Origin of the sequence: Maribacter sp. 6B07 (assembly GCF_002700155.1) — a bacterium.
Classification (GTDB): Bacteria; Bacteroidota; Bacteroidia; order Flavobacteriales; family Flavobacteriaceae; genus Maribacter; species Maribacter dokdonensis.
Genome location: NZ_PDUT01000004.1, coordinates 922745 through 980415, shown reverse-complemented (window position 1 = coordinate 980415; position 57671 = coordinate 922745). Strand labels below are relative to the sequence as shown.

The window sequence follows — 57671 nt, the reverse complement described above, 5'->3', positions numbered from 1 at the left end:
AGCACGTTCAGCTTGTCTTGTCAAATGCAAGTTCTTTTTATCCTTTTGTACGCCACTAGCGTTAGGGTTAGAAGGACTTAGAATTTCTACCTTTCTACGTAAGTGTTCTAAATCGACTTCTAAAGCATCTAAAATGCTAATGGCCTTCCCGTTTCCATCTCTAAGAAGCCCAAGCATGAGGTGCTCGGTACCGATAAAATCGTGACCAAGTCGCAATGCTTCCTCCTTGCTATAAGCAATAACATCCTTTACTCTTGGGGAAAAATTATCATCCATATACTATATTATCTTCTATAAAATTACTAAATCTCATCCAATCATTGGCAAATACCGTACCTATAATCGTTAAAGTTATTGTAAAAGCCATTAAAACCCGCTTTAATAAGTGCGAAATTAGCGGATAAAGTAAAAATTAACATAACTCTGCCAAGTGTTAATAAAAATTAATATTATTAAATCCACATATTCTTGAAACGCCTAGGATTTAAGTATATTGGCATGCTTTTTTACTAATTAAAAAACAGAAGATTTTAAAATGGCTGACGGTGAAAAATTGATTCCCATTAATATTGAAGAGGAAATGAAATCTGCCTACATTGATTACTCAATGTCGGTCATTGTGTCACGTGCCCTGCCAGATGTTAGGGACGGATTAAAACCCGTACACAGAAGAGTTCTTTTCGGAATGCATGAATTAGGAGTTAGAAGTAATAGCTCACATAAGAAATCTGCACGTATTGTAGGGGAAGTTTTAGGTAAGTACCACCCACATGGTGATACTTCTGTATATGATACCATGGTGCGTATGGCTCAAGAATGGAGTTTACGCTACATGCTTGTAGATGGTCAAGGTAACTTTGGATCAATAGATGGTGATAGTCCTGCAGCAATGCGTTATACGGAAGCCCGTATGCGTAAAATTGCAGATGACATGTTGGCTGATATTGATAAAGAAACGGTTGATCATCAATTGAATTTTGATGATTCTTTAAAAGAACCTACGGTTTTGCCAACAAGGGTGCCAAACCTTTTAGTGAACGGTGCGTCTGGTATTGCGGTAGGTATGGCTACCAATATGCCTCCTCATAATTTATCTGAAGTAGTAGATGGTACGGTAGCCTATATTGATAATCATGATATTGAGATAGACGAGCTGATCACCCATATTAAAGCACCAGATTTTCCAACCGGTGGTATTATATATGGTTATGATGGTGTTAAAGAGGCTTTTCATACAGGTAGAGGTCGTGTAAAAATACGTGCAAAGGCTAGCTTTGAAGAGGTTCAGGGAAGGGAGTGTATTGTGGTTACAGAGATTCCTTATCAGGTGAACAAGGCAGATATGATCAAGAAAACTGCCGATCTTGTTAATGATAAAAAGATAGAGGGTATCTCTAATATTAGAGATGAATCTGACCGTAACGGTATGCGTATCGTTTACATTTTAAAGAGAGATGCTATTCCTAATATAGTATTGAACATGTTGTACAAGTATACGGCATTGCAATCCTCATTTAGTGTAAATAATATTGCATTGGTAAATGGTAGACCGCAGTTGTTGAATGTCAAGGAAATGATACATCATTTTGTTGAGCATAGACATGAAGTAGTGGTTAGGCGTACTCAGTTCGAGTTGAAAAAAGCTGAAGATCGTGCCCATATACTAGAAGGTTTAATAATTGCTTCTGATAATATAGATGAGGTAATTGCAATAATTAGAGCTTCCAATAATGCTGATGAGGCAAGGAACAACTTAATTGAACGCTTTAAATTAAGTGAGATTCAAGCCAAGGCCATTGTTGAAATGCGTTTACGTCAGTTGACAGGTCTGGAGCAAGATAAGCTTAGAACCGAGTATGATGAAATTATGCTTCTTATTGCCGATTTAAAAGATATTCTTGATAAAAAGGAGCGAAGAATGCAAATCATCAAAGATGAGCTTCTTGAGGTTAAGGAAAAGTATGGCGATGAAAGAAGGTCTGTAATCAATGTAGCAGGTGGAGATCTTAGTATGGAAGATATGATTCCAGATGAGCAAGTGGTAATTACCATTTCTCACGCAGGTTATATCAAGAGAACTCCTTTGACCGAGTACAAAACGCAAAATAGAGGTGGTGTAGGTCAAAAAGCATCCTCAACCAGAAATGAAGATTTCTTAGAGCATTTGTTCGTTGGCACTAACCACCAATATATGTTGTTCTTTACGCAAAAAGGAAAATGTTTCTGGATGCGTGTGTTTGAAATACCTGAAGGTAGTAGAACTTCTAAAGGTAGGGCAATTCAAAACCTGATCAATATAGAACAGGATGATAGCGTAAAAGCGTTCATTTGTACGCAAGATTTAAAGGATGAAGATTACATAAATGCACATTATGTGATTATGGCTACTAAAAAAGGTGTGGTTAAGAAAACATCTTTAGAGCAATATTCAAGACCACGTCAAAATGGTATCAATGCCATTACCGTTCGAGATGGTGATGAGTTGCTAGAAGCTAAGTTGACTACGGGAACAAGTCAAATATTCCTTGGACTTAAATCTGGTAAGGCAATTAGGTTTGAAGAAAGTAAAACTAGACCAATGGGTAGAAATGCTTCTGGTGTTAGAGGTGTAACTTTGGCAAATGATGAAGACGAAGTAATCGGTATGGTGTCGGTTCATAATTTTGAGGAAGAAATTTTAGTTGTTTCTGAAAAAGGTTATGGAAAAAGATCTAGTATAGAAGATTATAGAGTTACCAATAGAGGAGGTAAAGGGGTTAAGACTATTAGTGTTACTGATAAAACGGGCGGACTTGTAGCTATTAAAAACGTTACCGACTCTGATGATTTAATGATTATCAACAAATCTGGAATAGCAATTCGTATGAGCGTAGAGGATTTACGTGTTATGGGAAGAGCTACACAAGGTGTTAGGTTGATCAATATTAAAGGTAACGACTCTATTGCTGCAGTTGCTAAGGTTATGAAGGATGAAGATGATCTTGAAGAATCTGAAATCCTTGATATTGAAGTGAATACTGAGGGTGCAACTGAAGTAGATGATACTGAAGAAAAAGATGGCACAGAGATTGATAATCCTGATACCGAAGAATAAACTTAAATAATAAACACTAATAATTAATATATTAAAAATGAAAAATAGGTTATTACTTGTAGCGGCGCTGACATTTACTATGGTCGGTTTTGCTCAAAAGAATGAAATAAAGTCTGCGGAAAAGGCATTAAAATCTGGCGATGCTACAGCAGCCAAAACTGCTATTGAAGCTGCTTCAGGTACTATTGCCGCAGCTGATGAGAAAACTCAGGCGCAATATTACTTTACAAGAGGTAAAATTTATAGCGATTTAGCCAAAAAAGGAGATAACGATGCATTTGAAAAATCTGCGAATTCTTTTAAAAAGGTTATTGAGATAGAAGAAGCTTCTGGTAAACAAAAATATTCTTCTGAGACTAACCAATATATGGCAGCTTTGACTGCAGATTTGGTTAACTCTGCGGTTAGCGATAACAGTAACAATAAGTTTAAAGAAGCGGCTGAGAAGTTGTATATGAGCTATACATTGAGTCCTAAGGATACATCTTATTTGTACTATGCTGCAGGTAGTGCTGTAAACGGTGGTCATTATGAAATGGCGTTGGATTATTATAACAAACTACAAGAAGTAGGTTATGATGGTAGCGGTGTTGTGTATAAGGCTACGAATGCGGCTTCAGGTGAAGTTGAGGAGATGGATAAAGTTCAACGTGACCTTATGGTGAAATCTGGTACTTATACCAATCCTGTAGATGAAAAAACGCCATCTAAAAAAGCTGAAATTGTTAAGAATACAGCATTGATCTACACTCAATTAGGGCAAGATGAAAAAGCTTTAGAAGCATATCAGGCAGCTAGAAAAAATGATCCAGAAGATGTAAATCTTATTTTAAACGAAGCAAACCTTTATTTCAATCAAGGAAATAAAGATAAGTTTAAAGAATTAATGGCTCAGGCAATAGCACTTGCACCAGATAATCCAGATTTACATTACAACGTTGGTGTAATTAGCATGGAGCAAGACAATTATGAAGATGCTCGTGTATCTTACAAAAAAGCGATAGAGCTTGATCCTAAATATACCAATGCATATTTAAATCTTTCTACAACCTATGTAAATGAAGGTAACAACCTTATTGATGAAATGAACTCTTTAGGTAATAGTAGAGCGGATATTGCCAAGTATGATGAATTGAAAGAGAAAAAGGATAGCTTGTTCAAGCAAGGTGCAGATGTTTTGGAAGATGCATTGAAGAACAACCCTGGTAATGAAAATATCATGACACAGCTTAAGAATATTTATGGAGCTATGGGTGATACTGAGAACTTTACTAGAATAAAGAAGTTGTTAGGAGAGTAATTCTAACTTACAGCAAAATGAAAAAGGCCCTAATTAGGGCCTTTTTTTATACAACTTTTTTAATGACTCTTAATTGATGCGTGTATGTTCTAAGGTCATTATTGAAAATACCGGTATGGTCTAAACGATCTACTCTTACTTTACCATTTACATGAATTACATAATTATCCTCCATTATGATGCCTACATGGTCAATATCCCCATTAGCGTTATCAAAGAATGCTAAGTCTCCAGCCTCACTTTCTTCTACAAAACTTAATGCGGTTCCTTGTTTAGATTGGCTTTCTGCCGTTCTTAGAAGATGGTAGCCGTTTATTCTATATACCATTTGGGCAAAGCCGGCACTGTCTATACCAAAAGGCGTTTTTCCACCTTTAAGTTCGGGTGAGTTTAGGTATAACAATGCGGTTTTTATCAGCTCTTCCTTTGGTTGCTCTGTATTTATAAATGTTCCATTGAATGTAATGGGTAAAGAAGCAATTTCTGGTATGCATGACCCTATTAGAATTGGTGTTAAAACTTTATTATGGTCTTCAACAAAAGAAATTAAATCTGAGACATATTTCAATTCCTTTCTAGTTTGGATTTCATTGAATTCATCTTCAGGTATAAACATAAGTTGGCTATTCATGATCCAACCTTCACATTTATCAAAGACAGTTTTTATCCTAGACCAGTTTTTTCTGCATTCTAAAACCTTGAAATGTTCCCCGAACAAAAGTTGTGTTACCAGTTCAGATGCCTCATCGGGCATGCTTCGTACAGGTAGAATACTTAAAAAACAAATACCGTATTGCATGAATATTATTTAAAGCTTAAGCTCTTTCGACAATGATTGCCGATGCGCCTCCACCGCCATTACAAATGGCTGCAGCACCTAGTTTTGCGTTATTTTGCTCCAATACATTTAGCAATGTAATCAATATACGTGCGCCAGAACATCCTAATGGGTGCCCTAGAGAAACGGCACCGCCATTTACATTGACGTTTTTATCGTTCAAGCCTAATATTTTCATATTTGCGAGTCCAACTACGGAGAATGCTTCATTAAATTCAAAGAAATCTATTTCTTCCAATTTTAAATTAGACTTCGCTAGCGCTTTCGGTAATGCTTTTGCCGGTGCTGTAGTAAACCATTCTGGTTCATGCGCTGCATCTGCATAGCTTTTTATTGTTGCTAAAGGTGTAAGATCTAGTTCAATGGCTTTTTCTTTGCTCATTAAGACTAATGCAGCGGCACCGTCATTAATGGTAGAGGCATTGGCAGCGGTAACTGTGCCTTCTTTAGAAAATGCCGGTCTTAAATTGGGTATTTTATCAATAAATACGTTTGAGTATTCTTCATCTTTAGTAACCATTTTTGGTTCACCACGTCTTTGCGGAACAGCTACGGGAATAACCTCATTATCGAATTTGCCGTTTTCCCAAGCTTCTGAAGATCTTTTGTATGATTGAATGGCGTAGGCATCTTGATCTTCTCTGCTAAATTCATATTTAGTGGCACAAGCATCTGCACACACGCCCATTGCATTTTGATCATATGCATCAACCAAGCCATCTTTTTGCATTCCGTCTATTAAAGTAGAAGGACCAAATTTTGTTCCGGTTCTCATATGTACGTAATGCGGTATAAGACTCATATTTTCCATTCCGCCCGCAACTACAATATCGGCATCACCCAAAGCAATTGCTTGAGCCCCTTGCATTACGGCCTTCATGCCCGAAGCACAAACTTTATTTATGGTTGTACAAGGAACGTTATTTGGTATGCCGGCAAATATTGCAGCTTGTCTGGCCGGTGCTTGTCCAGTACCGGCTTGAACTACATTGCCCATTAATACTTCGTCAACTACATCTGGACTAAGATCAATTTTTTTTAAAGCACCTTCAATAGCTATGGCTCCTAATTTTGGAGCTGGTATTGTGGATAATCCGCCCATAAAACTACCTATAGGGGTTCTTACGGCTGAAACAATAACTACCTCTTTCATGTTTTTAAATTTAGATGAAACGAAATTACTAAATTCTAAAGCAACCCAAGTGATATCATCTCAATTACTAGTTATCAGTTTATTATTTTCTATTTTTGAAGAACCTAATACAATTTTCTTTTGGATAATCTTTACAAACAGCAATCGCTCATTTTCAAATATATACTCTATGTAGTAGCGGTTGCATTTATAGTATTCTTCTTGCCCAAAGGAGGTAAATTTAAATATGAGTTTCAAAAAGGAAAACCGTGGCAGTTTGAAAACCTGTATGCCCCTTTTGATTTTTCTATTCAAAAGACCGATGCTGAAATAGCTAAGGAAAAGCAAATTATAGAAAATAATCAATTACCGTACTATAGTTATGATGAGGGTATAGTAGAAAAAGTTAGAGAGTCATTTGATGATGAATTTGAGTCTCAATGGGGAAATACAGAGCTGACTGGAAACCAAAAAAGCCGATTAAAATATTTTGCCCAAGTCATTTTAGATTCTGTTTATGCAAAGGGAATATTACAGAATAATGGCAAACAGGTACAACGTAATTTCATTTATTTGGTAAAGGGAAATGAGGCAAGTAAAGTACGCGTTTCAGATTTTTTAAAGGTAAGTGAAATCAATAACCTGGTTAGCGCTATACTTGATGATAATAATTTCAGCGCATTTGAAAAGGAAATACAAGCCTTATTTTTTGATATTATTGAGCCTAACGTAAGTTTTGATAATAATCTCACCCAAAAAGCTAGGGCAGAGGCGTTGTCAAAACTTTCTTATACGCGTGGTACCGTTGATCAAGGCCGTTTGATCATAGCTAAAGGAGAAGTGGTAGAGGCAGAAAATTTAAAGATTTTGGAATCTTTAAAGTCAGAGTATGAGTCTGAATTGTGGACTGCCAATAATTATTACTTTATTTTAATAGGTTATACCGTTCTAGTGGCATTGGTATTGATCATGCTATTTTTATTCCTAAAAAAGTATAGAAGAACCGTTTATGAAAACAATGTAAAAGTCACTTTTATATTTTTCAATATTTTATTAATGGTATTTGTAACCACAATGGTTATAAAGTATAATGATCAATTGGTTTTTGTTGTCCCGTTATGTATTCTACCATTAATCCTAAAAACTTTCTTTGACGCAAGATTAGGATTATTTGTACATGTCTTGACCATACTTATTCTTGGTTTTGTGGTGCCTAATAGTTTTGAATATATATTTCTTCAGATTATTACGGGAATAGTTACCATTCTAACGGTGTCGGAATTATACAAAAGGGCTAACCTTTTTGTTAGCGTAGGGCAGATTACATTAATATATATTATAGGTTATTTGGCATTTCATACCATTCATGAGGGAGACTTAAGTGATATTGAATGGTATACCTTGGGTCTTTTTCTTCTAAATGGAATGATTACGCTGTTTGTTCAGCCTTTGATCTATATCTACGAGAAAGTTTTTGGATTGGTGTCCGATGTGTCCTTATTAGAGCTTTCCGATACCAATTCTAAACTATTAAAAGAGTTAAGTAATAAGGCTCCGGGAACATTTCATCACTCTTTACAGGTAGCCAATTTGGCTGAGGCTGCGGCTAATGAAATTGGTGCTAATGCCATGCTGGTAAGGGTAGGGGCATTGTATCATGATATCGGTAAGATGAACGACCCTACTTATTTTACTGAAAACCAAGTAACCAATGTAAACCCGCACGATGAACTTAGTCCAAAAGACAGTGCTAGAATTATCGTGGATCATGTAATAAAAGGCATTGAAATTGCCAGAAAGAATAATATTCCCGATCGGGTTATAGATTTTATACGTTCTCACCATGGTACTACTTTGGTATTTTATTTCTATAAAAAGCAAAAAGAAATTGATGAAAATGTAAACGAAGAGGATTTTAGATATCCAGGGCCTTTACCTTTTTCAAGGGAGACTGCAATTCTTATGATGGCAGATTCAGTAGAAGCAGCATCAAAAAGTTTAAAGAACCCAACATTTTTAATTATAGATGAGTTTGTCGACAAAATAATTTCTGGTCAAATGAAGGCAAATCAGTTTTTGAATGCTGATATTACGTTCAAAGAAATAGAGACAATCAAGAAAATCTTCAAACAGAAGCTTATAAATATTTATCATTTGCGTGTGGAATATCCTGAGTAACAGCAAGATATTTTTTTATTGAAAAAAAACGTAAAAATTGTTGTGTATAATCAGTTATACTTACTACATTTGCATCCGCTATTTAGAGCAACAGTTCATTGAAGAATTACTGGAGAGGTGCCTGAGTGGCCGAAAGGAGCGGTTTGCTAAATCGTCGTAGGTGGAAACACTTACCCAGGGTTCGAATCCCTGTCTCTCCGCAACAGTATGTTGAGAGACATATTTTTTGATAACCAATTCGGGGTGTAGCGTAGCCCGGTTATCGCGCCGCGTTTGGGACGCGGAGGTCGCAGGTTCGAATCCTGCCACCCCGACAAGAAGCCACTGAGAAATCAGTGGCTTTTTTTGTTTTTATACGTTCAAAAGGCGGTATTGCATTTTAGATATAATTACATCTAGAACCTTCAATTGTAATCTATCACAATTAAAAAAATACTGTTTTCTCCATAATTTGTTAAACGCCAATAAACTCTTATTTTAATTGATAATTCGGCAATAATTAGCTAAAATTTTGCTATTTTGATTACTAAATATTCTTTACTGCTATAGGATCATATTTTAATCGGATTATAATGAAAAGGAAGATACTTTTATTAATTTTTTGTGGCTTACTTAGCTATGTTACCAATGCTCAATTCAACAATTTTAAGTTTGAAAACTTAGATACCGTTGATGGTTTGTCGAGCAGTACTTGCTTAACTATTTTTCAAGATTCAGAAGGTTTTATGTGGTTTGGTACTATTGACGGCCTTAATAAGTATAATGGGTATGAGTTTGAAGTGTACAAGTCAATATTAAATGATCAAAATTCAATTAGTAATAATAGAATTAATGCCATTGTAGAAGGGGCAGACGGTAATTTATGGATAGGTACTAACAATGGCTTAAATTACTTTAATAAAAAAACGAATAGTTTTCTTAGGGTAGATCTGTACAAGCAACTTTCCTTATCTAACAATCCACGTAAATTTATAAATGCTTTACTTTTTGATGAAGAAAATAATGCCTTGTGGGTAGCTACCAATAATGGTGTCATAAAAATACTACTGGAAGAGTTTAATGCAGATGTATCTGAATTAAAATTTTACTATTATCTAAATGATGATTCTAACTTAAATTCGTTGGATAATAATATTGTTAATGTAATTCTTAAAGATCAAAACAATGAAATTTGGTTAGGAACCAATGGCGAATATTTAAATAGATATAATGCTGAGCAAGATAATTTTGATCGTGTATTCATTGAGAACACTTCTAACTACGAATTAAACCATATACCTAAGAATATATTTGTTGATGCTGATAATGATTTTTGGATAGGAAATAACCTCTCTAACATTATTCATTGGAATAGGTCCAAGAATACCTTTTCCCATATATCATTTACAGATGAAACGGATATTGCTATTCGTGATATGCATTTAGATAAAGATGGTAATATCTGGGCATCAACAGATGGTTATGGCCTGTTTATTTTAAATAAGAACGAAGAAAAAGTAATTCAGAATTTAGTCAATAACTTTTCCGATTCATTTTCACTACCTAACAATAAACCGTCTAAAATTTATGAAGATTTTAATGGTATTTATTGGATAGGTAGCTATGATAAAGGGATAAGTAAATTGGATCCTTCGCAATACGCTTTTGGTCATTATTACTATCAACCGGGAAACCCATACGGACTAAACGAAAAAATTGTTCAATCTGTTCTCCAAGATTCTAAGGAGCGCCTATGGATAAGCGCTTATAATGGTGGTTTAAATCTATTAAATCAAGAAAACAATACCTTTCAGCATTTTCCACATGACCCCAATAATCGTAACAGTATAAGTTCTAATAGAATTTTGTACACTTTTGAGTCTAAGAATGGGCAAATCTGGGTATGTACTTTAGATGGGGGGGTAAATAGATTTGATCCAGAAAGTTATAATGTTCAACGTTACTTGCACAATGAATCTAACCCCAATACCATAGGTCAAAATTCCGTTTGGTCAGGGGTAGAAGATAATGATAATAGAATATGGCTTGGGTTAAGAACAGAAGGTTTAAGTCTCTTTGATCCTGTAACCAATAAGTTCCATAACTTTAAAAATGTAGCCGGTAAGGAAAATGGACTTGCCAGTAACTTTATATTTTATTTATTCGTTGATTCTAGAAATAGGTTATTTGTTGGCACTTCATTAGGGTTAAACTATATTGATTTAAACCAGTTCAAAGAAAGAATACCTGAAACATTGACCTTTAATGAGATTAAAAAACCGGGTATTGAAGACAACCTTATCAATCATATTTCTGAGGATCATTTAGGAAATATTTGGTTGGGTGCAGATACGGGTATTTATAAATTGGATTCAGATTTTAATGTTCTTAAATCATATACCTCAAAAGAAGGTTTGCCCAATAATTTGGTGGTTGGTGTACAAGAAGATGATAATCACAATTTTTGGATTACAACAAAAAGCGGACTCTCATTTTTAAATACGGAAACAGATCAATTAAAGAACTTTAATATTCATGATGGGTTGCAAGGACCAGAATATCAAAGTAAATCTATTGAGAAAACCAGTGACGGTAGAATTATAATAGGAGGCATAAACGGATTTAATATTTTTCACCCAGATGATATTACATTAAAACCCTCATCACCACTAAAACCTAAGATTACCCAGTTTACATTGAACAATATGCCAGTAGTTGTTGGTGATACGGTCAATGAAAGAATTTTATTAGAAGATAGGGTAGAAGAGTTGGAAAATTTAAAATTGAACTATGATGAAAATTATGTTGCGTTCGATTTTTTGGCACTTCATTTTGAAAACCCGGAAAGGGTACAATATGCCTATAAGTTGCAAGGTCTTGATAACGATTTTGAAACCATTGGCACAAAAAGAGAGGTGAGCTATGCCAACCTAAGTCCGGGAAAATATGGCTTTGAGGTAAAAGCATCTCTAGATGGCAATTGGGAGCAAGCTAAGGCAACCATCGTAAATTTTGAAGTTCTTTCGCCACCATGGAAAACCTGGTGGGCTTATCTTCTATATTCATTGTTTGGTGTATTGCTGTTTTATTTGATAATGAGATATTACACACAAAAAGTACAAGAAGCACAAGAACATGAACTGGATCAGTTGAAACTTCAATTCTTTGTCAATGTTTCCCATGAATTTAGAACACCGTTGACCTTAATAATGAACCCGGTCGATAAAATTTTATCCAATTATTCCTATAATCCGGAAGAGGTGAAGTCTTCAGCTATTTCAATACAGCGTAGTGCACGTAGATTATTGCATTTAGTGAATCAGTTATTGGATTATAGAAAAATGGATGTCGGTATGGCACCCCTTCAGCTCGAAAAAGGAAACATTGTTAAATTTAGTGAAGACATATTTTCACTGTTTGTAGGTCTTGCCAATAAAAAGGAAATTGAATATAGATTTATATCAGAGTCTGACAGTATCGACTTATTGTTCGATTTGGATAAGGTTGAAAAAATTATAACCAACCTTATTTCAAATGCCATAAAATTTACCAATGCAGGTGGCGAAATCACCTTTTCAATAAAAAAGGTTTCCCAGAAAAAAAGCTCGTCCAAACTATTATTTCTTAAAAAGGAAATGACAGGGGATTTTGTTGAAATAACCGTTACAGATTCGGGAATAGGCTTAGATAAAGAGCAAATTAAAAACATCTTTTCAAGATTTTACCATATAGATGTAACTAAGTCCGGTACGGGAATAGGGCTGAATTTTACGCAGGCTCTGGTGGAAAAACATGGTGGAGAAATTTTTGTGGAAAGTGAATATGGTGTAGGTAGTAAATTTGTAGTGAGATTACCTTTGGATAATAAGTCTACCCCGGTTGAAGTCGAGAATGTAAAAAATGAATTCCTGATCAATTCCATGAAATCTGTAGAATATGAAATGTATATCGCGGATGATGAAAATCTAATTCTGCCAAATCCTAATACAGAAAGTGAAATTGAAAAACCAACTATTTTATTGGTTGAGGATAACAAAGAGCTTCGTCAACACTTAAAGAACGATTTGCAAGACAAATACAAGGTTCTGCAGGCAAAGAATGGGGAAGAGGGCTTAGAAATGGTTAAAAAACGTTACCCAGATTTGGTCATAAGTGATGTTATGATGCCAAAAATGGATGGTTTTGAAATGTGCAGGTTGATGAAGACCGAGTTCGAAACCTGTCATATACCTGTCATACTGCTTACGGCTAGAAGTTTAGAAGTAGACAGGGTTAGTGGTTATGATAATGGTGCAGATGCTTACTTATCCAAACCATTTGTTACCAGTGTGCTAAAATCAAGAATTAGAAACCTAATTGAAGCGAAAAAGAGACTTAGAAAACGCTTTTCTGAAATTGGTGGTATTTTCCCATCAAGTGAGGTTACTACCAATAATATGGATGAGGTGTTCTTAGATAAGGCAACAAAGGTAGTATTGGATAATGTTGATGATGAGGATTTTAAGCAAGATGATATATTAAAGGAACTCGGTATTGGTAGGTCTCAATTTTATAGAAAGATAAATACCTTAACAGGTAATAATCCTAGTCATTTTATAAGGACAATAAGATTAAGGTATGCTGCAGAACTGTTGGAGAAAAATTGCTATTCTATAAAAGAAGTTACCCATATGTGTGGCTTCAATTCAACGGCTTATTTTAGTAAAACCTTTAGAGAATTATTCAATGTAACCCCAACGGAATATATGGAGGGTAATAAAGGTGAGCCTGTAAAAGAGGACAATTAATGTATGATCATCTAAATTGAAATAGGTCAATAAAAAAGAATGCAATTGTACATATAATATAATTGCATTCTTTTTTTAGCATGCCTATTGGCAAGGTAACTAATTTGTTTATGTGCTATTAATTAAAAAGTATTGACAGCGTCTAAAGGCAATCAATAAATGAATTGTATGCTCATCTCTATTTACATTAGGTGATTTATGTTTACTTTTTATACTTTACTCAAAGGAAAGTTTCTGCATAAAAAAAGGCAGCAATACATTACGTATTACTGCCTTTAAACTAACTCAACACAATTATCTTAGTAACCAGGATTCTGGTTTAGGTTTTCATTTAAACTTGTTTGCGATGTAGGTATAGGAAATAAGTAATTATCTCTTGTAAAATTACGTGTAGCAGAAGGTTGAACGATCAACGCTCTTCTTTCGCCCACGCCTGTTTCGGTAACTCCTTCTCCAAAGCCATATCCGCCTGGCGTGTATAGGTCTGGGTTGTTTTCATAAACAGTACCTTCTATAACTGCACCATAAATAGTTTCACCTAGTTCTTCCTCGGCAATACCCCATCTTTTAAGATCATTAAATCTCGTTGCACCTTCGGCATAAAGCTCTATAGTGCGCTCTCTTCTAATTTCGGTTTCAATATCCATATTATTGGTAGCCAAAAAGGAATTTGTTAATGGTGGTAAACCAGCTCTAGCTTTGACCAAGTTGATAGATTCATCCATTTGGGCATCGGTTAGGCTTCCATTCAATTCATACAAAGCTTCTGCGTACATTAAATAAACTTCTGCTAAACGAATAAACGGCATGTCATAAGCTTCAGTTTTTGTAGCTCTGTAGGCTTCATCCGTACCCCATTTCCAACTCATGAATTTAGAGTTGAAATAGCCAAAATTGTTGGTGCCGTTTAATAATACATCTCCGTTTTGAGGAATTTCACCAAGGGTTTTATGATACGTGAAATAAGCTCTCATTCTGTAATCCCTATTTTGAAATTCATCTGGTGTATTTTCATAACCTTGAAATAATGGAGATTGGTCAATTGGCAATCCATCTGAACTTAAGAAAAGGTCCATCATTTTTCTACTAGGCTTAACTCTACCTTCATAAACATGGCTTAAAAGGTCACCGGCCTGTCTAAAGGTGAAATCATATTTGTTATAAAATATGAACTCCTTATTCGTAGCCTTGTCTAAACCCGCAGGGTTAGAACCACCATCTTCTAAGTTGAATAGGAAGTTAGAACTTAAGTTGTCTAACTCATCATTGTAATCCCATAGTTCAAAGCCACCTTGGTCCATTACGGTTTTGGTAAGTGTAACTACTTCTTGTAAATAAACATCTATGTTAGAAGCATTAAAACCTTCACTACCGGCACCTGTACTTGTACCATCGCCATCGGTAGAAGTACCTACGTATTTCATCCAAGTAGCTTCGTGTAATAAAACATCTGCTTTAAAAGCCATTGCAGCCCATTTACTGATCTTACCTTTATCTTCAGAGGCTATTTCTTGCTCCGTAGGTAAACCTGCGATAGCATCATCTAAATCCGCTAAAATTTGGGCAACAACTTGATATCTGCTACTGCGAGGAGCGTTTAATTCTTCATCACCAACATCTAAAGGTCTGGTAACCAAAGGAACACCTCCAAAACGCTGTACTAAATTAAAATACTGGTACGCTCTGTGAAACTTAGAGGCAGCCACATAAGGAACAATACTTTCTTCACCTTCGTAAGCCTCCGCTCTTTGTAATAAAAGATTGATATCTCTAATAGTAGAGTATGGGGTAGAGTAATATCCGTCAGATTCAGGAGCTCTAGTATCGCCTCTACTATATATTTGCATATCACTATCTTCGGTATATCCTACCAAATCAGAACCGTGATCAGCATAAATTCCTTGATCATACCTCCACGTCATTAGGTCTGTATAGAATCGGTTAGAGCCGGTTAAAAAATGATCAGCTTCAGTATAGTAAACCTGGTCTGTAATAGATGCAGGTGGATCAAGGTCAATGAATTCGTCCTCACAAGATGTAAAGAAGACCATTAAACATGGTATTATTATATATTTTATTTTTTTCATCTGTATATGATTTTATGATGTATAATCTACTTTTATAATTGTATTAGAGCGATACTTTTAAACCTAATGCCCAAGTACGCATAAAAGGGTATGCACTATTGTTAGAGCTCGCTTGAAACTCTGGATCGTAACCATCTTTAACGCTAGTTAACTCGAACAAATCGTTTCCTGAAAAATAGATACGTAAGTTATTAATAGGTGTATTTCCAATGCTTAAATCTCTAAAGGTATACCCTATGATAAGCGACTTTAATCTCATATATCTATTATTCTGTAAGATATGATCTTTAGAACGGTAGTTCCAAGCAGATAATCCACGTTGAGTGGTCAACCTAGGAAATTCAGCATCTCTATTATCTTCGGTCCAAGTTCTACCTAACCATGTGTTAGATTGATTTTGCCATTCAGCTTGAAAAGGTTGCGCAAAATATCCTGTTCTATAAATGTTATGCTCAAGAGCTCCTTGAAAGAAGGCACTAAGATCAAAGTTCTTATACTTTAAGTCAAAATTGAATCCGTACACATAATGTGGAGCGGCATCTCCACTATAGGTTAAATCTTCGTTATCTAATGTACCATCTCCGTTAGAATCTACAACACGCATATCTCCTGGTCTTAAAGCGTCATTAGATGTTTGTAGCGGTAAAATTCCACCTTCATTTAAGCTAGCATAATAAGCATCAACTTCTGCTTGAGAATCAAAATAACCATCCGTTTCCCATAAGAAGAAAGAGTTGATAGGTCTATTTAAAATATTTCTTCCGCTTTCAGCATCGTTTAAGTTCTCAAAAATTGTTTGAGCACCGTCGTATTGGGTAATCTCATTTCTGGTATCACTCATATTAGCACTAACTGTGAATTCTAAATCGCCAATATTCCCTTGGTATCCTAACATGGCTTCCCAACCATCGGTTTCCAATGTTCCAATATTGGTAAATGGTGTTGCCGTACCTAATACAGATGTTTCAATACCTCTAACCAACATACCTACATTTTCTTTTTGGTACAAATCAAAAGAACCAAAAACCTTACTGTTGAACAGTCTAAAGTCAACTCCAATTTCTTTGGTAACTATTCTCTCCCAAGTAGTACTACTACTAAATAAGCTACTAGCAACAGAAGTTGCCTGTTGACCGGCATTTGTTTCTCCAAATACGGTATTGCCAAAACCTACGGTAGATAAGTAACTAAAATCACCAATACCAGAAGTACTACCCAATTCACCGTAACCACCTCTAAGCTTTAAAAAGGAAATTAAGTTGCTTTCTTTTAAGAAGTCTTCTGAACTAATTACCCAACCACCGGAAACACTACCGTAGTTAGACCATTTAGAGCCTTCGGCAAATCTAGAAGATCCATCTCGTCTACCTTGAACCTCTAATAAGTACTTGCTTTTGTAATCATAGTTAATACGGCCAATGTAACCAAAGAAACCCCAAGATGTACCGCCACCAGAAGTGGTCACCAATTGATCTGTAGCTCCTAAATTGATATCATAAACGCCATAATCAACAAAACCGTTTCTTTTAATGAAGTATTCGTTTACATCGTTTTTTTCAGCTTCAATAGCTAAAAGTCCAGATATATTGTGATCACCAAATTGGTTTGCGTAGTTTAAGGTACCCTTGTAGTTCTTATAAGTAATGTTACCATCATTTCTGTCAGGACCGGTACCTTCTTGAATAGAGGTAGTGTTATTTATATTGTTAGAGAATTTTCCGCCCCAACTGTAAAGAGGTACGGATACAAAGTAAGATTGATATTCACTATTTTGTCTACTAATGGCATAAGACCCGGTAAAATCTAAATGGTCAGTAAATTTGTATTTTGCCAGTGCGGATATTTTAAACTGCTCTACGGTTTTGTTCTCACGACCACCATCTATTACTTGAGCTACACCATTTCTGTCACCTGTAATAAGGTCACCACCAAAGTTGGCGTAATATTGACCATCTGCATTATAAGTTGGGAAAAGTGGTGCATCCCAGGTAGCGGCCTCTCTTCCTAAACCTCCTGAAGGTCCAGAGAATTTGTTGTTGAAATATGTAATATTGGTGTTTACACTAAGTCTATCGCTAATATCAGCGCTATAGTTCATGGAGAAGTTATATCTATCAGAACTATCATCTGCAACTTTTAAACCACCTACGTTGTTATCATAACCAGCGGAAATACGAAAGTTACTCGTCTCGGTACCACCAGAGATACTAATGTTATGTTGGCTAGAATAAGAGTTACCGAACATTTCATCAAATCTAGGGGCGTTACCTAACCAAATATTACCGTTAATGGGTAGGTCATAATATCCTTCATCACCAGAAGCGATTCTATCAACAGTTTCAAGGTCGTTCCAGAAGAAATATCTTGGTGGCTTACCAGATGCAATATCTTCACGGGCCGCTGCAGCATATAACTGTCCGTACTGTGACATGGTTGGTGTTGGTGGGCGTATACCTATGGTACCTACTCTGGACACCGTGCTGATATCTACAGAAATCTTGCCCTTACCTTTTTTGGTAGTTACCAATATAACACCACCAGCAGCACGAGAACCATATACAGAAGCAGATCCACCTTTTAGTACACTAATACTTTCAATGTCATTAGGGTTCATATCATTAAATGATGATGAGTTTATAGAAGGAATACCGTCAATAACAATTAAAGGTTCTATTCCATTAATAGATGAAGCACCTCTAATTAAGAAGTTGACACCTTCGTCACCAGGTCTAGATGAAGTACGGGTAACAACAAGACCAGGAGTTCTACCTTGAAGGGCAAGAGCGGGACTACCAACAGCCAAATCTTCAAAAGCCTCTGCCTTTACCTGTTCTACAGAACCGGTTAGGGTTTCTTTTTTGGCAGTACCATAACCAACAACAACTACTTCATCTAAAGCAGTAGTGTCCGGTTCTAGAGATACGTTGATTACAGTTTTGGAACCTACGGTAATCTCTTGCTTTAAGAACCCTAAATAGGAAACAACAAGAATGGCATCTGAAGAAGGTACGTTGATAGAATAATTTCCATCAAAATCGGTAACGGTACCTGTTGTTGTGCCTTTAACGACAACGGCAACACCAGGTAGACCCATGCCGTCATCACTACTTACTATAGTACCCGTTATTGTAAGTTGTTGTTCTGAGTTCAACAGGTCAACACCACTATTCATAGTATTACTAGCTGTAATCGCGAACGCGTGGTTTGTGCACAAAACTACAAACCCAACCAATAAAGGTATCATGGTCTGTAATTTCCATTTAGAAAGTTTGATTAGTTTAATCATAAGATTGTTAATTTAATTAGTTAATTAATGTCGTTTCATCAGTTTCCCGATACAGTAATTATCATATTGATATTTGTTAAGCCAATGTTAATTATAATTGGAGCAAAGGGTTATAAATTATTACTCAATGGTTATAAATTATATTCCTTTTTACTGAAACAGGGGTTAAATCCGTTTTTTGGGCAGGCACAAATTGTCTGAAACACATTTTTTTAACAGTTTTTTTGTTGGTTGTTGATTCAACAGTACAAGCTAAAATTTTTGCATAATAATCTATACCTATTATATAAGTACATATATTAAATTATTAACACCATTGTATAATTATTTGATTTACAGCGTCTTATGTAATATTTTAACGCATATGATTATACGGTTTTAGGCTTGTGTCAAATTTCACTTCACTGTACGGTAATATGTGCGAATTCACTTTTATGAAGTACAAAGTTGATTTATGGGAATTGCAGAAGGTTTTTATGGAAAAACATAAGGGTTATATGTAAAATGCCAAATATTCTATGATTTATGGGTCATTTTGAACGCTATTTTATAGTGATTGAATGATAGTTTATCTACTTCAAAAGACATTCTTAATAAACTTGTTTAACAGTAATTAATCAGCATTTTTATCAGTGGAATTTTCCATTTCCGAATCATTTCTACTGAATTAAACATTTACAAACTAAGGCAGTTTTTGCCTCATTATTAAGAAAAATATGAATCGATTATTCCTATTACTTTTTGTCTTAACGTTGACTAATTGTTCTAACCAAGAGAAGAATAGCGTTGTTGATACTAAAAAAATATTGTCTCAAAATGTAGAAAAAACAAAAGAAACATTAAAGGTGTTGACTCCAGATCAAGGGTTTGCCAGAAATATACCCAAGGAACAGACCAATTGGGAATTGGTTGGGGTTAAAGATTGGTGTAGCGGATTTTGGCCAGGAGTAATTTGGTATGCTTACGAGGCTTCAGGTGATGAAGAGCTTCGCGAACAAGCAGAGAAATTTACCGCTCCACTTAAAAGTATAGCATATAGCCCGGCAGAAAATCATGATATTGGTTTTATGTTGTATACCAGTTACGGTAATGGTTATAGATTGACCAATAATGAGGAGTATAAGAATGTACTGCTAGCCGCGGCAGACACTTTAGCTACCCTTTATAACCCTAATGTAGGTTCTATATTATCATGGCCTTCGCAAACACAGTTTAGGCACAATACCATCATAGATAATATGATGAATTTAGAACTATTGTTCTGGGCAGCAAAAAACGGGGGGAAACAAGACCTTTATAATGTAGCGGAAAGCCATGCTTTGGTAACAATGAAAAACTTGGTAAGAAAAGATAGTGCTATTTATCACGTAGGATCTTTTGATGAAACTACGGGCGATTTCTTAAAAGGGCAGACCCACCAGGGTTATGCGGATGAATCTATGTGGGCAAGAGGTCAGGCATGGGGTATTTATGGTTTTAGTGTTGCTTATAGAGAAACACACAGAAAAGAATTTTTAGACACGGCAATAAAGGTATCTGAGCACTATTTAAATAGATTGCCCCAAGATGGTATTCCATATTGGGATTTTGATGATGTAAATATACCAGATGCACCAAAAGATGCTTCCGCAGCCGCAATTGCAGCATGTGGTTTGTTAGAATTGTCAAAGTATGTACCTAGTGAAGAACTTTCTAAAAAATATATAACAGCGGCAAGAAAAACAATTAACCTGTTATCAGAAGCGCCTTATTATAGTGGTGAAACCAATCAAGCCCTATTATTGCATTCAACAGGTCATTTACCTCATGATTCTGAAATAGATATTCCTATTATTTATGCTGATTATTATTTTATGGAGGCATTGTTAAGGTTGCAGAAAATGGATGAAAATTCATCGCAATTGGCAAAATCATAAGAACTGATCTCTACGATTATCTAGGGTTATACCTCAATATGAATAAATAGTATTGAGGTAATACTTGTATTAAAGTTTTTCTTTTTTGAATTAAGAAATAAACGAACATGAATAAAAAAATACTTTTATGGTCCATTACCGCTGCCTTGGCCGGGTTTTTATTTGGCTTTGATGTAGTGGTCATTTCCGGTGCGGATAAAAAATTACAGGAACTATGGCAATCGTCAGATTCTTTTCATGGTTGGGTGGTTATGGGTATGGCACTTTGGGGTACTGTAATTGGAGCTATTTTTGGTGGTAAACCAACAAATAAGTATGGTAGAAAAAAGACTTTGATCGTTATTGGCGTCCTTTTTGCATTTTCCGCAATTGGGTCTGCATTGGCCAACGATCCTTATATATTTGCACTTTTTAGGTTCATAGGCGGTATTGGTGTAGGAGCTTCTACCATTGCGGCACCTGCGTATATATCTGAAATTGCACCGGCAAATGAAAGGGGAAAATTGGTAGCTATGTACCAATTTAATATTGTATTTGGAATATTAATAGCCTTTTTATCAAATTACCTATTAAGTGGTAGTGGTGAAAATGATTGGCGATGGATGCTTGGTGTAGAAGCTATACCGGCCATATTGTACATCTTGTTCGCAATGAAATTGCCTAAAAGTCCTAGATGGTTATTATCAAAATCAAGGTTAGGGGAAGCAAAGGAAGTTTTGGCAATCATAAACCCTAATATTGATGTGAACGAACAGCTAAAAGCTATCGAAGGCGCTGATGAAAAGCCAGATGCTTCAGAAACCATTTTTATCAAAAAATATCGTTTTCCGCTTACTTTAGCCTTTTTAATTGCGTTTTTTAATCAATTTTCGGGAATAAATGCCTTTTTATATTATGCGCCAAGAATTTTTGAAGAAGCGGGTTTAGGAGAAAGTACAGCTTTATTAAGTAGTGTAGGTATAGGGGTAACCAATCTTGTTTTTACGCTTTTAGGAGTGTTCTTAATAGATAAATTGGGGAGAAAAACCCTTATGTATTTTGGTTCTGTAGGTTATATAGTTTCTTTGAGCTTGGTGGCTATGGCATTTTTCTTTAACTGGACAGGTATGGCCGTACCCATATTCTTATTCATTTTTATAGCAGCACATGCCGTAGGGCAGGGTGCGGTAATTTGGGTATTCATTTCTGAAATATTTCCAGATCATTTAAGGGCATCCGGTCAATCTTTTGGTAGTGCCACGCATTGGGTTTTGGCTGCATTGATACCCTCATTAATACCCTATTTATTTAGTCACCCATCAATTGGGGCTGGGGCGGTGTTTTTATTTTTTACAGCAATGATGGTTTTACAGTTATTGTTTGTTGCTTTTATGATGCCGGAAACTAAGGGAAAAACTTTAGAGGAACTTCAGAAAATACTATTGAAGAAATAAATTATAGAAGAATGGGAAACAAGAAATATTTTTTATTGGCATTGCTATTTCATATGGCTTTATTGGTTTCAGCTTCAAGTGTTGATACATTGATCGTACACAGCAAAGCAATGAACAAGGACATTAAAAATGTAGTCATCACTCCCAATGGATATGGAAAAAAGAATACTCCCTATAAAGTGGTTTATTTATTACATGGTGCTGGCGGTGACTATAAAGCTTGGCTAAAAGTAGCGCCAAAGTTAACGGCGTATGCTGATCAATATAATATCATTATTGTTTGCCCAGATGGAGATGTAAAAAGTTGGTATTTGGACAGCCCTATAGACCCTACTTTCAAATATGAGACCTATGTGTCAAAAGAACTGGTCGCTGAAATTGATGATAAATACAACACTGTTAAAAATACAAATGCAAGAGCTATAACGGGCTACAGTATGGGTGGTCATGGTGCCTTATACCTAGCTTTTAAACACTATGACGTTTGGGGTGTTGCCGCTAGTATGAGTGGTGGTGTAGATATTAGACCTTACGCCTTAAAATGGGGAATACCAGATCGTTTGGGCAGTTTTGCCGAAAATCCTGAGTATTGGGAGAACAATAGTGTAATCAATTTGGTGCATTTGATCAGTGATAAGAAGTTGGTTTTTCAAGTAGATTGCGGTACTGAAGATTTCTTCTATGAAGATAATAAGAGGTTACACGAAAAATTAATGGAAAGAAAAATTCCGCATGAATATATAGAACGCCCAGGAAAACATAACCCGGACTATTGGAGAAATTCAATTAAGTATCAATTGTTGTTTTTCAACGAGTTTTTTAATAATCATACAACCGACCAATAATGCATTTATACTCAATTATAATCAATAGAACTTCAATATGCTTACTGCTGGTTTTTGCATTGATTTTGTCATGCTCAAAGGTTCCGGAATATACCGTAACATCACCAAATGGTAAAAATGTATTTACGGTTTTCCCCGGTTATCATAGTGACCATTCTAACGGATTGGGATTTGATATTATGTATGAAGGTAAGTCAGTCTTGCTTCCTTCCGTATTGGAAATTTCTACCAACCATTTTGATTTGAAAGGAGATTGGTCCGTATTGAGAGTCGATGAAAATAATGTTGAAAATAGCTGGACAACAAGGTTTGGAGAATTGAGCGAAGTACCAGATAATTATCGAGAAATAAAAATCCATCTAAAGAAAGGTAAAACACTTGTCAATTTCATTGCTAGGGCGTATGATGAGGGTGTGGCCTTTGCTTATGAAATTCCTGTACAAGCTGACATCAAGAGCCTGGAATTAGATGAAAATATTTATTATAATTTTGAGAAAGACCATATGATGTGGTCTACTCCAAAGCGAGAAAAAGGAGTTTTAACAGCACAAGGCGAGTATAAAAAAATTCCGTTATCAGAGATAGAAACGGGTATAGAAAGACCTTTGTTAATTGAAATTGATGAAAACCTCAAAATAGCTCTTGCCGAAGCAAATTTGGTAGATTATGCCCGTTTAAGTTTTTCTAAAGGTGCTTCCAATAACAGTGTGCTATCAACTTTAGATGGTAAAATGGAAGAAGAAATTCAGGATACCATCACGGGGGCTTTAATTTCGGAACGTAAGAATGATGTGTTCAAAGTAAAGAAGCAACTTCCATTTCAATCGCCATGGCGTGTGGTAATGATGGCAAAAAATGAAGGTGAATTATTAGAAAACAATTATATACTTCAAAACTTAAGTGAGCCTAATCAACTAAAAGATGATTCTTGGGTAACCCCGGGAAAGGCATTGAGAGAAGCCACGCTAACAACAGAAGGAGGTATGACGGCGATCGATTTTGTTGCGGAACACAACATGCAATACGTTTTGTTCGATGCTGGTTGGTACGGTAATGAAATGTATGAAGAATCAGACGCTACGACCATAACCTTGGATCCTAAAAGATCCAAAGGTCCGTTCGATATTGAAGCCATCACCAAGTATGCCGATGAGAAAGGAATCGGTATAATCTTATATGTCAATAGAAGGGCTTTAGAAAAGCAATTGGATGATATACTGCCCCTGTATCAAAAATGGGGTATTTCAGGAATTAAATTTGGCTTTGTCCGTGTTGGCGATCAAGAAGCTACTGCTTGGTTGCATGATGCCATCAAAAAGACATCTGAATATGGATTCATTGTAGATGTACATGATGAATACAGACCTACAGGTTTCTCAAGAACATATCCTAATTTATTGACACAGGAAGGTATTGAGGGTGATGAGGAAAGTCCTACGAATGAGCAGACACTTAACACCATGTTTACAAGAATGTTGGCAGGCGCAGCGGATAATACGGTTTGCTATTATAATAGCAGAGTAAATAAAATGGGCTCGCATGCATCTCAGTTGGCAAAAACTGTTTGTCTATTTAGTCCGCTGCAATTGCTTTATTGGTATGACAAGCCCGCTTCTTCTTTAGAGAAAAATGATGGGCTATGGGGAGATACCAAGCATATAGGCAATGAACCCGAACTGGAATTTTTTGATAATGTACCCACAACGTGGGATGAAACAAAAGTGTTGCATGCCAAGGTAGGGGAGATTGGAGTATTGGCAAGAAGAAAAGGCTTGGAATGGTTTGTAGGCGGAATCAATGGAACGGCTCCTCAGCAATTGGAAATCGATTTCAGTTTTTTAAAGGAAGGGGATACCTATAAGGCAAAATTATATACTGATGATGAAACGGTTGAAACCCGTACAAAAGTAAAAATTGAAGAATTGCAGCTTTCAAGTACAGAAACTTTAGATTTAGAGATAAAACCGAATAACGGATTTACCATGCATATAATTCCGGTTAAGTAAAACGAAAATGAAGTTAGGCATACAGAATATATTCCAAAGTATATGGTTGACAATAGCATTTGTTATAGTTGGGGGTATAATGGTATATGGTCAAAAAAGTGTTCATCCTAGAATTTATACAACCGATCAAAACAAAGCAGTTTTTCTTCAAACCATTGAAAATGTTCCATGGAAAAAGGAATTGGTAACACGTAAAAAAGAACGGTTACAAAAGTATATAGCCCTTTGGAAAAATGATAAGGAATGGTTGGTGTCCCGTTTACAAATGAACTGGAAAACCAAGCATGATAAAGTGTATTTAGAAGGCGGTGATTTTTCTCATTCAGAAGGTAAGGCACCTGTGCCCACTGTTCGTTTTTCTGGCACAAGAGATTGGGCAACAGAATATAGATCTCCTTCGTTAGAAAATATAACTCCGTATACGGACAACCCTAAGGGACTGTATTTAGAGCATAAAAAGACAGGTAAAAAAGAATGGGTAGCACCTAAAGAATCTGGTCATATCATTGAAGGTATTAACCGCAAGATCATGTCTTTAGTAGAAGATGCAGCCTTTTTATATTGGGTAACGGGCGATAGGGTATATGCAGATTTTGCTACCCCCGTTTTTGCAACTTACATTGAGGGTATGTACCACAGAGATTCCCCAATAGATTTGGCAAATACCAATCAACAATTTCTTTCTGGGCTGGCAACTTTTGAGGTTATCCATGAAAAAATACTCATACATCTCATTACCACGTACGACTTTTTATATGATCATTTAAAGGCACAGAAAATAAACCTTTCAAAAGCAGAAGCTGTGTTTCAAAAATGGGGTGATCAAATTATTAAGAATGGTGTGCCCAATAATAACTGGAATCTTTTTCAAGCACGATTTCTTACTTATGTGGCCTTGGTTTTAGAACCAAATAGTAATTACAAAAATGGTAAGGGTAGGGAGTATTACTTAGATCATACTTTTAATACGTCAACCGAAAGACAAATTTCCATAAAGGAATCATTGTTGGTTTACGATCAAGAAAACGGTATATGGCCAGAATCAGCATCTTATTCAGTGCATGTAATTACTACCTTATTAAATATTATAACCCTTTTGGACCATTTTACCAATGCCAATGAGTTATCTAATTTTCCTATAGTTGAAAAAGCAGCTTTGGCATCTTTTCAGTATTTGTTTCCTTCTGGGCATACCATTGGATTTGGAGATTCTTCACATAAAAAATTACCTGCTGAAAATTTTGAGTTATTGATTACCAACTATCAGAAATACGGTGCGAACGAAAAACGGAACATAATTGCCAATTTACTGAACGATATGATTGCCGAGGGCGATTATAAAAGGGAAGCTAAAGACCTGTTTCAATTATTTTTCTATGTTAATAATGTGGTGCCAAATGAGGAGGAAAATGAATTTGATCTTCCATTGGTTTCGCCTACATTTTATGCACCAAATGTAAGTTGGTTCAACCAAAGACTAGGTAGTGAAGCAAATGCTATGATGGTTGCCACAACAGGATCTTATGGTAACCATGCGCATAGTAACGGTATATCTATAGAGTTGTTTGCCAAGGGATCAGTACTTGCACCAGATATGGGAAAAGGGTCAAGTTATTGGCACAAAGATCATACAGAATACTATTCCAGAATGCCGGCACATAATACGGTGGTAGTCAATGGTATTTCGGATTATGAACCTATGAGAAGCCATCATCCATTTCATTTGGAAAATAGTTTCCCCAAAACTGGGGAAACCCCAATTTTTGATCAAGTTACTTTTTCTAATGTTTCATTTGTTGAGCCTAAATCCAAGGCTCGGCAATTAAGATTTACATCCTTGATAAAAGGTCCTTCAGGAGCCGGTTATGTGGTTGATGTTTTTAGATCTAGAAAACCAGGTAGTGATGGGCAAAGGCATGATTATTTTTATCACAACCTTGGAGCTGAATTAAAGATCAGTTCAAATGAAGAGGTTTTGAAATTGGAAGATACCGAAGATTTAGGGAGTCATCAAGGTGATTTAAAGGCATATGATTATCTCATAGAAAAAAAGAAGTTGACAACCGCCAAAGCGGTTAGTGCTAATTTCAATTTTACAGCAGAAGATGGTACCTCAGATTTAATGGAAGTTTGGGTAAAGGGCAGTACCGATCAAACACTTTATTCAGCAATGGCGCCCAAGTCTAAAGCGATAACAAGTGGTACTTCTCCAAAAGAATTATTGAACAAACCAATACCAACATTGATCGTTCAACGAAATGCCGAAGCATGGGAGAATCCGTTTGCCATGGTATTTAACCCTTTAGGAACAGATGAAGATAATCCTATTTTAGAAGTTGAATATGCTCAAAAAATAGAAAATAGCACTGCTCAACAGATCCAGGTAAAATTTAAAGATGAGGCAACGCAAGATAACATTGTACTAAATGAAAATGAAAGTGTTATTTATGATCAAGGTAATCTGTATCAAAAAGGATTGTTGTCCATAACGAGAACCGAAGAAAACAAAGCGCAACCTTCTTTTATTTTTCTTTCGGGTATGTACAGGTATGAACATAACAATTGGGGAATTCAGGCATCTGGCGCTCCAGTGACTCTTTCCTTTGACATTAAAGAAAACGAAATAATACTACAGAACGATCAGCCTGTTGTTTTGAATATACCTAAACCTAAAAACGGTAGTGAGGCAATATTATATATCTATGAAGATAATGAGTTAATTGATACACGCAAAGGACTGAAAAGCTGGGTCAATGATGAGCAATTAGAATTTAGATTATCAAAAGGTTACGCAAAAGCTGTTATCAAATTTCAAAGTAGTAATAATGAAAAATAAAAAGCCACAGCATATTTTGACTCGCAGCCTCATCGTATTGGTCATTTTCATTGGTGGTCCTTTAACGGCACAGAACAATTGGAGTACAACCATAACTGGTAAGGACTTAAAAGAGTTAGTGTATAAGGTAGTCGATGGAGATACGTTAAAAATGCAATTATATTCTCCGGATAATTGGAGTACCGCAAAAACATATCCAACAATTGTATTCTATTTTGGAGGAGGTTGGAATGGTGGTAGCTTAGACCAGTTTAGGGCACAAGCTGGGTATTTTGCTTCAAGGGGCATGGTAACGGTATTGGCAGATTACAGGGTAAAAAGTAGACATGGTACCACACCATATGAATCCGTAAAAGATGCAAAATCTGCAGTTAGGTATTTAAAGGAGAATGCGGCTAATTTGCAAGTAGATACTACAAGTATGGTAACAGCAGGTGGTTCTGCTGGCGGACATTTAGCCGCGGCAGTAGCTTTATTGCCGGGAGTTAATGAAATCACGGACAATTTAGAAATAGATACCAAGGTAAGCGCAGTAATATTGTATAATGCCGTGGTGGACAATGGTCCGGGTGAAGGTGGTTTTCAGCATGAGAGAATGGGTGAAAACTATCTGGATATTTCGCCTATACATCATATAGAAAAAGGTGCTCCGCCTACATTACTGTTTTTAGGTGCTCAAGACCATTTAATACCGGTTTCTGTGGCAGAAGAGTATAAATCAAAAATGGATGCGGTAGGTAGTAGATGTGATGTTTTTATTTATGAAGGGCAAGGTCATGGATTCTTTAATCCTAAAGTAAAAACAGCTGAGTATTATAAAAAGACAACTTACGAAGCAGACAAGTTTTTAAATTCTTTAGGTCATATTAAAGGAAAACCAACAATAGAATAACATAAAATTTATGAGAAAATATTGTCTTTTGGTTTTGATTTTAACTTTTGTGTATTCATGTATCACAGAGCAAAAAACCGTTGATTTATATGTAGATGTCAATGTAAATAGTTCTGGTGACGGCAGTATGGACAATCCTTTCACAACAATTTCAAATGCTTTGACCAAAGCGAAAGAAATTAAATCAACTTCTTTGAATACGCATGTAAACGTTAATCTTTTAGAAGGTGAATATTATTTAGATAAGCCTATAATGATAGATAGCTCTTTAAGCGGACTTTCCATAATTGGAGCTCATCCGGCTAAGGTAATACTTAAGGGATCCAGAAAACTAGTGGCGCAATGGCAGAAGTTCAATGAAAATATATACGTAACACAAGTGCCCCAAAATTTAAATTTTGATCAGTTAATCATTGGTGACGAACCACAAATATTGGCGAGATACCCAAATTATGATGAGAATGGAGGCTACTGGCAAGGGCATGCTGCAGATGCTATTGGTAAAGAGAAAGTAGCTACGTGGAAAAATCCCATTGGTGCGTATTTTCATGTATTACATAATGGCAGATGGGGCGGGTTTCATTATAAAATCATAGGGTTGGACGAAGATGGTACACCAAAATTGGAGGGCGGGCATCAAAATAACAGACCATCAAGGCCACATGAAGAATACCGTATGGTGGAGAATGTATTTGAAGAGTTAGATGCACCAGGCGAATGGTTTTTAGATAAGGCGAATGCCAAGCTATATTATTATCCTGCTGCTAGTATTAATTTGGAAAATGCAAAGGTTGAGGTCTCTACCCTAAAAAGTTTGATTCAGGTTATTGGTACGGCCAAAAATCCGGTTAAAAATGTTACTATTTCAAACATTGGTTTACAGCATACGGAACGTACTTTTATGGAAAAGTATGAGCCATTATTGCGAAGCGATTGGACTATTTATCGCGGAGGAGTAGTGTTCTTTGAAGGCACTGAAAATTGTACCATAACAAATAGTATTCTTAAAGATTTAGGCGGTAATGCCATTCTGGCCAGTAAGTATAATGCTAACTTGAGAATAACCGAAAATCATATCTATGATTGCGGTGGCAGTGCCATTAGTTTTATAGGTGATCCTTCTGCCGTTCGATCTCCTGCTTTTCAATATGGTGAAATAGTGCCCTATTCTGAGATGGATACCTTACCAGGGCCTAAAAACGAACTGTATCCTAGAAGTAGCTTGGTTGAGAATAATTTAATACATCGTATCGGTAGAACCGAAAAGCAAACAGCGGGTGTACAAATTGCCATGGCTATGGATATCACCATACGTTCCAATAGTATTTATGACGTACCACGGGCAGGTATAAACATTGGTGATGGTACCTGGGGCGGTCATTTAATTGAAAAAAATGATGTATTCAATACCGTACTGGAGACCAGTGACCATGGGTCTTTTAATTCGTGGGGGCGCGATCGTTTTTGGCACCCTAATAGAAAAGTGATGGATAGCATGACCTTAGAGCACCCCAAAATGTATACTTGGGATGCTATAAAAACAACGACCATTCGCCAAAATAGATTTAGATGTGATCACGGTTGGGACATTGATCTGGACGATGGATCTTCTAATTATCATATTTACAATAATCTCTGTTTAAATAATGGTATTAAGCTCAGAGAGGGTTTTGAGCGAGTTGTAGAGAACAATATTCTGGTGAACAACTCACTGCATCCGCATGTATGGTTTGCCAATAGTTTAGATGTATTTAAACACAACATTGTTGCCAAAGCATATCAAGATGTAGGTTTAAAGGGCTGGGGAGATGATTTGGACTATAATTTATTTTCTAATGAAGAAAGTATGATGAAATCTCAAATTTATAGTAGGGATATTCATAGTACTTATGGTGATCCACAATTTAAAGATCCCTCAACATTGGATTTTACCGTAACTGCGGATTCTTTAGCTTCGACAATAGGGTTTAAAAATTTTCCAATGAATGAGTTTGGAGTACAAATTCCCGCATTAAAGAAACAGGCGAAGACTCCTACAGTTCCTGTTCTTAATTCCAATAACACGTTGGTGGAAGATAAGAGTCCTACTGTAGAATGGCTTCGTAACAGCTTAAAAAGTGTAGATTCTGAACAAGAGCAATCTGCCTACGGATTAAATTCTGCGGCAGGAGTGATCGTTTTAGGAGTTTGGAACAAGAGTCCCGCGGTACAGAATAACGGACTCAAAAAAGGAGACGTGATCATTGCGGTAGAGGGGCAACCTATTTCAACCGTAAAAGATTTTTTTACCATGAACCAAAACCATCAAAATAAAGGAAGATTAGAGGTAGTGGTCATGCGTAATCAATCAGAGAAAAAACTAACAATTCAAACAAAATAATAATCAAATTAAGTAAACAACAACGACATGAAGAAATTAACTAAAATACTAACGGCATTTGTACTGGTAGCTAGTATGAATACTGGTTGTGCACAAACCAAAAAAGTGGTGCAATTATCTGATGATGAACGAATGGAATGGTGGCGTGATGCCAAATTCGGTATGTTCATACATTGGGGTGCATACTCAATAATTGGAGGGGAAAGAGGAGAGAAAATTGCAGGCGGTGGCGCAGAATGGGCCATGGATAAATTAGATTATACCATAGAAGAGTATGAGAAGTTTCCGGCAATGTTCAACCCAGAATTGTTCAATGCCGATGACTGGGTGAAAATGGCGAAAGATGCCGGTATGAAATACATTGTCATCACTTCTAAACATCATGATGGTTTTGGTTTGTGGGATTCAAAAGTATCGGATTATGATATTATGGATGCCTCACCATTTAAACGTGATATTATTAGGGAACTAGCGGAAGCTTCAAGAAAGCAAGGCATTAGATTTGGTGTATATCATTCCATAGTAGATTGGCATCATCCTCAAGCACAAGGCAATTTATTTCCAAACTATAATGCAGGTCAAAAAGACCAGACCGTGGTTAATCCAGAGTTTCCTCAATACTATAAAAATTACCTAAAGCCACAGGTAAAGGAATTGCTTACCAATTACGGCGATATTGATATTGTTTGGTTTGATGGTGATTGGATCGCCGATTATACCACGGAAATGGGTAAGGATATGTACGGGTTTATTCGTGAAATGCAACCCAATACCATTATAAACAATAGAGTGGACAAAGGACGAAAAGGTATGGAAGGCATGGATCGTGAAGGTAATTTTGCAGGCGATTTTGGTACACCTGAACAAGAGATACCAGCAACCGGTATTGCTGAAGATTGGGAAGCTTGTATGACCATGAACGGTACATGGGGCTACAAACCAGACGATACCAAATGGAAAAGTAGTGAAGATCTCATTCAAAAATTAGTAGATATCGTATCAAAAGGGGGGAACTTCTTATTAAATATTGGTCCTGATGGTTACGGTAGGTTTCCATCACAAAGTATTAGAAGGTTAAAAGCATTGGGTGAGTGGACAGATGCCAATGGCGAGGCAGTTTATGGGGCAAAAGCTAGCCCATTTGATATGCCGGAGTGGGGTAGGTATACCTCAAAAGATGGCGTTATTTACGCACACATTTTCAATTGGCCAGAAGATGGAAAGTTGAAGTTGAACAAAGCAATTAAGCTTAAGAACGCTTCTATGTTGACGAATGCAGCAACATTAAAGACTCAATCTGCCGCAGATGGTATTGTTGTAGAGTTGCCAACAGAAAAACCTGATTCAGAGGTAATTGTTTTAAAACTAGAGATATAGGTAATTTATTTAAACGGATCATTGATCTAAATGGTGTTTTAAAAGCTAGGATTAGATGACATAAGGGTTATGTTAAGATGAAATCAAGAATTGTATTTGGGGTTAGTCTAATTATCCTGTCTTTAGGATGTACTAACCCTACAACACCAGAATTTGATATAAAAAATGGACTTATGTCCGTTGAGGCATTTGTATCCAATTTAGAGAAATCATCTTATGCCAAAATTTACAGGTTAAATGAGTTTAATGCCGGTTTAAATAGTTATGTAAATGTCTTTGAAGAAAAAGCAGAGGTAAGGTTTATTAACAGTAGCACCAATGAAGAAGTAGTTTTAGTTGAAGATGTAGAAAATGAAATTTACTTGCCGCCGCTAGATTTTGTTGCGTTAGAAGGTGATACTTGGCAGTTATATGTAAGGTTGCAAAATGGTACAGAATATACATCTACACCAGAAACAATGTCCAATGTTGTACCTATTGTTAACTCAACCGTAGCATATGATAAAGAGCTTGAGTTTGTGGCTAGTGAAGGCAAATTTGTGCCCGGCCATCAAATTACTGTGAACGTAACTGATCCTTCAATAAAAGGTAATTATTACTATTGGACATATAGAACCTTTGAAAAGAATACTATTTGTGTTTTTTGTCCAGAGTATAATTTTTTTAGGGATGGTATGTGTGTTGAATATACAGATCCGGAGAGGGCACAAAATGTTCCGCCATATTTTACCTATTTCTGTGAATCTGATTGTTGGCAAATACGCTATAATAATCGAGTCAATATCTTGGCAGATGAATTTATAAACGGTAGTACATTTGAGTTACCGGTAGCAAATTTGCTTTTATATAATAAGAGTAAGATTTTAATAGAGCTTCAACAGTATTCAATTTCTGCTTCAGCCTATAAATACTTTTCGGTTTTAAAGGATATTGTTGATGACAGTAATGGGTTAAATGCTCCGCCTCCAGCGGCATTATTGGGAAACATCATTAACCCAAACGATGAAGAAGAGGTTGTTTTAGGAAGGTTTACCGTTGCGGCAGCATCGTTGAATAGAATTCTTTTGAGTCGTGACGGAATTGAAGAAAACGAATTGGAACCTTCAATTATTCCTTTACCCGAAAGCGCTCCAATACCGGAGGATCGTAGGGTATATGAAGCACCTTGTTATGAAGAGTCTCGTTATTTGACTTATACGGAACCAGAAGGATGGAATTAGATTCTAAAATCTACTTAAAAATAACTGAAGTATGAAAACAACTTTTTCATATCTACTGTTTTTAGTATTGTACATCACAAGTATCAATGTGTATGGTCAAGATTTTGACCTAACTATAAAATTAAAGAACAACCTTACCAATGAACCTTTGCCTAATGCCAATATTTTTATCATGCCCTGTTCTTGCGGAGGAGCATCAAACGAAAATGGTGAGTTAACCATCAAATTAAAACAAGGTGAATATACGGTAAGAACCTCTTATGTAGGCTTTAATGAAAACTTACAGAATATAGTACTGGAAGAAGATACGATCTTGGAAGTCTTTCTTGAAGAAGAAAATGAAGTATTGTCGGAAGTTGTGGTAAGGGCGAAAAAAAGAAACGAATTATTGGAATCACCACAAATGGGTGTATTGCAGTTAAACGCTCAAGAGATAAAAAAAATGCCTGCGGCTTTAGGTGAATTTGATGTTTTAAGAAGCGTAACCCTAATGCCGGGAGTAAATAATTCAGGGGAAATAAGTAACGGAATTTCGGTGAGAGGAGGGTCTTTAGATCAAAATTTATTGTTGTATGATTATGCACCGGTATTTAATCCTACTCATTTATTCGGTCTATTTTCTGTTTTCACGCCCGATGCCCTTTCCTCTGTGGATATTTACAGAGCTAATATTCCTGCAAGATATGGCGGTAGGTCAACGTCCGTATTGGATATAAAAGTGAGAAATCCGTATGTAGATAAGTTTAAATTATCTGGAGGGGTAGGTTTGGTATCTAGTAGACTAACCGTTGAAACACCACTAGTTAAAGATAAATTAATGGTCATGGCTGGCATACGTGCCGGATTATCGGATTTTTTATTGCCCATATTCTCAGAACGCTTAAAGAATACAAAAGCTAGGTTTTATGATAGTACCATAAAGCTTTTGTACCTACCTACAGAAAAAGATCAAATTTCATTCACGGGTTTCTATAGTAAAGATTTTTATCAACTTGATTTAATTACTAAGGTGGAAAACATCAATGCTGAAAATAATCAGTATGATTTTAAAACGTTGAACGGTACACTTAATTGGTCACATACCTTCAATGAAAAGGTAAGTTTAAAAACCATTTTTGTTGCAAGTAATTATTCGCCAAAAAACATTTTTCCAGAATTGGAGAACACCAATGAAATAGAATATAAATCTGGAATACATTATTTAAGCCTAATTTCTGAAGTATCAAAAAAGGTCTCTGATAAGCTGGATTATTATACGGGTGTACAACTAAATAATTATAAGATCAATCCAGGAGAATTGGATCCTGGTTTATCAAACGGCGTATTACCGGTAAATCTTCTTGAAGAAAACAGTTATGAACTATCGGGCTATGCTAATGCGAATTGGAAACCTAAACGTAATTTGACATTATCTGCAGGATTACGCTACAACTATTTTCAGTTTAATGGACCGTATGTTCTTAATAATTACGATGAAGCAGGGGAAGTGGTCATAGAAAGTAATTTTATTGAGAAAGGTAAAAAAGTAAAGTCATACAATAATCTAGAACCTAGATTGGGTGTTAATTTTAAGATCGATGAAAATACTTCTGTCAAAGCAAGCTACGCAAACGCAAATCAGTATTTACAGAATGTGTACAACAGTACAACGCCCTTACCAACATCTAGATGGAAAACTTCAGATAGTTTTATAAAACCACAAAGTAGTAATGCCTATGGACTTGGAGTATATAAAGACTTAAAAAATAATGAAATTGAGGTAGGTGTAGAAGGTTATTTTCGAAGTTCTAAAAACAATTTGACCTATAGGCCAGGAGCAGATTTCTTTTTGGCAGAATCTATAGAGCAAAGTGTAGCCCAAGTAGAAGGAAAAGCATATGGTGTAGAACTGAGTTTTAAAAAAAAGGTGGGCAATGTAAACGGATGGTTGAATTATACATGGTCTAGAAGTTTGTTAAGGTCAGATGAGGAGAATCTTTCAAACAGGATCAATAATAATAATTGGTTTAGTTCAGATTTTGATAGACCTCATATAATTAATGCTTCGGTCAATATCATTGCTGACAAGTATAATACAGTAAGTTTTAATTTTACGGGACAGACCGGTAGGCCATATACCATTGCAAATGGGGTCTTTGAGTTTGAAGATATTAATGTTCCTATATTTTTGGAACGTAATAATGATCGGTTGCCAACGTACCATCGTTTAGATTTTTCATGGAAGGTAACTTATAGTAAAAAGAAGAATCCGCGCTGGGTGGGAGATTGGACGTTTACCGTTTATAATGTCTACGGAAGAAAAAACGCGTATAGTAGATTCTACTCACAGCGAGATGGTAATTTAGATAAGGATTTTTTCGGGGGATTTCCTTTAGGCTCTTACCAGTTAGAAGTATCCAACAGTCCAATTTTGGCACTTACCTATAACTTTACTTTTCAGTAGAAAAACAACATGTAATTTGACGGTATTTCTATAACGTACCCTATCTATTTGTTTACAATTAAATATATCTCCGGTTTGCTATATTCCCTGAATTGCAATGAATTAAAGGTTGCGCATCATAATTTATACACATTGAACTATGATTTAAGCCATTTTTAAGTAAAAAAAGTAACATTGCTATAGCTATAAGAGTAGGGCTTGTAGTTGATCATAAACAACAAGATTATAAGAATTTTTTAATGCGAATATGGAAGAACGTAAACGACATATAGTATATGCACTTATTTTGGTTTTATCACTCATCATTTTAAATTCCTGTACGGGTCAAGAAAAGACAAAAGTTAAAAAGTTGGATATCAAAGCTTATTTGGATCTTGCTGATAAAGACACTATTTATCCTACTGACAAGCAATTGGCAATGCTTAAAGAAATAATGCCAAGAGAAGCATTTCAGCCAGCACCTAAAATATCGAATAGGGAGTATTGGAAAGGTATTGCAGAAACGAGCTCAGGTAAAGAATACTTGTCGAAGGCATTGGAGCTTTTAGATAAAAAACCCGAAGTACCCATTACGGACAGTATTTATAGACTTGCCAATAAAGAAGGTAACCGGGGTATTTACAAACCAAGGTATTACAGAACTATGGATCGTTTAGAACGCTTTATTCTTGCAGAATGTCTGGAGAACGAAGGACGTTTTTTACCACAGATCAAGACATATAGCAAAGCTATAATGAGTATGAAATCATGGTTGCACCCTAATCATGATGATGATGAAAACGGAGTTTTAGAAGGTAGGCGAATATCCATAGACTTGGGTGCACGAAAATTTGGGGGTGTACTGGCATTGGCTGAAAATTTGTTGGAAGATAAATTTCCAAAGTCATTACAAGATGAAATTCATAAACAGTTGCAAAGACGTATTACGGATTCTTATTTAAAAAGTACAAAGTATTTAGATGAGAATAATAAGTGGATAAAGAGTACCAGCAATTGGAATTCCGTTTGTACCAGTGGCACGGTGTTGACCACGATCACCAGTTCAGAAAGTTATGAGAAGCGTTTGGCAACAGTAGGTGCTGCGCTTAATAGCATGGCGTATTATTTAAGCGGTTTTGGTGATGATGGGTATTGTTCAGAAGGTTTGGGATATTGGGGTTATGGCTTTGGGCATTATTTGTATTTGGCTCAAATATTACATGATTATACCAATGGAAGTATAGATTTATTTATTTTCAATAATGCGGAAAAAATGGAGAATGTTGGCAATTTTCCCGAAGGATTTGAAATTCAGAAAAATGTTTGTTCTCCGTTTTCAGATGGGGTTTCATCCATCTCAAGAAAGGGTAGTAATTTCGCTGATATTTTATCTGCAAAGCATTATGGTGCCATTCTACCGACCGAAATAAGAATGGAGGAAGCAGCAGAGCAATTGATCGCTTGGCAATACCCTGAAATGTTTCAAGTTGTTGAAAAATCGAAGTCATCGGAATTACCTGATCATACATACTTCAATGATTTTGGAATGGTCATTTCAAGGGGAAAGCAAGAAATTCCATTTTCAGTTGCCTTTAAAGCAGGTCATAATGCCGAAAATCACAATCATAGTGATGTGGGTACGTATAGCCTGGTATTGAACAATGAAATTATAGCAGGAGACATAGGTGCGCCATCATATAGGGCAGGATCTTTTTCTCCGGATAATAAAGCCAGAAGTTCTTGGGGGCATCCCGTACCCATGGTCAACAACACCTTACAGTCTAACGGAATTGAATTTAAGGGAATTATTACGGAAACAGATTTCAGTGATCAAATAGATAAGGTGGTTATGGATATTTTACCTGCCTATGAATTACCAATGTTAAAAACCTTGGAAAGGACGGTAACAAATAATAAGTCTGGCAAAGGCACCATTATTATTGAAGATCATTTTGTAGCAACGGAGCCTGTTAGTTTTGGATCGGCAATAATGACTTTAAACGAGTATGAAATTGTAGATGGTAAAACCGTTATTTTAAAGACAGCCAACCAGCAAGTAAAAGCCGAGATTAAGGGCAAAGGTTTTGAATTTCACATTAAAGATGAAAAAGTACCAGTGGAACATTTAAGGGAAGGTGGTCCTGCTTATAAAATTGGAATAGAGTTTACTGAACCTAGTGATGAGGGAATTCTGACCATCAAATTTACACCAATATCATAATGCGAAATAGACTTTTAGTGATTTGCTGTTTTCTCGTTTCTATAGTTCATAGCCAAAACAATATTTTAGATAAATTGGGTGTAGCACCAGTTGAAGGCGGACTCATTATGGAAGATTATTGGGTTTGGGGAAGTTCTGTGATAAAGGGAGAAGATGGAAAATATCATATGTATGCTTCAAGATGGCCAAAATATTTAAAGTTTCATCCTGGGTGGATGATCGCTTCTGAAATTGTACATGCAGTTTCAGATTCAGCTGAAGGTCCTTATGAATTTAAAGATGTAGCGCTTGGAGCTAGGGGTGCACAGTATTGGGATGGTAGGTCTTGCCATAATCCAAAGATTGTGAAATATAAAGAGCATTATTTGCTCTTTTATATGGGCTCTACCCATCCGTTTGAAGAGTTGACAGAAGAAAATTCAGATGCGCTAACATTAAATAGCAAATGGTGCATAGCCGGTAGATGGGGTAAAAGGGTAGGTTTAGCCACTTCTAAGAGTCCAAATGGACCATGGAAACGGTTAGACATTCCAATACTAGATGTAAAACCAGATTCCTTTTACAGCTATATTACTTCAAATCCTTCGCCATTGATTAAAAAAGATGGTTCTGTGGTATTGTTATTTAAAGGTCGAAGCTATAAAGAAGATAAAATTACGCACACTGACCAGTTTATAGGTGTGGCTACGGCAGATTCTTTTGACGGTAAATATAGCGTTGTTGGTAATGAACCACTTTTCTCGGTAGATAAATTTGGGGAGGTGGAAGACCCACACATATGGAGCGATGATAATGGTTTTCATATGATAGCGAAAGATATGACAGGTGCAATTACAGATGGGTATCATGGTGGAGTGCTAGCACATTCTAAGGATGGAATTCAATGGGCATTGGATAAAAATCCCTTGGCATATACCAGAGAAGTAACTTGGAATAACGGACAAACTATTGAGCAAGGTCAGTTGGAAAGACCGTTTGTTTTAGTTGAAGATGGAGCGCCAACCCATATTTTCTTTGCCACAATGGATGGTCCAGGAGGATTTGGTAATGGTACAAAAACATGGAATATGGTAATACCACTAACAGATAATAAATAATACACACATGAAATTAATAGGTAAGGTTCTATTTCTATTATCGGTTTTTTCGATAACAACATCGTTTATGATCTATGTTGTAGATAACCAACAGGAGGTCATAGAAGTACAAACACTTTCTGAATTCAAAAAGTACTTGAATAAGGACAATGTAAAGGTAAAACTGGCAGCAGGCAATTATCAGATAGATGATGCTAAGAAAATTAGGTTTATGGAGTTTACAGGTAATAACAGCTACTTTGACCTTACTGGGGCAAGATTTATGGTCGATACAAAATTGTTTAGTCGTAATGATCTAGAATCTAGTAATGATGGTAATGACATGTATTGTGCCATTGAGGTTTCTGGTAAAAATGTCACGCTTGAAGGTTTGTATATTGAAACCTATGGAGATACACCAGGTAAGCAGAGCAAGAATAAAATATTCAATGTAGTTGGTGATGATGTTACCCTTAAAGATATAGAAATCCGTACGGCAGGATCTAGTCCATGGGGCTATGGAAGTTTATATGGTTTAGGTGGGGGTGATGTTCGAAAAATGAACGGTATTCGTGTAGGTTATCCCGCAAAAAATGCAAAATTAATAGGTTGTAAAGTCCATATGAGAGCCATGGGGCATGCCATCTTTTTACAAGGTGCAGAGAATACGTTGATAGAAGATTGCCATGTAGACGGTTTACTTAGAACAACAAATGCCATTCTTAAGGAAACTTCAGGTTATCTTTTTGATAGGGATTTTTACGCATTAAAGCCAAAACATGAACATAAACCCGGTTATGTTGAAGGAACCATTATTGGTAGAGATGGCAAAATTCTGCCAAATGAGATTATTTCTTTAAGTGAAGACGGAATCCGAATGTATCCGGAATACAACGGTCATAAAACCTTGAATACAACAGTAAAAAATTGTACGGTTACGCAAATGCGAAGAGGTATTTGCACGGGTTTAAGCACATCTGGCGATAAAATTATTGATTGTGTGGTACGCAATTGCGTAGCTACCGGATATAACATAGGTAATGCAGATACAGTAATTAATTGCAGTGCAGATGCAAAATATGCAGAAGCATTTTGCGTACCCTATACAGATGCCAAAGGGGCTTATGTAGAAATGAATATTTTAGATAGCAGAAATGGCTTAGCCAATAATCTATTGGCGAAAATTAATGGTACGGGGCATGAAGTAATAATTAAAACTGCAGACCCAGCTTACATACCAGAAAATTTAGAGATAAAATTATCGGTTTGGGAGGGCTATGGCAACTTCAATAAAAATTCGGTCATGCATGCCACTGATATCAAATTAGAGAATGAAACTACAGCGAAAGTTCTTTTATTTCCTGGTACCAAAAATCCCGAAATAAAAAGTGAAGGTGAAGTGGTTAAGGTTTCAAAATCCAAATAAAATTCGAATATGTTTACAATTATTAAAAGGCTGAAAATTAAAAGTAGAGCAGTAATATGTACCTATGTTCTAATAGGATGTATCTCAATATCTTTTGCCCAGAGTACTGAAAAGATACCACTACCGACCAATTTAGAACAAGGCTATCCAAGGTTGTATATTACTCAAGACGAGAAAAAAGACCTTCAAAAAACCATTAAAAAAGAAACCTGGGCAAAAGAGGTGTTACAGGGCATTCATGATCGAATTGATACTCATGTAAAGCGCCATCAATCAGATCCGGAGTGGATGGTTTCAAGACTGCAAATGCATTGGAAAACCAAGGCGACCAACATTTATGTAAACGGGGTAAATTATTCACATGCCGATGGTGAAGCACCGGTGCCTACGGTTCGTTTTGTAGGAGCAAGAGATTATACCACTCCCTATGGTAAACCTAATTTAGAAGATATTTTGCCTTATATGGATGACCCAAGGGGATTGTATTTGCACAATAGAAGTAAAGAGGGCAAACCATTTGAGTGGGTACACCCTGCTAAGACCGGTAGAATTATCTACTCGATAAACGAAGAAATAATAGGTCTTGCACGTGATGCCGCCTTCATCAATTGGTTAGAAAATAAAGAGGAGTATGCTAAATTCTCGTTCGATGTTTTTCATAAATATATGGAGGGCATGTCATATAGAAGTGAGCCTATAGATTTGTTGAACGGTCACATACAGACCCTTGTAGGTTTTACTAATTTTCAGGTAATACATGAAAATGTTCTAATTGAAATAGCTGAACTCTATGATTTTTTACATCCGTATATAGAAGCAAAACATCCGCAGCATATTGCCATGTACGATAAAACCATAAAACGTTGGACAGACCAGATCATAAAGAACGGTGTACCACAGAATAATTGGAATTTACACCAAGCAAAAATCATACTGAAAGCAGCAATGGTTTTGCAAGATGACCGGTTTTATGAAGACAAAAAAGGCAGGGAATATTACATAGATTATATATTGAACGTAACCTCTGCACGTCAATGGTCATTGACCAAATTTATGGATTATGGTTATGACAAGGAAAATGGAGTTTGGGCAGAATGTCCAGGGTATTCTATGGGTGTCACCAAAGATTTAACGCACTTTGTGGAAGACTTCAATAATACGTTTGATCATAATATTTTACCATACATGCCCATAATGGAAGATGCGGTAAAAATGCTGCCACAGTATCTATTTCCTAATGGGCAAACGGTTGCCTTTGGTGATAGTTATTATGGTCCGCTGAGTTCAGAACCAATGAACGATATGATCCGTATTGCCCAGAAAAATAATAATACAAAGCTAGAAGAGGAATTTACGGCATTGTATCGCCTATTTGCGGATAATAAAGCAGGGCAAAAGAAAAAGCCAAGAGCCAATATAAGTTCGTTCTTTGCCAGTAAACCGTTAGAAATCAATCCGAAATATAAAAAAGGAAATTTGGACGATTATGTTACCCAAACCTTTTATGCTCCTAATGTAAGTTGGCACGTACAACGCATGGGTAAGGGCAAAAACGGAATGATGGTTTCTTTAAATGCATCACTGGGAAATCACATGCATGCAAATGGAATTAACATGGAATTGTACGGAAAAGGATTGGTGCAAGGTTCTGATCCAGGTAAAGGTGCTGGCTATTTACAACCGGTGTATTTGGAGTTTTATTCTCAATTTCCGGCACACAATACGGTCATGGTAGATGGTGTATCATCCTATACCGAAATGCTCAGCTATCATGCATTTGATTTGATGGGGCAATACCCAATTTCAGGACAGAAAGAGGGGTATTACAAAGGTATTACCTATTCTGATGTCTATTTCTTGGAGCCCGAAACGCGAAGCGACCAATCACGTTTGGTAAGTATCGTAAAAACAGGTGAGGAAACAGGATATTACGTTGATATTTTTCGCTCGAAGAAGCAACGCAAGGGTGATAAATTTCATGATTATTACTACCATAATTTGGGTCAGACCATGAAGGTGATGGATGCGGATGGAAACCCCTTAACACTTTTACCCAGTGAGGAAATGGGCTTTGCGGGCGGACATTTGTACGCGCTAGATTACATGTGGGATAAAAAATCCGTAAAGTTAGAAGACGACTATCAAGCCGAATGGAAAATAGATATGCCAGATGGTGAAGATGATATTTTCATGAACCTTTGGATGAAAGGTACAGAAGGTCGTGAGGTATTCTCCATTAAATCACCACCTAATAAAGGATTTAAGGGTAACCACGGTTTACCATATGATGTAGATAAAGCCCCTTATTTAACGTTGACGGCAAGACAACATGGCGAGGCTTGGGAGCATCCATTTGTATCGGTATATGAACCTTTTACGTCTTCCAAAGGAAAAAGTATAGAGAAGATTTCAAGTTTTGAAGACCAAAATAACAGTAAAGGTTTTGTTGGATTAAATATTACACATACCTCTGGAAGAAAAGATTTGGTGTTCTCTACGGTCAATAATCAAACAGCAACTTATGGTGAAGTAAGTACAAATGCTACGTATACATTGATTGGTACTGAGAAAAATGAGAATGTAGTCTTGTTTATGGGCAATGGTACACAATTGAAAACAAAAGATTTAGTGATTGCTTCAGTTGAAAAAGGTAATGTGGTTTTAGAAAAGAAAGATGGTAAACTGTATTTACATAATGAAGTTCCTGTAAGTATTACCCAAAATGGCAAAAGTCAACAGTTCAAAGTTGGTGGTTTTAGGGCAGTTGATATTGAATAGTATAAAAATTGTAGCGTAGATATTTAAAGAAGTCAAATGAAAAACCAACCAGCATCCTTGAAATTAATGTCTTTATGTTTTTTAATGGCATTTTGGACGGTAGCTTTAATGCAGGCTCAAAAAGCTGAATCTGACCTTAAACTATGGTATACGGCGCCAGCGGCAGATTGGAATGAAGCATTGCCAATTGGTAACGGTCGTTTGGCGGCCATGGTTTTTGGGAATCCCATTACCGAGAATATTCAATTGAACGAAAGTACCTTGTGGGCTGGCGGTCCGCACCGTAATGATAATCCAAGGGCAAAAGAATCTTTGTCCAATATACGACAACTCATTTTTGAAGAAGACTATGATCAAGCTCACGGTATCGCTAATCGCGATTTTATTTCAAATACCTCTCATGGCATGCCCTATGAAACGGTGGGAAATTTAAGGTTGAATTTTAAAGACCAAGAAAATTACACCAATTACTACAGGGAATTGGATATTGAAAATGCAGTGAATACCACCATGTATTCGGTAAATGGTGTGAAATTTAAAAGAGAAGTTTTTACCTCTTTTACGGATGAGGTCATTGTAATGAGGTTAACAGCCAATAAAGAAGCTCAAATTAGTTTTACGGCAACTATGGATCGCCCAGAACCGGCTAAAGTTAGGTTGTTTACTGAAAACAGTGATGTTTTGGTCATGACAGGTTTTGGTAGTGATAATAAGAACAAGCGTTTGCCAGAAGAGTCTGAGCCGGTTAAAGGTGAAGTAGAATTTGATGCCAGAATAAAAATTGTTCCGGAAGGTGGAAAAATTGTTTCTACGGCAAGTGAATTAAAGGTAACAAATGCAAATAGTGTGATGCTGTACATTTCAATAGCTACAAATTTTGTGGACTACAATGATGTAAGTGCAGATGCTCATAAAAATGCAGCAGACTATTTGGCTAAAGCATCCTCTAAAAGATATGACCAATTGTTAAGCCGTCATTCAAATTTTTACCAAAAGTATTTTAATAGGGTCTCATTACATTTAGGTAGTACAGATGCTGCAAAAAATCCTACTGATGTTAGAATAAAAGAATTTAGTACCGGTATAGATCCATCGCTAGTTGCCTTGTATTTTCAATTTGGCAGGTATTTATTGATTTCATCTTCGCAACCAGGTGGTCAGCCGGCCAACTTACAGGGCTTATGGAACAACCTATTGGTACCACCTTGGAAAAGTGCCTATACCGTAAATATCAATACAGAAATGAATTACTGGCCTGCTGAGGTTACCAATTTATCTGAAATGCATGAGCCATTAATTGAAATGGTAAAAGATCTTGCAGTAACGGGAAAAGAAACCGCAAAGGTTATGTACGGTGCAGATGGGTGGGTAACTCATCACAATACAGATTTATGGAGAATTACCGGTCCTGTAGATGGGGCAACTTGGGGAATGTGGCCAACTGGCGGAACATGGTTAAGTCAGCATTTATTCGATACCTATGAATTTAGTGGTGATATGAATTATTTAAAAACGGTTTATCCAGCTATGAAAGGTGCCGCTGAGTTTTGTTTGAGTATGTTAACTCCAGAACCTGAAAATGATTGGTTGGTAATATCACCTTCGATATCCCCTGAACATGGACCCAAAAACCGTTCTAAAAATGTATTTATCGCGGCAGGTACTACCATGGATAATCAATTGGTGTTCGATATCTTGACAAAAACAATAAGAGCGGCAAAATTACTAGGGGTAGATGATAAAATGGTATATAAAATGCAGTCGGCTTTAGCGAAACTACCTCCTATGAAAATAGGTCATCATCATCAGCTTCAAGAATGGATGCAAGATTTAGATGACCCCACCGATGATCACCGTCACGTATCTCATTTGTACGGTTTATATCCTTCAAATCAAATATCGCCCTATAGAAATCTGGAGTTATTTCAAGGTGCCAAAAATACTTTGATACAAAGGGGAGATCCTTCTACCGGGTGGTCAATGAACTGGAAAATTAATTTGTGGGCTAGAATGCTAGATGGCAACCATGCCTATAAATTAATGGGCGATCAAATAAAATTAGTTGGCAGACCAGACTCGCCTAAAGGCGGAGGTACTTATGCCAATATGCTAGATGCTCACCCGCCATTTCAGATTGATGGTAATTTTGGGTTCACCTCTGGTGTAGCGGAGATGTTGGTTCAAAGTCATGATGGGGCAATTCACTTATTACCTGCATTACCAGATGTATGGGCAAAGGGCAAGGTAATGGGGCTTCGGGCTAGGGGAGGTTTTGAGATCAAGGAGTTGGAATGGAAAGATGGTAGAGTTGTAAAAGCTATAATCCGATCTAATCTAGGCGGAAACCTTCGTGTACGAGGGTATGATAGATTGAAGGATCAAAACGGTAATGAATTTAAAGTTGCGACCACGGAAAACGTGAACCCGTTTTATCAAGTGCCACAAATTAAAAAGCCCGTCATATCTATAACAGATCCAGAAGAGCTTATTTTAAAACCTACATTCTTATATGATATAGCTACAAAAGTTGGGCAAGAAGTTATGCTACTTGCCAAGTAGTTTTATGAATTAAAATCAGGTTTGCCCTTCAATTACTTAAAAACCTTATTTCTAGGCATAATAGGCAATAATTTATAGAAGTTGAATAATAAGAGATACATGTTTTATTCAATAAAGAATAAACTTGTATAGATCAATAATCAACAACTTTTAATTTATTCTTACCTATGAGGAATTTTTTATCGAACACTTCAATTTTCAAGTCCATAGTTTGTGCATTTTTGCTGATCCAAATAGCATGCGCACCAAATAATGAAAAGAATATAGATGCAGAAGTGGTTATTTATGGAGGCACATCTGCAGCAATTGCTACAGCGGTACAATTGGCAAGAATGAATAAATCGGTCATTATTGTATGTCCGGAAACCCATATAGGCGGTCTCTCATCTAGCGGACTAGGATTTACCGATCTGGGAAATAAGGAAGTCATTGGGGGTATTTCAAAAGAGTTTTATCAAGAAGTATACAAACACTACCAGAATAAAGAAGCTTGGAACTGGCAACCAAGAGAGGAATATGGTAATGAAGGGCAAGGCACCACCGCCATAGATGATGAGCTCAAGACCATGTGGACATTTGAGCCTCATGTTGCTGAACAAATTTTTGAGCAATTTGTAAGGGAGCATAACATTACCATACATCGCAATAAATGGCTAGATAGGGAAAAAGGTGTAGAAGTCGAGAACGGAGTGATAAAATCTATTACCATGCTGAACGGGGAGAATTATAAAGCCAAGATTTTTGTTGATGCCACTTATGAAGGAGATTTAATGGCTGCCGCAGGTGTAAATTACCACGTTGGTAGAGAAGCTAATAGTGTTTATGGTGAGGAATGGAACGGTGTACAAAAAGGAATTTACCACCACAGCCACAACTTTCAACAGTTGAATATTAGTCCGTATGTAATACCCGGCGATTCTACTAGTGGTGTACTTCCTAGGATATCAACAGCACCACCGGGTGAAAATGGTTCAGGAGATAAAGGGGTGCAGGCTTATAATTATAGATTATGCACTACTAACGCAGAAGGCAATGTGGTTCCTTTTGAGAAGCCTGAGAATTATGATCCAGCACAATATGAATTGCTGAGAAGAGTATTTGAAGGTGGTAGATATTCCATGTTCGGAGGGGGCAAGATTCCCAATAAAAAGCGCGATGTTAATAACGTAGGACCGTTCAGCTCTGATAATATTGGAATGAATTATGACTACCCGGAAGCATCTTATGAAAGGAGAAAGGAAATTTTACAAGAGCATATAGACTATCACAAAGGTTTGCTTTATTTCTGGGGTCATGATGAAAGTGTGCCAGAACGGTTTAGGACAAGCATAAAAAAGTGGGGTCTTGCCAAAGATGAGTTTGTGGACAACGGTCATTGGCCCTACCAAATTTACGTTCGCGAAGCAAGGAGGATGATCGGGGAATTTGTCATGACGGATAATGAGATACTTGGAAAAAAGAAAGTATTAAAACCTATAGGTATGGGCTCCTATGCCATGGATTCACATAACGTTCAACGCTATATAACCAAAGAAGGCTATGTGCAAAACGAAGGTGATTTGGGTATAGAGCCAGACACTCCCTATCAAATACATTTAGGTACAATATTGCCAAAGCAGAAAGAATGTAAAAATTTATTGGTTCCTGCTGCGGTCTCTAGTTCGCATATTGCCTTTGGATCCATAAGAATGGAGCCTGTATTTATGATTTTAGGTCAGAGTGCCGGTACCTTGGCAGGAATGGCCATAGATGGGGAGAAAAATATTCATGATGTTGCATATTCCGCTTTAAAGCAGCAATTGATTAAAGACGGCCAGGTGTTGGAATATCAAGGACCAGATGATGTAGCTAAATGAGAATAAGTACAGGACATATTGTTTTCATCATATTGTTAATTACATCTTCAATATCAACCTATGCTCAAGTAATAAATGCAGGAGTGAGAGGTAATACTGTAGTAGATCTTTTAGAAAGATTAAATGATGATGTATTGATTAAATCTCCGGATTTGGTGATAGTAATGGTTGGTACAAATGATATGCTGAATTCTAAAAAGTTGGCTTCATATCAAGCGTATGAGGATTATTTAGAGCGCATTGTCATACGCATAAAGCAAATGAAAAGTAACGTTGTGCTTATGACATCTCCACCGGCAGATTCTGTCTATTTATTTAAAAGACATGATAAGAAGTTGTTTAAAGAATCGCCTAATGTGAAGTTGGATAGTGCAAGAAATAGGGTTCATCATGTGGCAAAAAAATTATCGGTGCATTATTTGGATTTATTTCAGGTTTTTAATGATATGAATTTGCCCAAGCATAACAGCGATTTATTTTTTAAGAATAGTAGCAATAGTGGAGCTGCGGACGGCGTGCATCCTACGGCATTGGGCTATCGGTTTATTGGAGAATTTGTATTTCGATATTTAAAGGAAAATCTGTTATTGAAAAATCCACAAAAGATTATTTGTTTAGGCGATTCTATTACCTATGGCAGCGGAATGGTTGGTAGAGGAACAGCTACGGGAGATACGTATCCTGCAGTCCTTCAAGATTTTATAAATAATGAATACAACAGTATAAATAGATCAAGTAAAAACTGATAAAATGAAAAAAAGGAGAATGCACCAATTACTACTTGTTTTACTGATATTAACGGTAAATGTGAATTTCATCAATGGGCAATATCACAAAAAATTAGAGGAAGGTTTTGTACAACTGTTCAATGGTAAAAATTTTGATGGCTGGCATCTCAAATTAAAAAAAGGTGATAGTATCATGGCAAAAGAAGTATACGCTATAGAAGATGGTATGGTACATGTTTTTAAGCATATGCCAGATAGTTTAAATCTAAACACGGGAGAAAATGCCACTCATGGTTTATTCTATACTAATAAGAAGTATAGTAAGTACATACTTAGGTTTGAATATAAATGGGGAGAGAAAATCACCAATAATTTTGATGAATGGCAGTATGATGCGGGCTGCTATTACCATGTTTTTGATGATAAAGTGTGGCCTAAGGGTTTGGAATATCAGGTTCGATATAACCATATTACCGAAAGAAACCATACAGGCGATTTTTGGGGTGCTGGTGTAAGTTTAGATTGGACAGCTACTGAAGATGGCAAAACATTTTTATTGCCCAAAGATGGAGGTAAGGAAATGCGTAATATGAAAAATGAAATTTATGGGTATGCATCTCCTAAATATAATGCCTTGAACGGAAAATGGAATCAGTGCGAAATTATTGTAATGGGTAATGTATATACCATTCACAAGTTAAACGGTGAAATTGTGAATATGGGCACTAACCTTTCGGTGGAGGAAGGTATCATCGGTTTTCAATCGGAAACGGCAGAAATATTTTATCGAAACATAGAAATCAAAGAATTCGATAAGGTTATTCCCATTGAAAAATTTCTAAATTAAAAGTAACTCATAAATGCTTATAATTTATATGGAATGAACTATAAATTATATCGCATAGCCATATTAAAAATTACTTTCGATATAAGAGCCATAATTCAGCAGTTCTATTGTTATTGGTAAGTTGAACTAAGGGGACAGATCTTGATGAAATTAAATGAAATCAAAGAATGAATAAAGTCAGAGTTTTGAGCAAAGTAATCGTAGTTTTTTTAATAGCTATTGTTGGTCTTGGTTGTAAGGGTAAAGAGAAGAATAAACCGGTTGAGGTAAAAAAAAAACCTAACTTTTTATTTGTTCTGGTAGATGATCAATCTCCTTTCGATTTTAAATTTTACGATTCTACTTCAACTTTAGATGCCCCAACGATAACCAAATTGGCAAAAGATGGTTTAATAGTAGATGATGCCAGACACATGGGGGCTATGGTGGGTGCGGTTTGTACCCCATCTAGACATATGATCATGAGTGGGAGAACGGTTTGGAGCCTACCTTCTATGCAAGGATACATCAACCCTAACGCACCTGAAAATTTGGAGGAAAACACCATTGGTGCCATTTTCAATAGGGCAGGGTACAGCACCATGCGCACATGTAAAAAGGGAAATTCATATCCAAAGGCGAACAAACAGTTTACCGTGGTGAAAGATGCTACAAAACGCGGAGGAACAGAAGAGTCTGGTAGTGCTTGGCATGCTGATCAAGTATTGACTTATTTAGACGGTAGGGAAGAAACAGCAGACGAAAATCCGTTCTTTATTTATTTTGGTCTTTCGCATCCACATGATATTCGGGACGGTACGCCAGAATTATTGGCAAAGTATGGTGCAACAAATCATACCGATAAGAACAATCTTCCGCCTGCAAATGAAAATCAACCACCCTTACCAGAAAATTATTTAAATGCCCACCCTTTTCATCATGGGCATTTAGAATTACGTGATGAAGAAAATGTTAGTGGTGTTTGGAAAAATAGGGATGAGCAAACCGTTAGAAACGAAATAGGGAGGGAATATGCCTGTTCAGAAAATATTGATATTCAATTGAACAAGGTCTTAAACAAATTAGAGGCTATGGGAGAATTGGATAACACCTATGTTATTTATACTTCTGACCATGGAATAGCGGTTGGGCGTCACGGCTTAATGGGGAAGCAGAATTTATATGAGCATTCATGGAGGGTGCCATTAATTGTAAAAGGTCCTGGTATAAAGGCAAATCAGCGTGTTAAGGGCAATATATATCTGACCGATATTTTGCCAACCCTGTGCGATTTAGCCGAAATAGAAATACCGGAAACGGTACAAGGGAAAAGTTTTAAGCCTATTCTTATGGGAGAGCAAGAAAGCCTTAGAGAGGTCATGTACGGCGTGTATGCTGGCGGTTCAAAACCAGGTATGCGTACCGTAAAAAAAGGAGATTGGAAATTAATAAAATATGATGTTTTAGACGGTAAGGTTCGTGAGACACAATTGTTCAATCTTGCGGAAAATCCTAATGAATATATAGCAGAACATAGTAAACCTACAGAAATGCAAAATGACTTGGCAGAAAACCCAAAATACGCAGCTAAGTTGGCAGAAATGGAAAAATTACTTTTAAAGGAAATGGAAAATTACGGAGATCCATTCAGGTTATGGGATCAAGAAACTAAATAACTATACATGATGATTTTAAAAAACACACGTAATATTACAATTTTAACGCTACTATTTTTTAGCGTATTAATGAGTTGGGCGCAACAAGCTAAAACAACGGAGCAGCCTAATATCATTATTTTTCTTTGTGATGATCTAGGGTATGGAGATCTATCATCATATGGGCATCCTTTCATAAAAACTCCGAATATTGATAAGTTAGCGGCAACGGGCATTAGAATGACAAATTACTATGCTGCAGCACCGGTTTGTTCTCCTTCCCGTGTAGGGTTGTTAACGGGGCGTAGTCCCAATAGAGCAGGGGTGTACGACTTTATACCAGGTCCTAAGAAAAGTGAGGATTTAAGGGATAAGGTCCACTTGCAAGAAGGAGAGGAAACCATACCGGCAATGTTAAAAACCGTGGGTTATGAAACTGCTTTGGTTGGCAAATGGCACTGTAGTTCTTTATTTAATAATCCTGCACAACCACAACCAGATTATTTCGGGTTCGACCATTGGTACGCTACCCATAACAATGCATCGCCAAGTCATAAAAATCCAAAGAATTTTGTTAGAAACGGAGAGAAGGTTGGTCAGCAAGAAGGGTTCAGTTGTCAATTGGTGGTAGATGAAGCTATGAGCTGGTTAGATAATAGAAAAGGAGATCATCCATTTTATTTACAGGTAACCTTTCATGAACCTCATGAACCGGTAGCTTCACCAGAAGATCTAGTACAGGAGTACTTGCCATATTCCAATGGTCTTGCTGAAGCCGAGTTTTTTGCAAATGTTGCCAATGTAGATAAGGCTGTGGGCAGGTTATTGGCATATTTGGAAGAAAAAGGAACAGAAAACACCTTGGTCATTTTTACTTCTGATAACGGACCGGAAACATTTACACGTTACCCTGGCGCAAAAAGGACCTTTGGGCAAACAGGTGGTTTAAAAGGGAGAAAATTATGGACCACAGAGGCAGGTATTCGTGTTCCTGGTATTGTGAATTGGATAGGAAAACCTATGTATACTGGTACTACGGATGCTGTTGTATCCGCATTGGATTTTCTGCCTACATTATCAGAGCTTACCGGAGCCAAATTACCAAATAAAGAGTTAGATGGTGAATCCTTTTTATCCCTGATTAAAACAGGGAAATTTGAAAGAAAGAAACCATTGGTTTGGGGTTTTTACAATGCCTTAAACCAACATAAAGTTGCTATGAGATATGGTGATTATAAAATATTGGCACGTTTAAAAAACAACGGTGAATATCTTCCACAGATAATGAATGTATACGATGGTAATGAAGCTTTGATCAAAGAAAGTGAACTAACCGATTATGAGTTATACAATTTAATTGAGGATAAAATGGAGTCCGCAAATCTGGTAGAAACAGAGCCCGAAAAATTTACGGAAATGAAAAAATTACTTCATGCGGAGTACGGTAAGTTGCTAGAAGGTAGTCATATATGGAGAAATGAAGTAGACTAAGTAATAGTGGGGTGTAATATTAATGTTTTATTGTAAATGTATTTTATGAAAAAGGTGATAGCTTTTGTTTTTATACTTTTTATGAGCTTACATCTCATGGCCCAACAAAAAAATGTGCTTGTTATCTGTATAGATGATTTAAGACCGGAATTAAAATCTTTTGGTGCAGCATATATACATTCCCCTAACATAGACAGCTTAGTAAATAAGGGTAGGGCATTTACAAGGCACTATGTAAATGCCCCAAGTTGCGGTCCATCGCGTTATGCGTTTTTAACAGGACTATATGGATTGCAGTATAGGGGTGATGCTAATCAATCTTTATTCAAAAGGGCAGAAGAACTATCTGAAGATTCCAAAACTATTTCTCCAAGTATGCCAGAATGGTTCCGCAAAAATGGGTATACCACGGTATCGGTAGGTAAAGTTTCTCATCATCCCGGTGGTAGAGGAGGTACACTTTGGAATGATGATCAAGTACCTGAAATACCTAATGCTTGGGATAAGCATATTATGCCCGTTGCGGAATGGGAAACACCTAAAGGAGCAATGCATGGCTTGGCGTATGGTAAAGTGCGTACACCCAATAATAGGGACATCATTGAATCGGTTAATGGTGATGATAAAAGTTATCCGGACGGTCATATTGCAGAAGAAGGTTTGCGGCAACTTGATCTATTGTCTAAAAATGATAAACCCTTCTTTTTGGCAATAGGGCTCATAAAACCACACCTTCCTTTTGGGGTTCCTGAGCACTATTTAAAGTATTATGATGATGTTGAAATTCCTGCTTCTCCACATACCTATAAACCAAAAGGGAAAACCACATGGCACGGCTCGGCAGAGTTCATGAATTATAATAGATGGGATAAGGATCCTAATATTGATGAGGGATTCGCTTTACAGCTTAAAAGGTATTACGCCGCATGCGTTAGTTATGCCGATAAGCATGTGGGTGATATCATTAAAAAGTTAAGGCAAACGGGTGCGGATAAAAATACGATAGTGGTTTTATGGGGAGATCATGGTTGGCATTTGGGAGAACATGCAATCTGGGGCAAACATAGCTTATTTGAAGAATCTTTAAGATCACCGTTAATAATTTATGACCCTTCCATGACTGGGAAAGGTCAAAAAAGTAATGCCATTGTAGAATCGGTCGATGTCTTTCCAACATTATGCGAATTAACGGATTTGCCCGTTCCTAATTTTACCAAAGGATCATCTTTAATGCCCATTTTAAAAGATGCCAAGGCAAGTGGTCATGAAGCTGTGGCAATTAAGGCACATGCTACTACCATACGAACAAATCAATACAGATTGGTTCAACATAAAAGCGGCGAAGTAGAATTGTATGACCATAATACACCAAAGGGTGAAGTGCTCAATATCGCAGAGGATCATCCAGAGACCGTACGGCGTTTAAAAAAATTGATTACTGCCAAAATGGGAATAAAAGCTTTTGTTTTCGCTGATTGATAAATAGCCCATTGGTAAGTAAGTGTATAGCTATAGGTTATCATCACTTTGCAATATAATTTATATACATGGAGCATAGATTTATAGCCTTATAAGTTCAAAGAATTGATATTAGTGGACAATTATCAATACAGAAAAAATGGTAGGTATTTTGTCTTTAATAGCTGTTGAACAAAAAATGGCATTATGCTGTAAAATGTTACGGCGAAATATATGGTTACCTATTATTTTGTTTGGTTTGGTTTTGGTAGCACAGGTTAAGGTGTATCCTGCACCAAATGGAATACAATTAGCTAAAACATATAAGGTAGCGGTAGATGGCTTAGATGTTCCTGTTTACTCTACTAAAATACCACCGTCTAAGCCCATACCAAGGTTGAATCCTTTACGGGGTGAGTTCGGTAAAGCATTTATTGCTTCTTTTGATATGAAGGGGAGTGCATCAGTTTCTATTGCATATCATGAAAAAGTGGAATCGGTAAAGATTTTGCCCTCGTCGTATAACATAAAACCGAATTTTAAAGGTAATATCGTTGATTTTCAATTAGATGAACCCGGTCATGTAACTATTGAAATTAACGGAGAGTGGCATGAATCTTTACATATTCTAGCCAATCCTTTTGAAGAAAATATACCCGATCCCAATGATCCTAATGTCATTTATTTTGGACCGGGAATTCATAATGTATCACATATAACAATTACTGATGGGCAGACCTTGTATGTTGCAGGTGGAGCCTATATAAATTGTGTAGTTCCGGAAAAAGAGGAAGAAATTGAAATTAGAGGGCAATTAAGAAAAAAACCAACATTTATTTTAGAAGGAAAAAATGTAAGTATAAAAGGTCGTGGCATAATTGATCAAAGTGGCATTCCAAAAAAAGAAAGACGATACACTATTTTGGCGCTTAAAGCAGAAAACGTAAAAATAGAAGGTGTAACAATTTTTGACCCTAGTCATTGGACCATTCCTATTCAAAGTAGTGATAATATACATGTTGATAATATAAAAATCATAGGTTGGCGTGGTAATGCAGATGGTGTTGATATTACCAGTAGTAGAGATGTATTGGTAGAGAATTGTTTTATGAGAACGTTTGATGATGCTGTAGTGATAAAGTCCTTTGGCGGATATGGAGAGGTGAAAAACGTTCACACAAGAAAGTGTGTGGTTTGGAATGAGCTAGCCCATGCTTTTAGTATTGGGGCAGAGGTTCATGAAAATATCAGTAACGTACTTTTTGAAGATAGTGATGTTATACATGACGTAGGTAGGGAGACAGCGTTAAGGGTATATCATTGTGATGATGCGGTAATAAGCGATGTCACTTTTGATAATATCAGAATTGAGGAAGCCCGTAGGTTGATTTCCTGTTGGATAGGAAAAACACGCTGGACGGAAACCATGGAACGCGGACATATTAAAAATGTAACCTTCAAAAATATTACGGCAACTTCCGCGCCAATAGATACCACACTTACAGGGTTTCAAGATGGACCAGATTGGAAACCTTATAGCATTAAGGATCAAGCAAGTATGGAATTGATCGGTTATGATAAAGATCATATTGTTGAAGGGGTAGTTTTTGACAATGTAATTCTAGACGGTAAAAAAATTGAAGTTGAAAATGTAATCATCAATGACTTTGTTAAAGATGTTGAGGTCAAGAAATAAATAAGCAACAATCCAGATAAAGCTAACAATCATTCTTAGGAAAATAGAGCAATTTTAAGGTGTAAGAAAAAAGAATATATGAAACAGATAAAGCCATTTGGCAATCATTTATGCGTAATTGCGGTGCTAATGATGTTCTTCTCGTGTGCTGAGAATAAAGAAGAAGCACCAAGAAAACGACCAAATATTTTGTTCATCATGTCAGATGATCACGCGTACCAAGCTATAAGTGCGTATGACAGTAAATTGATACAAACACCAAATATAGATAGGTTGGCAAAAGAAGGTATGTTGTTTACCAATGCCAGTGTTACCAATTCAATTTGTGCGCCATCAAGGGCAACAATATTAACAGGAAAGCATACCCATATCAATGGTAAAATAGATAATTTAATGCCTTTTGATACTACACAGGTTACTTTTCCTCAGATTTTTCAAGAAAACGGGTATGAAACTGCTATGTTTGGAAAGTTACATTTTGGGAATAATCCAAAAGGTGTGGACGAGTCTATGATATTACCTGATCAGGGATTTTATCTGAATCCGGATTTTATAGATACTAAAGGGGATACTACGACTATTACTGGTTATGTTACGGATATCATTACCGATTTAACATTGGGTTGGTTGCAAGAAAAGCGCAACAAGGAAAAGCCGTTTATGATGATGTACATGCATAAGGCGCCACATAGACCATGGTGGCCAAGTCCGGAAAAGTTTGCGGAGTTTACGAATAAGGAATTTCCAGAACCTGAAACCCTTTTTGATGATTATAAGAATAGGGGCACCGCTGCAAAAACGGCGGAAATGAATCTATTGACCCATATGATGTATAGTCATGATAGTAAAATTAGACCAGAACTTCTTCAAGAAATGGGTGATAAGGTATCACCAAAAGTTGAGGAATTCGAGAATGGTTTTTATGGTCCTTATGGCAGGGCAAATGCAGCTCAAAAAGCGAAATACGATGTGGTTTTAGACAAAATAAATGCTGATTTTAAAGCAAATTGGCCAAACATGACCGAGCAGGAAAAAATGCGATGGAAGTATCAACGCTACATGCAAGATTATTTAGCCTGTATTTCATCTGTGGATGATAATATTGGTCGTGTTTTGGATTATTTGGATGAAAGCGGATTGGCAGAAAATACAATAGTTATTTATACTTCTGACCAAGGGTTTTATTTAGGTGAGCATGGCTGGTTCGATAAAAGATTTATTTATGATGAGTCTTTTAAGACACCGTTATTGGTTCGTTGGCCCAATAAAATTACCCCTGGTAGTAAAGAAAATGAAATGGTACAAAACCTGGATTTTGCACCCACCTTACTTGAAGCCGCCAATATTCCTGTACCAACGGATATGCAAGGGGAGAGCTTAATGCCCTTACTAACGGGAGAAAAGGAAAAATGGGATAGAGAAGCGGTGTATTACCAGTATTATGAATACCCTAGTGTACATATGGTAAAACGTCACTATGGTATTGTGACCAAAGAATATAAGCTGATTCATTTTTATTATGATGTTGATGAATGGGAATTGTATGATAGATTAAAAGATCCTCAAGAGCTAAACAACGTTTTTAATGATCCAGCGTATGCATCAGTAGTCAAAGAAATGAAAACAAAGTTAGATGAGCTCCGGGTAAAATATGGAGATTCATCTGAATTGGATCAGAAGTATATAGAGATTTATAAAAACATGAAAACAGAAAAGGAAAATGATTTTTGGTAAAAAAATAGATAAAAGTATTGTAATAAAAACCTTAGTTGTTGTTCATTTTTTGATTTGTAGTACGTCTTTATCTGCGCAAACCGAAGTTGCTTCATTGGCAGCTTTGGTACCCTATTTAGCGCAAGATAGTGTCAATGTAGTTGTAAAGAAAGGTGTATA

The 57671-nt window shown here is 36.5% G+C and carries 33 protein-coding genes and 2 tRNA genes (2 of these 35 running past the window's edge); 30 read left to right on the top strand and 5 right to left on the bottom strand.

Going from position 1 to position 57671, the window contains the following annotated elements:
- Positions 1-276 carry the 5' portion of an ATP-dependent Clp protease ATP-binding subunit gene (locus CSC80_RS18360; RefSeq protein WP_071339939.1) on the bottom strand. It extends 2277 nt beyond the left edge of the window, so 276 of the gene's 2553 nt are visible here — the first part of the coding sequence; its start codon is at positions 274-276; its stop codon lies beyond the left edge, outside the window.
- Positions 277-535: 259 nt separating this feature from the next.
- On the opposite strand from CSC80_RS18360, the gene gyrA reads away from it, so the two are divergent.
- Positions 536-3094, top strand: a complete 2559-nt coding sequence (gene gyrA / locus CSC80_RS18355) for a DNA gyrase subunit A (RefSeq protein WP_099193354.1) — start codon at positions 536-538, stop codon at positions 3092-3094.
- A 37-nt stretch (positions 3095-3131) separates the two neighbouring features.
- Positions 3132-4394, top strand: a complete 1263-nt coding sequence (locus CSC80_RS18350; RefSeq protein WP_058105379.1) for a tetratricopeptide repeat protein — start codon at positions 3132-3134, stop codon at positions 4392-4394.
- 46 nt (positions 4395-4440) lie between these two features.
- Here the strand turns inward: CSC80_RS18350 and CSC80_RS18345 are convergent, their stop codons facing one another.
- Positions 4441-5193: an NlpC/P60 family protein gene (locus tag CSC80_RS18345; RefSeq protein ID WP_099193353.1), complete on the bottom strand. Its 753-nt coding sequence runs from the start codon at positions 5191-5193 to the stop codon at positions 4441-4443.
- Between the two features lie 16 nt (positions 5194-5209).
- A complete protein-coding gene (locus CSC80_RS18340) occupies positions 5210-6385 on the bottom strand; it encodes an acetyl-CoA C-acyltransferase (protein ID WP_091602682.1) in 1176 nt (391 codons plus the stop codon).
- Positions 6386-6505: 120 nt separating this feature from the next.
- Here CSC80_RS18340 and CSC80_RS18335 point away from each other — a divergent pair, with 120 nt between their 5' ends.
- From CSC80_RS18335 to CSC80_RS18320, 4 genes are all read left to right on the top strand, one after another.
- On the top strand, positions 6506-8542 hold the full coding sequence (locus CSC80_RS18335) for an HDIG domain-containing metalloprotein (RefSeq protein ID WP_099193352.1): 2037 nt from the start codon (positions 6506-6508) through the stop codon (positions 8540-8542).
- A gap of 111 nt (positions 8543-8653) precedes the next feature.
- Positions 8654-8742, top strand: a tRNA-Ser gene (locus CSC80_RS18330).
- A 39-nt stretch (positions 8743-8781) separates the two neighbouring features.
- Positions 8782-8856: transfer RNA gene (locus CSC80_RS18325), tRNA-Pro, on the top strand.
- 258 nt (positions 8857-9114) lie between these two features.
- Positions 9115-13308 carry a two-component regulator propeller domain-containing protein gene (locus CSC80_RS18320; RefSeq protein ID WP_099193351.1) on the top strand — a complete coding sequence of 1398 codons (4194 nt, stop codon included), beginning with the start codon at positions 9115-9117 and terminating at the stop codon, positions 13306-13308.
- Between the two features lie 299 nt (positions 13309-13607).
- Here CSC80_RS18320 and CSC80_RS18315 read toward each other — a convergent pair whose 3' ends face one another.
- Together CSC80_RS18315 and CSC80_RS18310 are read right to left on the bottom strand one after the other, a co-directional pair.
- A complete protein-coding gene (locus CSC80_RS18315) occupies positions 13608-15395 on the bottom strand; it encodes a RagB/SusD family nutrient uptake outer membrane protein (protein WP_099193350.1) in 1788 nt (595 codons plus the stop codon).
- A 43-nt stretch (positions 15396-15438) separates the two neighbouring features.
- Entirely contained in the window at positions 15439-18681 is a 3243-nt protein-coding gene (locus tag CSC80_RS18310; RefSeq protein WP_099193349.1) for a TonB-dependent receptor, read from the bottom strand.
- A gap of 716 nt (positions 18682-19397) precedes the next feature.
- Between CSC80_RS18310 and CSC80_RS18305 the strand changes: the two genes are divergently transcribed.
- The 24 genes from CSC80_RS18305 to CSC80_RS18190 form a co-directional block, all read left to right on the top strand.
- Positions 19398-20597: a glycoside hydrolase family 88 protein gene (locus CSC80_RS18305; protein WP_091602698.1), complete on the top strand. Its 1200-nt coding sequence runs from the start codon at positions 19398-19400 to the stop codon at positions 20595-20597.
- A gap of 107 nt (positions 20598-20704) precedes the next feature.
- The gene (locus tag CSC80_RS18300) at positions 20705-22030 is read left to right on the top strand and encodes a sugar porter family MFS transporter (RefSeq protein WP_099193348.1); all 1326 of its coding nucleotides are present in this window, start codon (positions 20705-20707) and stop codon (positions 22028-22030) included.
- An 11-nt stretch (positions 22031-22041) separates the two neighbouring features.
- Positions 22042-22875, top strand: a complete 834-nt coding sequence (locus tag CSC80_RS18295) for an alpha/beta hydrolase family protein (RefSeq protein ID WP_099193347.1) — start codon at positions 22042-22044, stop codon at positions 22873-22875.
- A complete protein-coding gene (locus CSC80_RS18290; protein ID WP_099193346.1) occupies positions 22875-24881 on the top strand; it encodes a glycoside hydrolase family 97 protein in 2007 nt (668 codons plus the stop codon). The genes CSC80_RS18295 and CSC80_RS18290 overlap by 1 nt, the downstream gene beginning before the upstream one ends.
- A 7-nt stretch (positions 24882-24888) precedes the next feature.
- On the top strand, positions 24889-27717 hold the full coding sequence (locus tag CSC80_RS18285) for a heparinase II/III family protein (protein WP_201796653.1): 2829 nt from the start codon (positions 24889-24891) through the stop codon (positions 27715-27717).
- Positions 27707-28609 (top strand): alpha/beta hydrolase, encoded by a 903-nt coding sequence (locus CSC80_RS18280; RefSeq protein ID WP_099193345.1) that lies wholly within the window; start codon positions 27707-27709, stop codon positions 28607-28609. The genes CSC80_RS18285 and CSC80_RS18280 overlap by 11 nt, the downstream gene beginning before the upstream one ends.
- Before the next feature lie 10 nt (positions 28610-28619).
- Entirely contained in the window at positions 28620-30989 is a 2370-nt protein-coding gene (locus CSC80_RS18275) for a PDZ domain-containing protein (RefSeq protein WP_099193344.1), read from the top strand.
- Positions 30990-31016: 27 nt separating this feature from the next.
- Positions 31017-32366 carry an alpha-L-fucosidase gene (locus CSC80_RS18270; protein ID WP_058105391.1) on the top strand — a complete coding sequence of 450 codons (1350 nt, stop codon included), beginning with the start codon at positions 31017-31019 and terminating at the stop codon, positions 32364-32366.
- Positions 32367-32443: 77 nt separating this feature from the next.
- The gene (locus CSC80_RS18265; protein ID WP_099193343.1) at positions 32444-33586 is read left to right on the top strand and encodes a DUF4249 family protein; all 1143 of its coding nucleotides are present in this window, start codon (positions 32444-32446) and stop codon (positions 33584-33586) included.
- 31 nt (positions 33587-33617) lie between these two features.
- The gene (locus CSC80_RS18260) at positions 33618-36029 is read left to right on the top strand and encodes a TonB-dependent receptor (RefSeq protein WP_099193342.1); all 2412 of its coding nucleotides are present in this window, start codon (positions 33618-33620) and stop codon (positions 36027-36029) included.
- Between the two features lie 247 nt (positions 36030-36276).
- Complete coding sequence (locus CSC80_RS18255; protein WP_099193341.1) at positions 36277-38229, top strand: hypothetical protein; 1953 nt, start codon at positions 36277-36279, stop codon at positions 38227-38229.
- On the top strand, positions 38229-39326 hold the full coding sequence (locus CSC80_RS18250; RefSeq protein ID WP_099193340.1) for a glycoside hydrolase family protein: 1098 nt from the start codon (positions 38229-38231) through the stop codon (positions 39324-39326). The genes CSC80_RS18255 and CSC80_RS18250 overlap by 1 nt, the downstream gene beginning before the upstream one ends.
- Positions 39327-39333: 7 nt before the next feature.
- Positions 39334-40731, top strand: a complete 1398-nt coding sequence (locus CSC80_RS18245; protein WP_143751769.1) for a right-handed parallel beta-helix repeat-containing protein — start codon at positions 39334-39336, stop codon at positions 40729-40731.
- Between the two features lie 9 nt (positions 40732-40740).
- Positions 40741-43509: a hypothetical protein gene (locus tag CSC80_RS18240; RefSeq protein WP_201796652.1), complete on the top strand. Its 2769-nt coding sequence runs from the start codon at positions 40741-40743 to the stop codon at positions 43507-43509.
- A gap of 36 nt (positions 43510-43545) precedes the next feature.
- Positions 43546-46068, top strand: coding sequence for a glycoside hydrolase family 95 protein (locus CSC80_RS18235; protein ID WP_236973439.1), 2523 nt, complete (start codon positions 43546-43548; stop codon positions 46066-46068).
- Positions 46069-46235: 167 nt separating this feature from the next.
- The gene (locus CSC80_RS18230) at positions 46236-47924 is read left to right on the top strand and encodes an FAD-dependent oxidoreductase (RefSeq protein WP_099193338.1); all 1689 of its coding nucleotides are present in this window, start codon (positions 46236-46238) and stop codon (positions 47922-47924) included.
- Complete coding sequence (locus CSC80_RS18225; RefSeq protein WP_099193337.1) at positions 47921-48670, top strand: GDSL-type esterase/lipase family protein; 750 nt, start codon at positions 47921-47923, stop codon at positions 48668-48670. Before CSC80_RS18230 ends, CSC80_RS18225 begins: the two co-directional genes overlap by 4 nt.
- 4 nt (positions 48671-48674) lie before the next feature.
- A complete protein-coding gene (locus CSC80_RS18220; RefSeq protein WP_099193336.1) occupies positions 48675-49499 on the top strand; it encodes a DUF1080 domain-containing protein in 825 nt (274 codons plus the stop codon).
- Between the two features lie 167 nt (positions 49500-49666).
- Positions 49667-51154 carry a sulfatase-like hydrolase/transferase gene (locus CSC80_RS18215; RefSeq protein WP_099193335.1) on the top strand — a complete coding sequence of 496 codons (1488 nt, stop codon included), beginning with the start codon at positions 49667-49669 and terminating at the stop codon, positions 51152-51154.
- Positions 51155-51160: 6 nt separating this feature from the next.
- Positions 51161-52624, top strand: coding sequence for a sulfatase-like hydrolase/transferase (locus tag CSC80_RS18210; protein ID WP_201796651.1), 1464 nt, complete (start codon positions 51161-51163; stop codon positions 52622-52624).
- Positions 52625-52669: 45 nt separating this feature from the next.
- The gene (locus CSC80_RS18205; RefSeq protein WP_201796650.1) at positions 52670-54103 is read left to right on the top strand and encodes a sulfatase; all 1434 of its coding nucleotides are present in this window, start codon (positions 52670-52672) and stop codon (positions 54101-54103) included.
- Positions 54104-54242: 139 nt separating this feature from the next.
- The gene (locus CSC80_RS18200) at positions 54243-55778 is read left to right on the top strand and encodes a glycosyl hydrolase family 28 protein (RefSeq protein WP_099193333.1); all 1536 of its coding nucleotides are present in this window, start codon (positions 54243-54245) and stop codon (positions 55776-55778) included.
- Between the two features lie 78 nt (positions 55779-55856).
- Entirely contained in the window at positions 55857-57512 is a 1656-nt protein-coding gene (locus CSC80_RS18195; protein ID WP_099193332.1) for a sulfatase, read from the top strand.
- Positions 57499-57671 carry the 5' portion of a hypothetical protein gene (locus CSC80_RS18190; RefSeq protein WP_099193331.1) on the top strand. It continues 1270 nt past the right edge of the window, so 173 of the gene's 1443 nt are visible here — the first part of the coding sequence; its start codon is at positions 57499-57501; its stop codon lies beyond the right edge, outside the window. The genes CSC80_RS18195 and CSC80_RS18190 overlap by 14 nt, the downstream gene beginning before the upstream one ends.

Bases quoted from the DNA above. Each gene is read 5' to 3' on its own strand.
- CSC80_RS18195 (WP_099193332.1), top strand. From the start codon at position 55,857: ATGAAACAGATAAAGCCATTTGGCAATCATTTATGCGTAATTGCGGTG.
- CSC80_RS18235 (WP_236973439.1), top strand. From the start codon at position 43,546: ATGAAAAACCAACCAGCATCCTTGAAATTAATGTCTTTATGTTTTTTA.
- CSC80_RS18290 (WP_099193346.1), top strand. From the start codon at position 22,875: ATGCATTTATACTCAATTATAATCAATAGAACTTCAATATGCTTACTG.
- CSC80_RS18315 (WP_099193350.1), bottom strand. From the start codon at position 15,395: ATGAAAAAAATAAAATATATAATAATACCATGTTTAATGGTCTTCTTT.
- CSC80_RS18320 (WP_099193351.1), top strand. From the start codon at position 9,115: ATGAAAAGGAAGATACTTTTATTAATTTTTTGTGGCTTACTTAGCTAT.
- CSC80_RS18340 (WP_091602682.1), bottom strand. From the start codon at position 6,385: ATGAAAGAGGTAGTTATTGTTTCAGCCGTAAGAACCCCTATAGGTAGT.
- CSC80_RS18265 (WP_099193343.1), top strand. From the start codon at position 32,444: ATGAAATCAAGAATTGTATTTGGGGTTAGTCTAATTATCCTGTCTTTA.
- CSC80_RS18205 (WP_201796650.1), top strand. From the start codon at position 52,670: ATGAAAAAGGTGATAGCTTTTGTTTTTATACTTTTTATGAGCTTACAT.
- gyrA (WP_099193354.1), top strand. From the start codon at position 536: ATGGCTGACGGTGAAAAATTGATTCCCATTAATATTGAAGAGGAAATG.
- CSC80_RS18280 (WP_099193345.1), top strand. From the start codon at position 27,707: ATGAAAAATAAAAAGCCACAGCATATTTTGACTCGCAGCCTCATCGTA.
- CSC80_RS18350 (WP_058105379.1), top strand. From the start codon at position 3,132: ATGAAAAATAGGTTATTACTTGTAGCGGCGCTGACATTTACTATGGTC.
- CSC80_RS18225 (WP_099193337.1), top strand. From the start codon at position 47,921: ATGAGAATAAGTACAGGACATATTGTTTTCATCATATTGTTAATTACA.
- CSC80_RS18300 (WP_099193348.1), top strand. From the start codon at position 20,705: ATGAATAAAAAAATACTTTTATGGTCCATTACCGCTGCCTTGGCCGGG.
- CSC80_RS18310 (WP_099193349.1), bottom strand. From the start codon at position 18,681: ATGATTAAACTAATCAAACTTTCTAAATGGAAATTACAGACCATGATA.
- CSC80_RS18210 (WP_201796651.1), top strand. From the start codon at position 51,161: ATGATGATTTTAAAAAACACACGTAATATTACAATTTTAACGCTACTA.
- CSC80_RS18345 (WP_099193353.1), bottom strand. From the start codon at position 5,193: ATGCAATACGGTATTTGTTTTTTAAGTATTCTACCTGTACGAAGCATG.
- CSC80_RS18240 (WP_201796652.1), top strand. From the start codon at position 40,741: ATGTTTACAATTATTAAAAGGCTGAAAATTAAAAGTAGAGCAGTAATA.
- CSC80_RS18200 (WP_099193333.1), top strand. From the start codon at position 54,243: ATGGTAGGTATTTTGTCTTTAATAGCTGTTGAACAAAAAATGGCATTA.
- CSC80_RS18285 (WP_201796653.1), top strand. From the start codon at position 24,889: ATGAAGTTAGGCATACAGAATATATTCCAAAGTATATGGTTGACAATA.
- CSC80_RS18230 (WP_099193338.1), top strand. From the start codon at position 46,236: ATGAGGAATTTTTTATCGAACACTTCAATTTTCAAGTCCATAGTTTGT.
- CSC80_RS18245 (WP_143751769.1), top strand. From the start codon at position 39,334: ATGAAATTAATAGGTAAGGTTCTATTTCTATTATCGGTTTTTTCGATA.
- CSC80_RS18220 (WP_099193336.1), top strand. From the start codon at position 48,675: ATGAAAAAAAGGAGAATGCACCAATTACTACTTGTTTTACTGATATTA.
- CSC80_RS18215 (WP_099193335.1), top strand. From the start codon at position 49,667: ATGAATAAAGTCAGAGTTTTGAGCAAAGTAATCGTAGTTTTTTTAATA.
- CSC80_RS18275 (WP_099193344.1), top strand. From the start codon at position 28,620: ATGAGAAAATATTGTCTTTTGGTTTTGATTTTAACTTTTGTGTATTCA.
- CSC80_RS18295 (WP_099193347.1), top strand. From the start codon at position 22,042: ATGGGAAACAAGAAATATTTTTTATTGGCATTGCTATTTCATATGGCT.
- CSC80_RS18250 (WP_099193340.1), top strand. From the start codon at position 38,229: ATGCGAAATAGACTTTTAGTGATTTGCTGTTTTCTCGTTTCTATAGTT.
- CSC80_RS18260 (WP_099193342.1), top strand. From the start codon at position 33,618: ATGAAAACAACTTTTTCATATCTACTGTTTTTAGTATTGTACATCACA.
- CSC80_RS18305 (WP_091602698.1), top strand. From the start codon at position 19,398: ATGAATCGATTATTCCTATTACTTTTTGTCTTAACGTTGACTAATTGT.
- CSC80_RS18270 (WP_058105391.1), top strand. From the start codon at position 31,017: ATGAAGAAATTAACTAAAATACTAACGGCATTTGTACTGGTAGCTAGT.
- CSC80_RS18255 (WP_099193341.1), top strand. From the start codon at position 36,277: ATGGAAGAACGTAAACGACATATAGTATATGCACTTATTTTGGTTTTA.